Source organism: Mycobacterium sp. E3247 (assembly GCF_001667785.1).
GTDB lineage: Bacteria > Actinomycetota > Actinomycetes > Mycobacteriales > Mycobacteriaceae > Mycobacterium.
Map to the genome: position 1 here is coordinate 1 of NZ_LZJG01000500.1, position 49295 is coordinate 49295.

The 49295-nt window shown below is 67.9% G+C and carries 50 protein-coding genes; 26 read left to right on the forward strand and 24 right to left on the reverse strand.

From position 1 onward, the window contains the following. Position 1 precedes the first annotated feature (1 nt). Positions 2–688 (forward strand): hypothetical protein, encoded by a 687-nt coding sequence (locus tag A9X04_RS31140; RefSeq protein ID WP_082975231.1) that lies wholly within the window; start codon positions 2–4, stop codon positions 686–688. Here the strand turns inward: A9X04_RS31140 and A9X04_RS25095 are convergent. Then, entirely contained in the window at positions 674–1651 is a 978-nt protein-coding gene (locus A9X04_RS25095; protein ID WP_067926588.1) for a nitronate monooxygenase family protein, read from the reverse strand. The two genes, A9X04_RS31140 and A9X04_RS25095, sit on opposite strands and share 15 nt — an antisense overlap. Next, positions 1648–2040 carry a tautomerase family protein gene (locus A9X04_RS25100; protein ID WP_067926590.1) on the reverse strand — a complete coding sequence of 131 codons (393 nt, stop codon included), beginning with the start codon at positions 2038–2040 and terminating at the stop codon, positions 1648–1650. The genes A9X04_RS25095 and A9X04_RS25100 overlap by 4 nt, the downstream gene beginning before the upstream one ends. A gap of 93 nt (positions 2041–2133) precedes the next feature. Here A9X04_RS25100 and A9X04_RS25105 point away from each other — a divergent pair, with 93 nt between their 5' ends. Beyond that, the gene (locus A9X04_RS25105) at positions 2134–3003 is read left to right on the forward strand and encodes a LysR family transcriptional regulator (protein ID WP_304442412.1); all 870 of its coding nucleotides are present in this window, start codon (positions 2134–2136) and stop codon (positions 3001–3003) included. An 80-nt stretch (positions 3004–3083) separates the two neighbouring features. Here A9X04_RS25105 and A9X04_RS25110 read toward each other — a convergent pair whose 3' ends face one another. Continuing rightward, a complete protein-coding gene (locus tag A9X04_RS25110; RefSeq protein WP_067926593.1) occupies positions 3084–3683 on the reverse strand; it encodes a TetR/AcrR family transcriptional regulator in 600 nt (199 codons plus the stop codon). A 107-nt stretch (positions 3684–3790) separates the two neighbouring features. Here A9X04_RS25110 and A9X04_RS25115 point away from each other — a divergent pair, with 107 nt between their 5' ends. Next, a complete protein-coding gene (locus A9X04_RS25115; protein WP_067926595.1) occupies positions 3791–5353 on the forward strand; it encodes an NAD(P)/FAD-dependent oxidoreductase in 1563 nt (520 codons plus the stop codon). A gap of 7 nt (positions 5354–5360) precedes the next feature. Here the strand turns inward: A9X04_RS25115 and A9X04_RS25120 are convergent, their stop codons facing one another. Together A9X04_RS25120 and A9X04_RS25125 are read right to left on the reverse strand one after the other, a co-directional pair. Then, entirely contained in the window at positions 5361–5969 is a 609-nt protein-coding gene (locus A9X04_RS25120; protein ID WP_067926597.1) for a YbhB/YbcL family Raf kinase inhibitor-like protein, read from the reverse strand. Positions 5970–6008: 39 nt separating this feature from the next. After that, positions 6009–6455, reverse strand: a complete 447-nt coding sequence (locus A9X04_RS25125; protein ID WP_067926600.1) for an SRPBCC family protein — start codon at positions 6453–6455, stop codon at positions 6009–6011. 99 nt (positions 6456–6554) lie between these two features. Between A9X04_RS25125 and A9X04_RS25130 the strand changes: the two genes are divergently transcribed. From A9X04_RS25130 to A9X04_RS25145, 4 genes are all read left to right on the forward strand, one after another. After that, positions 6555–7274 (forward strand): MBL fold metallo-hydrolase, encoded by a 720-nt coding sequence (locus A9X04_RS25130; RefSeq protein ID WP_067926603.1) that lies wholly within the window; start codon positions 6555–6557, stop codon positions 7272–7274. A gap of 224 nt (positions 7275–7498) precedes the next feature. Beyond that, on the forward strand, positions 7499–9787 hold the full coding sequence (gene aceA, locus A9X04_RS25135) for an isocitrate lyase ICL2 (protein WP_067926606.1): 2289 nt from the start codon (positions 7499–7501) through the stop codon (positions 9785–9787). Between the two features lie 425 nt (positions 9788–10212). After that, on the forward strand, positions 10213–10419 hold the full coding sequence (locus A9X04_RS25140; protein ID WP_067926608.1) for a hypothetical protein: 207 nt from the start codon (positions 10213–10215) through the stop codon (positions 10417–10419). A gap of 338 nt (positions 10420–10757) precedes the next feature. Continuing rightward, entirely contained in the window at positions 10758–11921 is a 1164-nt protein-coding gene (locus tag A9X04_RS25145) for an LLM class flavin-dependent oxidoreductase (protein WP_067926610.1), read from the forward strand. A gap of 512 nt (positions 11922–12433) precedes the next feature. Here the strand turns inward: A9X04_RS25145 and A9X04_RS25150 are convergent. Continuing rightward, positions 12434–12901, reverse strand: a complete 468-nt coding sequence (locus A9X04_RS25150) for an SRPBCC family protein (protein ID WP_067926613.1) — start codon at positions 12899–12901, stop codon at positions 12434–12436. Positions 12902–13134: 233 nt separating this feature from the next. Here A9X04_RS25150 and A9X04_RS25155 point away from each other — a divergent pair, with 233 nt between their 5' ends. The 4 genes from A9X04_RS25155 to A9X04_RS25170 all read left to right on the forward strand — a co-directional run bounded on the left by A9X04_RS25155 (position 13135) and on the right by A9X04_RS25170 (position 19381). Beyond that, the gene (locus tag A9X04_RS25155; RefSeq protein ID WP_067926702.1) at positions 13135–14970 is read left to right on the forward strand and encodes a fatty acyl-AMP ligase; all 1836 of its coding nucleotides are present in this window, start codon (positions 13135–13137) and stop codon (positions 14968–14970) included. A 76-nt stretch (positions 14971–15046) separates the two neighbouring features. Beyond that, on the forward strand, positions 15047–16279 hold the full coding sequence (locus A9X04_RS25160) for a serine hydrolase domain-containing protein (protein ID WP_067926616.1): 1233 nt from the start codon (positions 15047–15049) through the stop codon (positions 16277–16279). A gap of 94 nt (positions 16280–16373) precedes the next feature. Further along, positions 16374–18701: an arylsulfatase gene (locus tag A9X04_RS25165; protein ID WP_067926619.1), complete on the forward strand. Its 2328-nt coding sequence runs from the start codon at positions 16374–16376 to the stop codon at positions 18699–18701. Between the two features lie 8 nt (positions 18702–18709). After that, positions 18710–19381 carry a GAP family protein gene (locus A9X04_RS25170; RefSeq protein ID WP_067926704.1) on the forward strand — a complete coding sequence of 224 codons (672 nt, stop codon included), beginning with the start codon at positions 18710–18712 and terminating at the stop codon, positions 19379–19381. A 12-nt stretch (positions 19382–19393) separates the two neighbouring features. Here the strand turns inward: A9X04_RS25170 and A9X04_RS25175 are convergent, their stop codons facing one another. Continuing rightward, positions 19394–20242 (reverse strand): bile acid:sodium symporter family protein, encoded by an 849-nt coding sequence (locus tag A9X04_RS25175; RefSeq protein ID WP_231985816.1) that lies wholly within the window; start codon positions 20240–20242, stop codon positions 19394–19396. A gap of 106 nt (positions 20243–20348) precedes the next feature. Between A9X04_RS25175 and A9X04_RS25180 the strand changes: the two genes are divergently transcribed. After that, entirely contained in the window at positions 20349–21020 is a 672-nt protein-coding gene (locus A9X04_RS25180; protein WP_067926707.1) for a hypothetical protein, read from the forward strand. A gap of 46 nt (positions 21021–21066) precedes the next feature. Here the strand turns inward: A9X04_RS25180 and A9X04_RS25185 are convergent, their stop codons facing one another. Next, complete coding sequence (locus A9X04_RS25185; protein WP_067926624.1) at positions 21067–21837, reverse strand: SDR family oxidoreductase; 771 nt, start codon at positions 21835–21837, stop codon at positions 21067–21069. Positions 21838–21920: 83 nt separating this feature from the next. On the opposite strand from A9X04_RS25185, the gene A9X04_RS25190 reads away from it, so the two are divergent. Next, complete coding sequence (locus tag A9X04_RS25190; protein ID WP_067926627.1) at positions 21921–22397, forward strand: nuclear transport factor 2 family protein; 477 nt, start codon at positions 21921–21923, stop codon at positions 22395–22397. Positions 22398–22408: 11 nt separating this feature from the next. On the opposite strand, the gene A9X04_RS25195 is transcribed toward A9X04_RS25190, so the two are convergent. Continuing rightward, positions 22409–23245 carry a DJ-1/PfpI family protein gene (locus tag A9X04_RS25195; protein WP_369829017.1) on the reverse strand — a complete coding sequence of 279 codons (837 nt, stop codon included), beginning with the start codon at positions 23243–23245 and terminating at the stop codon, positions 22409–22411. Continuing rightward, positions 23155–24105, reverse strand: a complete 951-nt coding sequence (locus A9X04_RS25200; RefSeq protein ID WP_067926633.1) for a GlxA family transcriptional regulator — start codon at positions 24103–24105, stop codon at positions 23155–23157. The genes A9X04_RS25195 and A9X04_RS25200 overlap by 91 nt, the downstream gene beginning before the upstream one ends. Before the next feature lie 109 nt (positions 24106–24214). Here A9X04_RS25200 and tpx point away from each other — a divergent pair, with 109 nt between their 5' ends. Continuing rightward, complete coding sequence (tpx, locus tag A9X04_RS25205) at positions 24215–24709, forward strand: thiol peroxidase (RefSeq protein WP_067926635.1); 495 nt, start codon at positions 24215–24217, stop codon at positions 24707–24709. A gap of 12 nt (positions 24710–24721) precedes the next feature. On the opposite strand, the gene A9X04_RS25210 is transcribed toward tpx, so the two are convergent. Further along, positions 24722–25105 carry an NYN domain-containing protein gene (locus A9X04_RS25210; protein WP_067926638.1) on the reverse strand — a complete coding sequence of 128 codons (384 nt, stop codon included), beginning with the start codon at positions 25103–25105 and terminating at the stop codon, positions 24722–24724. A gap of 145 nt (positions 25106–25250) precedes the next feature. Between A9X04_RS25210 and A9X04_RS25215 the strand changes: the two genes are divergently transcribed. Beyond that, on the forward strand, positions 25251–26435 hold the full coding sequence (locus A9X04_RS25215) for an acyl-CoA dehydrogenase family protein (protein ID WP_067926641.1): 1185 nt from the start codon (positions 25251–25253) through the stop codon (positions 26433–26435). 20 nt (positions 26436–26455) lie between these two features. Here A9X04_RS25215 and A9X04_RS31145 read toward each other — a convergent pair whose 3' ends face one another. Next, complete coding sequence (locus A9X04_RS31145; protein ID WP_067926644.1) at positions 26456–27172, reverse strand: PE domain-containing protein; 717 nt, start codon at positions 27170–27172, stop codon at positions 26456–26458. A 187-nt stretch (positions 27173–27359) separates the two neighbouring features. Between A9X04_RS31145 and A9X04_RS25225 the strand changes: the two genes are divergently transcribed. The 3 genes from A9X04_RS25225 to A9X04_RS25235 are packed head-to-tail and all read left to right on the forward strand — an operon-like array spanning position 27360 to position 29136. Next, positions 27360–28262, forward strand: a complete 903-nt coding sequence (locus A9X04_RS25225; RefSeq protein ID WP_067926647.1) for an NAD(P)-dependent oxidoreductase — start codon at positions 27360–27362, stop codon at positions 28260–28262. Positions 28263–28271: 9 nt separating this feature from the next. Then, positions 28272–28721 (forward strand): helix-turn-helix transcriptional regulator, encoded by a 450-nt coding sequence (locus tag A9X04_RS25230; protein ID WP_067926650.1) that lies wholly within the window; start codon positions 28272–28274, stop codon positions 28719–28721. Positions 28722–28725: 4 nt separating this feature from the next. After that, the gene (locus tag A9X04_RS25235; protein ID WP_067926653.1) at positions 28726–29136 is read left to right on the forward strand and encodes a VOC family protein; all 411 of its coding nucleotides are present in this window, start codon (positions 28726–28728) and stop codon (positions 29134–29136) included. Positions 29137–29223: 87 nt separating this feature from the next. Here A9X04_RS25235 and A9X04_RS25240 read toward each other — a convergent pair whose 3' ends face one another. Then, positions 29224–29478: a hypothetical protein gene (locus A9X04_RS25240; RefSeq protein ID WP_067926656.1), complete on the reverse strand. Its 255-nt coding sequence runs from the start codon at positions 29476–29478 to the stop codon at positions 29224–29226. A gap of 326 nt (positions 29479–29804) precedes the next feature. On the opposite strand from A9X04_RS25240, the gene A9X04_RS25245 reads away from it, so the two are divergent. Continuing rightward, positions 29805–30452, forward strand: coding sequence for a heme-binding protein (locus A9X04_RS25245; RefSeq protein ID WP_067926659.1), 648 nt, complete (start codon positions 29805–29807; stop codon positions 30450–30452). Positions 30453–30609: 157 nt separating this feature from the next. Here A9X04_RS25245 and A9X04_RS25250 read toward each other — a convergent pair whose 3' ends face one another. After that, a complete protein-coding gene (locus tag A9X04_RS25250; protein ID WP_067926661.1) occupies positions 30610–31620 on the reverse strand; it encodes an NADP-dependent oxidoreductase in 1011 nt (336 codons plus the stop codon). A gap of 87 nt (positions 31621–31707) precedes the next feature. On the opposite strand from A9X04_RS25250, the gene A9X04_RS25255 reads away from it, so the two are divergent. The 3 genes from A9X04_RS25255 to A9X04_RS25265 all read left to right on the forward strand — a co-directional run bounded on the left by A9X04_RS25255 (position 31708) and on the right by A9X04_RS25265 (position 34289). Beyond that, positions 31708–32373 carry a hypothetical protein gene (locus A9X04_RS25255; protein WP_067926710.1) on the forward strand — a complete coding sequence of 222 codons (666 nt, stop codon included), beginning with the start codon at positions 31708–31710 and terminating at the stop codon, positions 32371–32373. 31 nt (positions 32374–32404) lie between these two features. Continuing rightward, positions 32405–33250 (forward strand): SAM-dependent methyltransferase, encoded by an 846-nt coding sequence (locus A9X04_RS25260; RefSeq protein ID WP_067926664.1) that lies wholly within the window; start codon positions 32405–32407, stop codon positions 33248–33250. 175 nt (positions 33251–33425) lie between these two features. Next, complete coding sequence (locus tag A9X04_RS25265) at positions 33426–34289, forward strand: TIGR03560 family F420-dependent LLM class oxidoreductase (protein ID WP_067926667.1); 864 nt, start codon at positions 33426–33428, stop codon at positions 34287–34289. Here the strand turns inward: A9X04_RS25265 and A9X04_RS25270 are convergent. Both A9X04_RS25270 and A9X04_RS25275 read right to left on the reverse strand, forming a co-directional pair. Further along, complete coding sequence (locus A9X04_RS25270; protein ID WP_067926670.1) at positions 34247–35095, reverse strand: family 16 glycosylhydrolase; 849 nt, start codon at positions 35093–35095, stop codon at positions 34247–34249. The two genes, A9X04_RS25265 and A9X04_RS25270, sit on opposite strands and share 43 nt — an antisense overlap. Before the next feature lie 620 nt (positions 35096–35715). After that, on the reverse strand, positions 35716–36345 hold the full coding sequence (locus tag A9X04_RS25275; RefSeq protein WP_369807517.1) for a cutinase family protein: 630 nt from the start codon (positions 36343–36345) through the stop codon (positions 35716–35718). Positions 36346–36514: 169 nt separating this feature from the next. On the opposite strand from A9X04_RS25275, the gene A9X04_RS25280 reads away from it, so the two are divergent. Next, positions 36515–37177 carry a class I SAM-dependent methyltransferase gene (locus A9X04_RS25280; RefSeq protein WP_067926677.1) on the forward strand — a complete coding sequence of 221 codons (663 nt, stop codon included), beginning with the start codon at positions 36515–36517 and terminating at the stop codon, positions 37175–37177. A 9-nt stretch (positions 37178–37186) separates the two neighbouring features. Here A9X04_RS25280 and A9X04_RS25285 read toward each other — a convergent pair whose 3' ends face one another. From A9X04_RS25285 to A9X04_RS25295, 3 genes are read right to left on the reverse strand one after another with little or no spacing between them, the layout of a single operon-like run. Next, on the reverse strand, positions 37187–38263 hold the full coding sequence (locus tag A9X04_RS25285; protein WP_067926713.1) for a prenyltransferase: 1077 nt from the start codon (positions 38261–38263) through the stop codon (positions 37187–37189). Beyond that, the gene (locus A9X04_RS25290) at positions 38250–39008 is read right to left on the reverse strand and encodes a class I SAM-dependent methyltransferase (RefSeq protein WP_067926680.1); all 759 of its coding nucleotides are present in this window, start codon (positions 39006–39008) and stop codon (positions 38250–38252) included. The genes A9X04_RS25285 and A9X04_RS25290 overlap by 14 nt, the downstream gene beginning before the upstream one ends. Beyond that, the gene (locus A9X04_RS25295) at positions 39002–40261 is read right to left on the reverse strand and encodes a glycosyltransferase family 4 protein (RefSeq protein WP_067926682.1); all 1260 of its coding nucleotides are present in this window, start codon (positions 40259–40261) and stop codon (positions 39002–39004) included. Before A9X04_RS25295 ends, A9X04_RS25290 begins: the two co-directional genes overlap by 7 nt. Before the next feature lie 361 nt (positions 40262–40622). Between A9X04_RS25295 and A9X04_RS25300 the strand changes: the two genes are divergently transcribed. Next, the gene (locus tag A9X04_RS25300) at positions 40623–41429 is read left to right on the forward strand and encodes a DUF1906 domain-containing protein (protein ID WP_067926685.1); all 807 of its coding nucleotides are present in this window, start codon (positions 40623–40625) and stop codon (positions 41427–41429) included. A 69-nt stretch (positions 41430–41498) separates the two neighbouring features. On the opposite strand, the gene katG is transcribed toward A9X04_RS25300, so the two are convergent. The 3 genes from katG to A9X04_RS25315 form a co-directional block, all read right to left on the reverse strand. Beyond that, positions 41499–43739 carry a catalase/peroxidase HPI gene (katG, locus tag A9X04_RS25305; protein WP_067926688.1) on the reverse strand — a complete coding sequence of 747 codons (2241 nt, stop codon included), beginning with the start codon at positions 43737–43739 and terminating at the stop codon, positions 41499–41501. A gap of 34 nt (positions 43740–43773) precedes the next feature. Next, positions 43774–44214: a Fur family transcriptional regulator gene (locus tag A9X04_RS25310; RefSeq protein WP_082972763.1), complete on the reverse strand. Its 441-nt coding sequence runs from the start codon at positions 44212–44214 to the stop codon at positions 43774–43776. A 95-nt stretch (positions 44215–44309) separates the two neighbouring features. Then, positions 44310–45572, reverse strand: a complete 1263-nt coding sequence (locus A9X04_RS25315) for an Ig-like domain-containing protein (protein WP_067926716.1) — start codon at positions 45570–45572, stop codon at positions 44310–44312. A gap of 133 nt (positions 45573–45705) precedes the next feature. On the opposite strand from A9X04_RS25315, the gene A9X04_RS25320 reads away from it, so the two are divergent. Both A9X04_RS25320 and A9X04_RS25325 read left to right on the forward strand, forming a co-directional pair. Beyond that, the gene (locus tag A9X04_RS25320) at positions 45706–46521 is read left to right on the forward strand and encodes a hypothetical protein (RefSeq protein WP_067926718.1); all 816 of its coding nucleotides are present in this window, start codon (positions 45706–45708) and stop codon (positions 46519–46521) included. A 59-nt stretch (positions 46522–46580) separates the two neighbouring features. Next, positions 46581–48092 carry an FAD-dependent oxidoreductase gene (locus tag A9X04_RS25325; protein ID WP_067926693.1) on the forward strand — a complete coding sequence of 504 codons (1512 nt, stop codon included), beginning with the start codon at positions 46581–46583 and terminating at the stop codon, positions 48090–48092. Between the two features lie 6 nt (positions 48093–48098). On the opposite strand, the gene A9X04_RS25330 is transcribed toward A9X04_RS25325, so the two are convergent. After that, entirely contained in the window at positions 48099–48647 is a 549-nt protein-coding gene (locus tag A9X04_RS25330) for a tat pathway signal sequence (protein ID WP_067926696.1), read from the reverse strand. A 24-nt stretch (positions 48648–48671) separates the two neighbouring features. Beyond that, the coding region (locus A9X04_RS25335) for a bifunctional 2-polyprenyl-6-hydroxyphenol methylase/3-demethylubiquinol 3-O-methyltransferase UbiG (protein ID WP_156764530.1) at positions 48672–49295 on the reverse strand (624 nt) is incomplete at its 5' end.

Consider the following 49295-nt stretch of genomic DNA (forward strand, 5'->3'; position numbering starts at 1 on the left):
GGTGGTCGGCGCACGGCAGGACGAATTCGAGGCGGCCTATCGCGAGGGCTGGATGCCCACGCTCGCCGCCGGCGATGAAGCGCGGCTGCTCTGGTACACCAACCACGCCCACGGGTCTGGGCAGTCCTACAACGTGGTCACCATCACCGGCATCGCCGACGGCGCGGCCTGGGAAAGGCTCGCGCGCCGGACTCGAAGCGGAGACCTGCGCCCATGGATGCGCGAACTGGACAACCTTCGCCACGAAGTGACGGGCAAGCTGCTGCTGCCGGTCAACTGGTCACCGTTGCAGTCGGTCGATCTGGCCGGTGTGCCCACGACGGGCCAGACGCACCCGCTGACGATGTTCATGGAAGACACCGGTTGGCCGTCCGCGCCGCTCGACGACTACATCCGGTCGTGGGACGAAATCTACTATCGGCCGCTGTCCCAGGCGCCGGCCAGGATGCGCATCCTCGACATCCAGGCGTGTTTCCAGGTGGCACATGGGAGCCACCGGCGCCGGGAGGCCATGCTGTGGCAGAAGATCGACGACTCCAACAACTACGCGGCGCTCGTCCACTTGCTGACCAAGGAGATCCCGCCGGAGCACCGGGGGCCCGGCAGCTACATGTTCGACGCCCTGCAGTACCGCGACCAGTGGCAGAGCCGGCTGCTGCGGACGTCGGACTGGTCACCGCTGTACTGAGGCCGTTCGGTTGAGGATGCGGGCGGCCTGCTCGACCATGTCGGCCAGGATGTCGGCGGCGGGCCGGACGTGGCGAATAAGCCCCACCCCCTCGCCCACGAGTATGGCCGCGGTGTCGAAGTCCTCTGCCGCAACGGCATTTTCGTACTCGGCCACCGCGTCGGGCAGCGACGCCGCCAACCGGTCCTCGTTGCCGTGCCACCTGTCGAGGAAGGCGTTGCCCAGCGCCCGCGCGTTGTAGTCTTCCGGCCAATCCAGCCGCCGCACAAGGTCATAGGCGCGCGTGCGAAAGGTGTCGTCACCGCTGGCCGTCAGCGCCCGCTCGTGCGCCCTCGGCGACACCAACGCCTCCGGCGACGCCCAGAACCTGGTGCCCACGAGCGCGCCGTCGGCGCCGAGCGCCAGCGCGGCGGCCAGGCCGCGCCCGTCGCTGACCCCGCCCGCGGCCAGCACCGGCGTGCCCGGTGCGCGTTCGACGACCAGGTCGACGACGTCGGGCACCAGCGTGAAGGTGGACCGAAGGGTCATGCCGTGCCCGCCCGCCTCGCCGCCCTGAGCCACGACGACGTCCGCGCCGGCATCCAGGGCCCGGCGCGCGTGGTCGAGCGTCTGCGCCTGCGCGATCAGCGGGACGCCCGCGGCGCGAACGCGATCGGCGAACGGCTGCAGCTCACCGAAGGACAGCATGATCGCGGCGGGCCGCCGCTCCAGGGCCTCGTCGAGCAGCCCGGGCTGGCGGGCCAGGCTCCAGGTGATGAACCCGCATCCGACATTTGCCCCCTCGGCTCGGGCGAATTCGCGCCGCAGCCATTGCGTGTCGCCGTAGCCGCCGCCGATGAGGCCCAGGCCGCCGGCCGCCGTCACCGCGGCCGCCAGCCGCCCCCCGGAGATCATCGCCATCGGGGCGAGCACGACGGGGTGTTCGACGCCGAAGAACCTGGTGACTCGTGTGTCGAGGCTCATCGCAGCTCCCCGGTGAGAAACTGCGCCCGGCCGTGGCCGAAAGACCAATCCTCGTCGCCGTTCTCGGTGACCGACACGATCAGGTCGGCCCCGTCGAGCCCGCACCGCTCCGCCAGGTTGCCGGCCAGCAGCTCGTAGAACTTCTCCTTCATCGCCCGCGTGCGCCGCCGACTCACCACCTGCACGATCACCTGCTGCGCCGAGCGGGTGATGCCGAGCCCGGTATCCAAAGCGACGATTTCGTGGGCGGGATGGGTCCGCACCACCTGGTAGCGGTCCCGCGGGGGCACGCCGAACGCTTCGACGACGGCGTCGTGAACGGCGTCGAGCAGTGCCCGGACCTCCGACGGCGTGCGGCCCTCGATGAGGTCGATGTACAGCAGCGGCATTTCGTCTCCTCCGATTGATGTCCTGGCAATGACGCTAGGTTCGCAGCGAGCGCCTGTGAAATGCCCGCTGTCATCGATCTATGCTTGTCAGGCATGGGCGTCATGGAGAGCGGCAGGGTCGAGTTGCGCCACCTGCGCGCCTTCGAGGCGGTCGCGCGGCTCAAGTCGTTCACCCGGGCCGCCGACGAACTCCGCATCACCCAACCGGCGCTCAGCCGCACCATCCGCCAGCTGGAAGACGCACTCGGCGTCACGCTGGTGGACCGCACATCGCGGCACGTCGAGACCACTCAGGCCGGGCGGGCGTTCCTCGACCACGTCGAGCGGCTCCTCGCGGAGCTGGAGCGTGCCTTCGGCGCCGTACGCCGGCAGGCGAGCATCGGCCTCGGCTTCAGCTGGTTGCTACCCGACCCGTGGGCGCAAGACACCGTGGCCCGTTTCGAGCGGGCCACCGGGACGACGGTACGGCTGGTCCGTACCGACGATGCGCTCAGCGCCGTGCAACAGGGCCGGGTCGACGTCGCCGTTGTCCGCGGGCAGGTGACGTCAACGGCCGTCCGGGTCATGCACCTGTTCGACGAGACCCGGGTGGCCGTGTGTTCGGTCCACTCGCCGTTGGCCGGCAGAAGCGAGTTGGACTGGGCTGAGGTGCCGCAGTGGCCGCTGGTCGTCAACACCACCAGCGGGACCACCGGGCCGTGGTCGTGGCCGGCGGACGAAGGGCCGAAAGCCATTGTGGAGACAGCCAACTTCGACGAATGGCTGGAATCCGTCGCCGCGGACCGCGGCATCGGCGTGATCCCCGACGTCGCCGTTCGCCGCAACATCCACCCCGGCGTCCGATTCGTCGCGCTGCGGGGTGCACCCCGGAGCCCGGTCTCGCTGGCGTTTCTGCCGCGCGCCCGCAACGCCGTGCTGCGCCGCTTCGTCGAGGCCGCCGTCGAGAGCGCGCGGAACGTTTGAGTGTGCGCTGACGGCTTCGAGTGTGCGCACACGGCGCCGTTGCTCGGCGTGTCGCCACCGTGGGCGCACACTCAACGGGATCAGGCGAGCAGCGCAAAACCCGAGCGCAGCAGCGCCAGGCTGGACGCCACCAGTTCGCCGAGATCGCCGGTGCATCCGTTGCGGCCCCAATTCTCCACCGCCACAACGAGAGCCGCCGCCAGGGCCGAGCCGGCGACCTCGGCGAGCAGGTCGATATCCGCCACGTCCGGGTTGCGCCGCTTGACGAAGGCGGTCAGCACCTGCGCGAACGACGCTTGCACGACACGCAGATGGCTCTCGATCCGCTCGGCGCTGATCAACTCCGCGCGGGCCGTCGCGGCCTGGCGAACCACCTCGAGATCGTGCGGGAAGGCCGCGACGCTCGCGAGCACGGCGTCGAAGAGCGACTCCGAGGCGGGCCGCCCCGCGAGCGCCTCGGCCAGCCATTCCAGCTGCGTCTCATAGTCCTGGAAGAGCACCGCCTCCTTGGTGGGGAAGTGGCGGAAGAACGTCCGTTCGGTGACGCCGGCCTCGCGGGCCAGCTCGGTCACGGTGACGTTGGCGAATCCCTTGCGCGCAAAGCTGTTCAATGCCGCGTGGCGCAGTGCCTCGTGCGTCGATCGTCGGCGTAGCTCGTGGCGGTTCGTCGGCGCGCTCATCCCACCGGGATGGTATCCGAGCCGATCGGAGCGCGTCAGGACTGACATCTTCCAATTATGTCAGTACTGACATATTCTTGTCACGCGCCGACCCCTGGGAGGAAGCCATGGCGGACTATGACGCGATCGTCGTGGGAGCGGGCCACAACGGCTTGACCGCGGCGACGGTGTTGCAGCGCGCGGGCCTGCGGACGCTGTGCCTGGAAGCCAACACCTACGCGGGCGGCATGGCGGCGACCGTCGAGCTGATCGACGGCTTCCGTTACGAGATCGCCGGTTCCGTGCAGTTCCCGACGGCGAGCCAGATCACCAAGGACCTCGGGCTGGACACGTTGCCCACGGTGGAGCCGGACGTGATGTCGACCAACATCGGCGACCGCGGTGAGGAACCGATGGTCTTCTACCGCGACCCGATGCGGCTGATGACTCACCTGAGCGAGAAGCACGGCGTCGAGGCCGTCACCGGCATGGCCGAACTGATCGGGTGGAGCCAGGGTCCCGCCAAGGCGCTGGGGCGCTTCGACGTTCGCACACCACCGAAGACCCTCGACGAGATGTACGCGTGCGCGGCCAACGACGCCGAACGGCGGGCCATCCACGAGATGCTGTTCGGGTCGGCGATGGACGTCATCGACCGATACCTGCCGGACAAGGACAAGCACGCGGTCATGCGGGGAATGCTCGCGTTCCTCGCGATCAACTCCACCTACCGCGGCCCCTACACACCGGGAAGCGCCACCTGCCTGGCCTTCGCCCTGGCGGTGCCGGACGACTCGACGGCGATGATGACCAAACTCAAGGGCGGCATCGGCGCCCTCACCGAACACCTGCGGGAGCTCTTCGTCTCCCACGGTGGTGAGATCCGCTTCCGCACCAAGGTGGAGCAGATCCTCGTCGAGCGCGGCGCGGTGACGGGGGTGCGGTTGCGCGACGGGTCGACGATCACCGCGCCGATCTTGGTATCCAACCTCGCGCCGGACGTCACGCTCACCGACCTCGTTGCGCGCGAGCATGTTCCGGCGGAGCTGATCTCGCGGCTGTCCGGCCGTGACCACCGGGCCTCCTTCGTGCAGATCCACTTCGCCCTTGACGGACTGCCCGAATTCGCCGCCCCCTTCGAGTTCTTGAACGAAGAGGGCATGCAGCAGTCGGTCGGAATCTTCGGCGCTCCGGAGGAGCAGCAGCTGCACTGGGAGAACTGCCGGCGGGGCATCGTGCCGGACAACCCGTCGATGGGAATGCAGATACCGTCGGTGCATGATCCGGGCATGGCGCCGCCCGGCAAGCACGCCGCCAGCGCCTACGCGTACGCGTTCCCGGTCGAAGTCGACCGACAGGACCATGGGCGACTCAAAAACGAGATGGCACAGCGTGTTATCGACAAGATCACCAGGCTGGCGCCCAACTTCAGGGACATCATGATCCGCCACATCACGTTCGCCCCCTACCACATGAACACGATGTTCGGCGCGCCCGCCGGTGACTTCTGCCACGGCCTGCTGCATCCGGACTTGATGGGCCCGAACAGGCCGGGCCCCAAGGGATTCCTCGACTTGCCGATCCCGATCGACGGCCTCTACCTCGGCGGTGCGGGATGCCACGGCGGGCCGGGCATCACCTTCACGCCCGGCTACAACGCCGGCTATCACGCGCTCGACGACATGGCCTGAAGCGCGGTCAGCCGCCGAAGGTTCCTGTGAGCTGCGCCTGCGCGGTCGCGGCGCCGGCGATTGTGTTCTCCGCCTGGACGCCGGCGAGGCCGTCGGGCAACCGGTAGTCGTTGGGAAGCTGGTAGAGCGTGAACCGGTAGTGGTGGGTGCCGGTTCCCGCGGGCGGACACGGACCTTGGTAGGCGCGCTGTCCGGAGGTGTTCGGCAGGGTGGTCGCCCCGACGGGCGTCTGACCGTCGGCGGTGCTGCCGCTGCCCGGAGCGATTCCGGTGACGACCCAGTGCACGTATAGCCCGTTGACGGCGTCGGGGTCGTCGACCACGAGCGCCGCGCCCAGCGGGGCCGACCATGTCAATGGCGGCGCCATGTTGGCGCCCTTGCAGGTGTACTGCACGGGGATCGCCGCGCCGTCGGCGAACGCCGGGCTGGCGATGCTCAACGGTCCGCCGGCGGGCGCGGCCGGGACGCTGCGCCCGAGGGTCGTCACCTTCGGCGTCGACGGCGCCGTCATCCGGGTGTCGCCGTGCCCGCCGCAGCCGGCCATGCCCAGCACCGGCGCCAGCGCCGCCATGGCGAATGCGATCCGCCGAGGGCTGCCTGCCGTCATGGTTTTCATAGGCAAAGTGTCGCCGACCGGGGCGCCGTAGAAAAGGTGCTAGCTTCCGGCCTTCTTCACCTCCAGGACCCGCTTGCGCAGGCCCTTGGTGGCGGTGTCCATCAGGCTTTTGGTGCCCCGCTTGAGCAGGAAGCCCGGAACCGGCATCAGTAGGTCGACGGTGAGGTCGAAACGGACGCGGGTGGAATCCCCGTCGGGGGTCAGCGTGTACCGGCCCTCCTGCGCGCGCTGCTGTTTGGCGCTGTCCAGCGTCCAGCTGACACCGTCGTCGTGAACCACGTAGGACAACACCTGCTCCTCGGTGAAGCCCACCAGTTTGACCACTTGCCGGGACCTGAGCGGATGACCCTCGTCGTCGCGCTCGAGGATGTCGACGGTTTGATGCACCGAGGACCAGTCGGGCAACGACTCCAGGTCGAACAAGACGTCCATGACCTGATCGGGGGTGGCCTCGATGACGACTTCTCGGGATTCGGTGACAGCCATGGGTGCAACATAGCCAGAGCAACGACGCCAGAAACCCACTTTCCCGCGATAGTCGTGTGCCATAGTCGTGCCACCGATTCGGCGCTACCGTCGGAAGCCGTGCAGTTGACCTGGGAACGGCTGAGCGACGGAGTGCACCGCACCCGGCTGCCGTTCTGCGATGTCACGGTCGGGCTGGCGTGGGGGAGCACCGGGGCGCTCCTCGTCGATACCGGCTCCACCCTCACCGAGGCGGCGGCGATCGACGCCGACGTACGGCGGCTCGCTGGACGCCCGGTCACTCATATTGTGTTGACGCACAAGCATTTCGACCATGTCCTGGGCTCGTCGGTGTTCGCCGGGGCGGAGCTCTACTGCGCGCCCGGAGTCGTCGGCGCGCTGTCCTCGGCGACGGGCGCGCTCCGCGACGACGCGCTGCGCCACGGCGCCGAACCCCGCGCGATCGACCGCGCGATTGCGGCCCTGCGTCGCCCCGACCGGGGGCTGTACAACGCGGTCATCGACCTCGGCGACCGCACCGTCGAGGTTGCGTACCCCGGCCGCGGCCACACCACGTCCGATCTGGTGGTGGTGGTGCCCGGGACGAACCCGGACGACCCGATCGTCGTCTTCACCGGTGATCTGATCGAAGAGTCCGGAGATCCGGCCATCGACGCGGACTCCGACCTCGCCGCGTGGCCGGCATCCCTCGATCGGGTGCTTGCACTCGGCGGATCGGAAGCCCGCTACGTCCCGGGCCACGGACGTGTCGTCGACGCGGAGTTCGTGCGTCGCCAGCGCGACTGGCTCAGCCGACGCGCGGCCGGCGGGCCGAAATGACGAAAGAGACTGCGCTGCAAGACGTTGCGACCTCGAGCGGTCGCCCCGGTGCGCGACCCGCCCCGATCGGCGGCCACTCCCCGGCCGGGGGAGGCGCTCGATGGCTGTCGGAATACGGCACGACAACAGTTTTGGCTCGGGTCTTTTGACCCCTGATTGAACGGCCTGTTCCGGGGATAGACTCTCGTTTTCAGGGGAATCTCGCCGAAGAGGAGCTCACGGCCATGGCCATCATTGACTCGGACACCGAGGTCCGGACATCGTTCGCAGACGACATCGCCGCCACCCAGCGGTACATGGACGGCCCGCGCTTCGCCGGCATCACCCGCCTCTACACCGCCCGCCAGGTAGTCGAGCAACGCGGCACCATCCCCACCGACTATCCGGTGGCGCGCAACGCGGCGGCGGCCTTCTACGACCGGCTGCGCGAACTGTTCGCCGCCAAGAAGAGCATCACGACCTTCGGCCCCTACTCGCCCGGCCAGGCGGTGGCCATGAAGCGGATGGGCATCGAGGGCATCTACCTCGGCGGCTGGGCGACCTCGGCCAAGGGTTCCACCACCGAAGACCCCGGCCCCGACCTCGCCAGCTACCCACTGAGCCAGGTGCCCGACGATGCCGCGGTGCTGGTGCGCGCCCTGCTCACCGCCGACCGCAATCAGCAGTACCTGCGCCTGAACATGAGTGAGCAGCAGCGAGCCACCACACCCGCGTACGACTATCGCCCGTTCATCATCGCCGACGCGGACACCGGCCACGGCGGTGATCCGCACGTGCGCAACCTGATCCGCCGTTTCGTCGAGGTCGGTGTGGCGGGCTACCACATCGAGGACCAGCGGCCGGGCACCAAGAAGTGTGGTCATCAGGGCGGCAAGGTGCTGGTGCCGTCCGACGAACAGATCAAGCGGCTCAACGCGGCTCGCTTCCAGCTGGACATCATGCGCGTGCCGGGGATCATCGTCGCGCGCACCGACGCCGAGGCGGCCAACCTGATCGACAGCCGTGCCGACGAGCGCGACCAGCCGTTCCTGCTCGGCGCCACCAACCTCAACATCCCTTCGTACAAGGCGTGTTTCCTGGCGATGGTCCGGCGGTTCTATGAGCTGGGCGTCAAGGAGCTCAACGGCCACCTCCTCTACGCGCTGGCCGATTCCGAGTACGCCGCCGCCACGGCCTGGCTCGAGCGCCAGGGCATCCAGGGCCTGATCTCCGACGCGGTGAATGCGCGGCGGGAGGACGGCCACGACTCGATCGACGACCTGTTCGACCAGGTCGAGTCGCGGTTCGTGGCCGCCTGGGAGGACGACGCCGGGCTGATGACCTACGGCGAGGCCGTTGCCGAGGTGCTCGCATTCGGCGAGAGGGAGGACGAGCCCGTCGGCATGAGCCCCGAGCAGTGGCGCCAGTTCTCCGAGTCCGCGTCGCTGTACGCGGCCCGGGAGAAGGCGAAGGAGCTTGGGGCGGACCCGCCGTGGGACTGCGAGCTGGCGAAGACGCCGGAGGGCTACTACCAGATTCGCGGCGGAATCCCGTATGCGATCGCCAAGTCGCTGGCGGCCGCTCCGTTCGCCGACATCCTGTGGATGGAGACCAAGACCGCCGACCTGGCCGACGCCCGGCAGTTCGCCGAGGCGATCCACGCCAAGTTCCCCGACCAGATGCTGGCCTACAACCTCTCGCCGTCGTTCAACTGGGACACCACCGGCATGAGCGACGAGGAGATGAAGCGCTTCCCCGAGGAGCTCGGCAAGATGGGCTTCGTCTTCAACTTCATCACCTACGGTGGCCACCAGATCGACGGCGTGGCGGCCGAGGAGTTCGCCACCTCCCTCAAGCAGGACGGCATGCTGGCGCTGGCCCGGCTGCAGCGCAAGATGCGCCTGGTCGAGTCGCCGTACCGCACGCCGCAGACGCTGGTCGGCGGCCCGCGCAGCGATGCGGCGCTGCAGGCGTCCTCCGGGCGGACGGCGACCACGAAAGCGATGGGCAAGGGCTCGACCCAGCATCAGCATCTGGTGCAGACCGAGGTGCCCAAGAAGCTGCTCGAGGAATGGCTGACGCTGTGGAGCGAGCACTACCACCTGGGCGAGAAGCTGCGGGTGCAGTTGCGGCCCCGGCGCGCCGGCTCGGACGTGTTGGTGCTGGGCATTTATGGCAATGGGGACGAGCAGCTCGCCAACGTCGTCTTCGACCCCATCAAGGATCGGCACGGCCGCAGCATCCTGACCGTCCGCGATCAGAACACCTTCGCGGAGAAGTTGCGCCAGAAGCGGCTGATGACGCTGATCCACCTGTGGCTCGTGCACCGCTTCAAGGCCGACGCGGTGTACTACGTGACTCCGACGGAGGACAACCTGTACCAGACCTCGAAGATGAAGTCCCACGGCATCTTCAGCGAGGTGAACCAGGAGGTCGGCGAGATCATCGTTGCGGAGGTGAACCGGCCGCGCATCGAGGAGTTGCTGAAGCCCGACCGCGTCGCCCTGCGAAAGCTCATCACCAAGGAGGATTAGCCGGCGGATCCGTGCTCGCCGCTGCCGAAGGCGTTGGACGGCAACACGATCCGGGTTTCGAGCCCAGCACGGCGCCCAAGGTGGTTATCCAATTTACGAATAAGAAAATTTCTTATTGCCACGTTTGTAAATTCCCGCATGACAACAGTTGTCAGCGGATACGATTTGGCTCGCCGATGGTCCATTAGCCCGAGATGGGCCATCGGCCCCAACTCCTTCAGCCGCAAGGGCTTTCCGCTCGCGCCACCACCCGCACCCAGCACCGCCCCGGCCCTACATCAAGGGCCGTCAACGGGCGTGCCTTGCTGCGGTATTCACTCGACGCCCTACGCACAATGTGTCTTGTGACAACAGTTGCACACGTGTATTATTGCCTTCATGGAAGCGCGCCACGCACGACGCGCTGCACCGGGAAGGAGCGGTTAATGAAGGCGCAGATCAAGACGGCGGTTGCAGTGTTCGGCGGGATGTCCGCGATCGCCCTGGCGGTGGGATTCGGCGGGGTCGGCGTTGACCCGGCGGGCGGCGCGTCGGCACCGGCGGCGCACACGCCGTCCAGCACGGCGGCGGCGACGACCGGCGGCACCCACGTGGCCACCCTGGCCAGCTGCGTGTCCGGCCTCGACTGCTAGGCCCGCCGCGGTTCCGGTGGCCCATCCGCGTGATGGGCCACCGGCGTTTTCGGGGGGAAGTCACGGCGTCGAATCCCGTTTGCCGCCACGCAACCCGGGGTAAGGAGAAGTGGACCCACTTGCACGCGGTGCGGGTGGGGTTTGCGACTCCGTCCGTCGGCTGAACCGGCCGTAATGCAGCCGAGACCAAGGCTTGCTCCCTAGTCGGCGGGGCTGGGATCACCCGGCCCCGCCGACTGAAAACTCCCGACTTCGCCCAACGTCGCGCCGCCAACGCCCTAGGCCGGGCACCGCATTCGGGTTATGGTTCTGCCCAACTCGGATGCAAGGGGACTTCAATGGCGAAGCTCAGGTTTGGATACTTCATCGCCCCGTTCCATCGAGCGGGCACCAACCCGACGCTCGCCTTGCAGCGTGACCTCGAGTTCATCGAGCACCTCGATGCACTCGGCTTCGACGAAGTCTGGTTGGGCGAACACCACTCGGCGGGCAGCGAGATCATCAGCTCGCCGGAGATCTTCATCGCCGCCGCGGCCGAACGCGCCAAGCGGATTCGCTTTGGCACCGGGGTCATTTCGCTCTCGTACCACAACCCGCTCTGGGCCGCCGATCGGCTGATGCTGCTGGATCACCTCACCCATGGCCGGATCATCGGCGGCGTGGGTCCGGGTTCACTGCCCAGCGACTCGTCGATGATCGGGCTCACCCCCACGGACACCCGCGAGCTGCTCGAAACGAACCTCGACATCGTCGTCCGGCTGCTGGCGGGGGAGACGGTCAGCGCCAAGACGGCCACGCACCAGTTGTTCGACGCCAAGCTGCAACTCGCCCCGTACTCGGACGGCGGAATCCCGCTGTCGGTCGCCGCGGTCGCGTCGCCAACCGGTGCACGGCTGGCGGGCAAGCACGGCATCGGCCTGCTGTCCATCGGGGCGACGCTGACCGTCGAGGGTTTCAACGCGCTCTCCTATCACTGGGGCATCGTCGAGGAGCGCGCGGCGGCCTTCTGCACCCAGGTCGACCGCAAGAACTGGAGCCTGGTCGGCCTGTTCCACCTCGCCGAGACCGAGAAGCAGGCCCGGGAAGAGGTCAAGTTCGGCATCGAGCCATGGTTCCGCTACTTCCAGAAAGTGGCCGCCTTCCCGCAGATGACGATGCCGGGCGAGCAGCTCGACGAGATGATCGACGTCATCAACGACAACGGGGCGGGCGTCATCGGTACGCCCGAGCGGGCGCGCGAGCAGGTGCAGCGCCTGTGGGATCAATCCGGCGGGTTCGGCTGCATGCTGCAGATGGGCCACGAGTGGGCCAACCCGGCCGCCACGCGACGATCGGCCGAGTTGTTTGCCGCCGAAGTCATGCCGCATTTTCAGGGCCAGGCGCAACCGACGCTGGATGCCGCCGCGCGAGCCGGACAGGCCCGCGACAGCCTGGCGCAATCGCAGCTGGACGCCGTCGCGCACATGACGCAGAAGTATGAAAGCGAAAAGCGTACGACGTGACCATCCGTGCGTAGCGCCCGTCGACCGGTGCGAAAGACAATCGCCCAAGCGAGACGTTAACCGGCGCCATCGTGTGCCGCGCCCGCACCGGCTGTGGAAACCAACGGCCACCCCGCCCCGGCGGTGGGATCGATGCGGTGGCTGCACGCCGGCCGGCCACGGGGTACGGCGGAATTTGAGGTCGAAAGACCCTGACGATCCGACTCCGACGAGCGGAACGTTAATGCCCTCGGGCATTGAGTTCAGCACGAGGATGACGGAGTTGAGTCATGTCGCAAGTCACCAGAATCATCGTTGCCCTGATGATCACCTGCAGTGCGTTAACCACGTCGGGGTGCACCTGCACCCAGTCCCCGGGGGGTCTCGTTTGCAGCTGGTGAGAGTTTGGCGACCTCACGCTTGAGTGAGAAGCGCCGCGAGAAAGCAGTTCGCAGCGGGCTGCTGATCGTTACGCGCTCAAATACCCAACGAGCGCGAGCAAGCCATGCACACAAAGCAATTCGCCGCTGCCCCTATCGCGCGCTGCCAGATTCACGTTCGGCCGCTTTCACCAGCTGGCTGGCGAAGTATCGGACCGCACCGGCCATGGCGGCACGCACCACCGGACCCGTCCCGCGCACACCCTCGGTGAACGAACCGGTCCAGCGGATGTCGGTTCCACCGGCCGGGTTCGGCGTGAACACCACCTCACCCGAATAGTCCTTGGCCGGGGTCGGGGGGCCGACGAGCTTGTAGGCATGCCGGCGATCCTGCTCGTACTCGACGGTCTCTTCCTGCACCAGTACCGGCCACAGTCCCACCTTGCGGATGGCCCCGATCCCACCGGGCGCGGGATCGCCCTGCCGCGCCCAGCTCGACTGCACGACGATGGGCTTGGCCCACTTCGACCAGTTGGCGCCGTCGGTCACGAGCCGGAACAGCGTCGCGGCGGGCGCGGTGCTGGTGCGGTTGACCTCGAATGAAAACGTCCTGCCTGACATGACCAACCCCCGCCTGCATTCATCGACGACCCTGCGTGTCGCTCGCGCGTAGGCTACCGCCCACGCCTTGCGTCTCCCGGGTGGGGTTCGCCGGCCGCGCGCCGCGGCCCGAAAGCGCGACCGCCAGGAACCGGCCCGAATGCGGTTCCCCGCGAACGTCCTTCACGGGCGGAGTGCGGATGATCACCGTCGCGGCGGGCCAGGTGCGGCGTGGGCTTGCCTACAGTAATTGCATGGAATTCGGTTTGCGCCGGCACGCCGAGGGTGGCCCCGGCCTGCTCGAGATCGAGGACTGCCTGGACGCCGACGGCAACGTCATGCCGCCGCCGGACGTCACGCTGATCTCGCTGATCGATCGCAACATCGCGAACGTCGGTGACGCCGTGGCGTACCGGTTCCTGGACTACAGCCGATCGGCCGACGGGCTGGTCGAAGAGGTGACGTGGAAGCAGTTCGGGGTCCGGTTGGAAGCCATCGGCGCGCGCGTGCAACAGGCGGCGAGCCGCGGCGAGCGCGTCGCGGTGCTGGCGCCGCAGAGCCTCGACTATGTGATGGGTTTCTACGCGGCGATCAAGGCCGGAACCATCGCCGTGCCGCTGTTCGCACCGGAGTTGCCCGGGCATGCGGAACGTCTCGATACCGCGCTGCGCGACTCTGAGCCGACGGTCGTGTTGACGACGGCGGCGGCGCGGGGCGCAGTCGAGGATTTTCTGAGCACCCTTCCGCAACTGCAGCGGCCGCGAGTCATCGTCATCGACGAGATCCCCGACTCGGAGCGGGGATCCTTCGCCCCCACCGAGTTACGTCATGACGACGTCTCCCACCTGCAGTACACATCGGGTTCGACCCGGCCCCCGGTGGGCGTGGAGGTCACGCACCGAGCCGTCGGCACCAACCTGGTGCAGATGATCCTTTCGATCGACCTGCTCGACCGCGACACCCACGGGGTGAGCTGGTTGCCGCTCTACCACGACATGGGCCTGTCGATGATCGGCTTCCCGGCGGTGTACGGGGGACACTCGACACTGATGTCGCCCGCCGCGTTCGTCCGCAGGCCGCAGCGCTGGATCAAGGCCTTGTCCGCCCAGGCGGGCCGCGCCGTCACGGCGGCGCCGAACTTCGCCTACGAGTGGGCGGCCCAGCGGGGTCTGCCCGCCCCGGGTGAGGACGTCGACCTGAGCAACGTGGTGCTGATCATCGGTTCCGAACCGGTCAGCATCGACGCGATCACCACCTTCAACAAGGCGTTCGCCCCGTACGGGTTGAAGCCCACGGCGTTCAAGCCGTCGTACGGCATCGCCGAGGCCACCCTGTTCGTCGCGACCATCGCCCCCGACGCCCAGGCGACCGCCGCCTATTTCGACCGTGACGAGCTGGGCGCCGGTCGCGCGGTGCGGGTCGCTGCGGACGCCCCGGGAGCGGTCGCGCAGGTCTCCTGCGGTCAGGTCGGCCGCAGCGAATGGGCCGTCATCGTCGACCCGGACACCGGGACCGAGCTGCCCGACGGCCATATCGGCGAGATCTGGGTACAGGGCAACAACGTCGGCCGGGGCTACTGGGGGCTGCCCGACGACACCCGGTGCGCGTTCGGCGCCCGGCTGCAGTCGCGGCTCGACGCGGGCAGCCACGCCGAGGGGACAAGCGTCGAACGCTCGTGGCTGCGGACCGGCGACCTGGGCACCCACCTCGACGGCGAGCTGTACGTCACGGGCCGGATCGCCGACATGGTCAGCGTCGACGGCCTCAACCACTACCCGCAAGACATCGAGGCGACCGTCGCCGAAGCGTCCCCGCTCGTACGGCGCGGGTACGTGACCGCCTTCGCGGTGCCGGCCGAGGGCACCGGTCAACAGCTGGTGATCGTCGCCGAGCGGGCGGCGGGCACCAGCCGCGCCGACCCGCAGCCGGCGATCGCGGCGATCCGTGCCGCGGTCTCGCGCCGCCACGGGCTGCCCGTGGCCGACGTGCGCTTCCTGCCGGCCGGCGCCATTCCACGCACCACCAGCGGCAAGCTGGCGCGCCGGGCCTGCCGCTCCCAATACCTGAGCGGCAGCCTGGGCAGCCACTGACCCCGCCGCGGCGGGACAGCCGAAAAGCGGGGCCCTCGCGGCGCGGTTGACTTAGTCTCCCTTGCGGAGGCGAACGATGGTGCTCAAGGTTGCGGTGCCGGCGGATCGGATTTGTGGCGACGTCGACACCGGCTACGGAAAGGTTGCCGACGCCTTCCGCGCCAGTTTCCGCGACGGCGCGGAAGTTGGCGCAGCCGTCGCGGTCTACCGGGACGGGGTCAAGGTCGTCGACTTGTGGGGCGGCTATCGAAACGGGTCGGCCAGGGAGCCCTGGCGGCCCGACACCATGGTCAACATGTTCTCCACGACCAAAGGGGTCGCCGCCCTGGTCGTGGCCGTGGCGGTGTCCCGGGGGCTCATCTCCTATGACGCCCGGGTGGCCGAGTACTGGCCGGAATTCGCGCAGGCGGGCAAGGACGAGGTGACCGTCCGGCAACTCCTCGGGCATCAGGCCGGGCTGTGCGCGCTCAAACCGAAGCCCACGCTGGCCGACGTCGCGGACCCCGCCAGGCTCTCGCCGATCCTCGCGGCGCAGGTACCGGCGTGGCGTCCCGGGACGCGGCACGGCTACCACGCGATCACGCTCGGCTGGTACGAATCCGAGCTGATCCGCCGGACCGACCCGGCCGGCCGCACGCTGGGCCGCTTCATGGCCGACGAAGTCGTCCGGCCGCTGGGACTGGACCTGCACATCGGGCTGCCGGATTCGGTCGATCGCGAGCGGGTAGCGCACGTCCATAACTGGGCGCGCGCGGAGACGCTGCTGCATCTGAACGTGATGCCGCCCGGATTCGTCGGCGCCTCGCTCAATCCGGTCGGCCTGACCGCGCGCACCATCGGGATCCCGCGCGGCGTCAATGCGTTCAACGGCGACTACAACCGCGACGAGGTGCGCAGGGTCGAGATCCCGTCGGCCAACGGCATCGGCACCGCCCGGGCGGTCGCGCGGCTCTACGGCAGCGCGGCCACCGGGGGAGCCGAACTGGGCGTCGGCGGGGACACCCTCGAGGCGCTGACGGCGCCGGCGCACGCCCCGAGTCGGGGCGCTCGCGACAAGGTCATGAACGTGGACGTGGCATATTCGCTCGGATTCTGTAAACCGGTGCCACACTTCGCCTTCGGCTCCTCGGACAAGGCCTTCGGCACTCCCGGCTTCGGCGGCTCGTTCGGCTGCGCCGACCCGGACACCGGCGTCGGGTTCGCCTACGTGATGAATCGGCTGGGTTTTCACCTGTGGAGCGACCCGCGCGAACTCGCACTGCGGCAGGCGCTGTTTCGCGATGTATTCGGCGTGCGACCGCAGACGTGAGGCCGGTGGAGAGCCTTCCCGTCCGCTACGGTGAGGCTGCCGAGTTGCCTGGGGGACAGCCGGGAGATCCGCTGCACCAGCACCAGGAGGCGCCATGGTCGACCAGCCCCGCGGGGACACACGATTCGGCGGGGACCTCACCCCGTCGGCGGCCGACTCCACGCCGGTAAGACCGTCGATCGTCTCCCCACCCGCCGGCGCGCCCAACATCGTCGTGGTGTTGCTCGACGATGTCGGGTTCGGCGCCGCGTCGACCTTCGGTGGGCCGGTGCCGACACCCGCACTGGACCGCGTCGCGGGCGCCGGGTTGCGCTACAACCAATTCCACACGACCGCGCTGTGCTCACCGACGCGCGCCGCCCTGCTGACCGGTCGCAATCACCACAGCGCGCACATGGGCACCATCTGCGAGATCGCCTACGGCTTCCCGGGTTACGACAGCGTGATACCGCAGAGCACCGCCACCGTCGCCCACGTGCTGCGGATGAACGGCTACAGCACGGCGCTGTTCGGCAAAGCGCACTTCACCCCGATCTGGGAGATCGGGCCCGCCGGCCCGTTCGACCGCTGGCCGACCGGACTCGGGTTCGAACGTTTCTACGGATTTCTGGGCGGGGACACCTCGCAGTACGAACCCGCGCTCTACGACCAGACCACGCCCGTCGAGCCGTACCTGGGACGGGACGACTACCACCTGACCGAAGACCTCGCCGACAAGGCGATCGACTGGATCCGGCTGCAGAAGACGTCCGCGCCGGACAAGCCGTTCTTCCTGTACTTCGCGCCCGGCGCCACCCACAGCCCCCACCAGGTGTGGCCGGAATGGTCGGACCGCTTCGCCGGCCGATTCGATGACGGCTGGGATGCCCTTCGGGAAAGCATCTACGCCCGCCAGCTGGAAATGGGCATCATCCCCGCCGGCACCGAGTTGACGCCGCGACCCGAGCAGATACCCGCGTGGGCGGACTACGACGACCGCTACAAGCCGGTGGCCCGGCGGTTGATGGAGGTCTACGCCGGGTTTTTGGCCCACACCGATGCCCAGGTCGCACGGGTGATCGACGCCGTCGACGCGTTAGGTCATTGGGAGAACACGATGTTCATCTACCTGTGCGGCGACAACGGTGCGTCCGCGGAAGGGACGCTGCACGGCGCGTGGAGCTCACCGGCCTTCCAGAACGGCATGCCCGAGGATCCCGAGTGGTTGCTGGCCCACATCGCCGACTTCGGCACGCCCCGCTGCGAAAACCACTACAACGTGGGCTGGGCCTGGGCGCTCGACGCACCGTTTCAGTGGATGAAACAAGTGGCTTCCCACTTCGGGGGAACCCGCAATGGACTGGCGATCTCATGGCCGCGGGGCATCGCGGCGGCGGGGGAGCAGCGCAGCCAGTTCCACCACGTCATCGACATCGTGCCGACGATCCTGGAAGCCGCCGGCATCGACATGCCCACGTGTGTCAACGGCGTCGAACAGAAGCCGATCGAGGGTGTCAGCATGCGGTACTCGTTCGACGACCCCGCCGCAGCAGGTCGGCGGACCACGCAGTATTTCGAGATCTTCGGCAATCGCGCTGTGTACCACGATGGTTGGATCGCCTCGTGTTTTCACGGTCGACTGCCCTGGGTCCGCGCCCAGCGCGCCACCCCGTTCGGCGACACCGAACGCTGGGAGCTCTACCACCTGACCGACGATTTCAGCCAGGGCATCGACCTGGCCGCGCAACGGCCCGACAAGCTCGCGGAGCTGCAGGCCGTGTTCGACGCCGAGGCGCGGAAATACGATGTCTATCCGCTCAGCGACGCGACGCTGGCCCGCGCCTTTCCCGCAAACCGGCCGAGCCTGCTGGCCGAGCGCACCTCGATCACCTACTACGCCGGGCAGGTGCGCATCCCCGAACCCGTGACATTGCGCTACGCCAGCACCTCGTTCGATTTGCGGGCGCAGCTGACCATTCCGGTGGGGGGCGCTCAGGGCGTGGTCATCTGCATCGGGGGCGCGATGGCCGGGTGGAGCTTGTACTTGGAGCACGGCATTCCCCGCTTCGCCTACAACTACCTGGGTCATGAGCTCACGACCATCGCGGCGGCCGAGCCACTGCCGGAAGGCCCTGTCGCATTGGGCCTTTCGTTCGAGTATGACGGCGGCGGTCTGGGCAAAGGCGCCTCGGTGTCGCTGCGTGTCAACGACATCACCGCGGCAGGCGGCCGCGTCGAACGCACGGTCCCGTTCCGCTTCTCGATGAGCGGCGAGACATTGGACGTGGGCACCGACACCGGCTCCCCGGTCGCGCCCTACGGGCACGATTTCCGGTTCACCGGCCGAATCGACCGCATCGACGCCACCGTGCACCCGCATCCCACCGATCTGGCCGCGGCGATCGCCGAGGCGGAGATGCGCGCCGCGCTCGGGGCGCAATAGTGCTTGCGATGTGGAGCGGCCTTGTCCCGCTGCTCCTCGGTTGTGCACTGGAGCCGATCGAAGTCGTCATCACGATCATGCTGCTGGGGACCCCGTCGCGCGTGCGGTCGGCCGGCGCCTGGGTTGCGGGGCACATCAGTACGCGCCTGCTGCAAGGCCTCATCTTCGGCACCATCCTGCATTGGGGAGCGCGCAGCGCCGACCCGGACCGCCCACACCACTGGATCGCTGCCACCGCGCTGTTGGTGGTGGCACTGCTGCTGCTGGTCACCGCGGCGCGGGAGCTGCTGACGGACGACGATCTCGACGCGCCACCGCCGAAGTGGATGACCATGCTGACGTCGGCCACGCCCGCCAAAGCGTTCTTCATCGGCGCCGGGGTCATCGCCGTGTCGGTGAAAGCCTGGGTCTTCACGCTCGGGGCCATCAGCGTGATCGGCACCGCGAATTTGAGCCGGCCCGCCAATGTCGGTTCCTACGTTCTCTTCGTGGCGCTCGCCGCGAGCGTGAATCTCCTCATCGTCGTCGTGGCAGCGGTTTTCCCTGACCGATCGCGCGCCCTGCTGGACAGGGTCTTGGGCTGGCTGCAAGGACACGACCGGCCGATCGTGATCGTGGTGAGCGTGGTCTTCGGTACCTGGTTCGCGATCAAAGCCCTGCGCGGCTTCGGGATTCTGTAGCTGGCCCGCCAGTCAGGGCGGCGTCACCGCGCGCCGTCGAATCCAAAACGTGTAGACCGCACCCACCGCGGCGGTGATCAGCCCGTAGAGCGCGACCGCCCCGTGTTCGTCCGCGTTGGGAAAGTTCGCCGATGCGATCGTCAACGCCGTCGCGGGGTGCCGGCAGCTGCTGGCGAATGCCAGCATCGCCGATGACTCTCGTTCGGGGCCGCCGAGCACATGCCCGACGACGACCGTGCCGCCGACGAACAACACCATCGCCACTAGCGTCGATTCGCCCAGGAGTTTCCACATGCTCGGCGCGGCGCCGATCAGGAGGACGACCATGGCCACCGGCAGAGCCCACCGCTGCACGCGGTCGATCGGTCCCCCGATGCGCGCCGCGACGGCCGGCCACCGCGCTCGGATCGCCATTCCCGCGGAGAGCGGCGCCACCACGGACATCAGCATCAGTTCCGCGATCGCCCAGGGGCTTGCGACATACTGGCGCCCGAACATCCGCCCGATCAGTGGCGCGGCCACCGAGATCACCGGAACCGCGAGGACGGCGAGCACCAGGACGAGGCCTAGCCCGTATTGAGCGCGCCCGCCCGCCTTTTCGCCGCGCCGCGGCAGCAACGGCGGCAACGGTGAAATCGCCAGGGTGACAAGCGCGATGGCGACCTGGGGGCGCAGGTCGAGCACCCCCACCAGCACACCGGCAATGACCGGCGCGGCGACCATGACGGCCAGCAACGAGCGAGCCAATAGATCCGGTAGGCGCAACACGTACGCGACGTCGGCGAACCGCGCGGTCAACCCGTAACCGAGGATCACCACGAAGAGGCTGACCTGGAAAGCTATGCGCGCCGCGTCGGCCATGGTCACACCGGCCAGCCTGCCACGCCGGCCTCGGAGCGGTGCCGAGATGGCCGAGTACCACCACGGGAGGCCGCGCCGGATGGCCCCGGGGTGGCATCCTGGCCGTGTGGGTGTGCTCATCCGGTTGGCGGAGCTGTTGATCGTGATCCTGCCCCTGGCGGGTGCGACCGTCGCGGCGGTGCGCGCGTTCGGGGCCAACCGCCGACAGGCGGAGCCACCGCCGCGTGCGGACCACGCCGAAACACCGCGGGCCGAGCCACCGCGGACCGGCGACGATCACGTCGCACGGTGGCGGTCGCTGCGCCGCGTCCTCGACGAGCACGGCCGCACCGACGCGCGATGGCTCGCGTATGAGCTCGACGCCGCCAAGCTCCTCGACTTCCCGCTCATGACCGACATGCGCGATCCGCTCACGGTGGCCTTCCACAAAGCCAAGCTGCGAGCCGACTTCCTGCGCCCCGTCAAAGCCGAAGACCTGCTCGACGACCGTGACGTCGCCGCGCAATACCGGCAGGCCGTCGAGGATTACGTGACGGCCTTCAACGCCGCCGAGACAGAGGCGATGCGCAGGCGTCGCAGTGACTTCTCCGGGGCCGACCAGCAGCGGATTGCGCGGGCTCAGAACCTGCTACGGGTGGCTTCGGATCCCGCGGCGACACCGCAGGAACGCGGGCGCGCGTACGATTTGGCACGCCGGGAACTCGACGGCCTCATCGTCTTGCCGGCCACCACACAAGCCGGGATCGAGCGGGGGGTCTCCGGGGAGCTGGAGGGGTGACCGCGAAGCCGGGCCCACTTCGGCCGGCGCATCCGAGTCACCTGACCTATGGGCAGGTGTATCCGCCGTCGATCACGATGTCGGAACCGGTCATGTAGCTGGAAGCCTCGCCGGCCAGGTAGAGGTACAGGCCCGTGAGTTCTTCGGGGCGGCCGATCCGCCCGAGCGGTATCTTCGGCTCCCACTCGCGGTGGTATTCGGTCAGCGGCTCCACGAGTTCGGTGAGGATGTAGCCCGGGCTGACGCTGTTGACCCGGATGTTGTGCGGCGCCCACTCCACGGCCATGGCCTTGGTCAGGTGGATCACCGCCGCTTTGGACGTGCAGTAGTGACCCACCTGCTGCGGGATGTTGATGATGTGGCCGGACATCGAGGCCGTGGTGATGATGCTGCCGCCGAGGCCCTGCCGGACCATCGCCCGTGCGGCCGCCTGCGCGGTGAGGAAAACGCCTGTGACATTGGTGCTTTGGATCCGTTCGAACTCTTCGGGGGACATGCCGAGCATCGGAGTCACGGTGATGATGCCGGCGTTGCAGACCGCGATGTCGACGCCGCCCAACTCCGCGGTCACCCGTTCCAGCATCGCGGTCACCTGGTCGGGCTGGGTCACGTCGCAGGGGATGGGCACCACCCTGCCCTCACCGTCCGCCGCGATCTCCCGGGCGACGCGCTCCAGGCTCTCGGCACGCCGCGCCGCGATGGCCACGTCAGCCCCCGCTTGCAGGTAGGCCTGGGCCACCTTCTTGCCGATGCCGCTGGATGCCCCGGTGACCAACGCCCGTTTGCCGCGCAGATCGAACAACTTCAAGACGTTCATGCGATATCCCTTATCCACGTTCATGCGATATCCCTTATCCAGACGAGCTACCTGTAACGGAAACACGTTCTAGTGTGTCCGCCATGGGCAAATTCACCAGGGCCGAAATCGAGCAAGCCGTCGAGAACTACACGCGGGTGGTGGAGGGGTGCAGCGCCTCGGGCGACTGGCGACCTTTCGCCGATCTCTTCACCGAGGATGTCGTCTACACAGAACATCACTACGGGGTGTTTCACGGCCGTGAAGCCGTGCGGGACTGGATCGTCGCCGTCATGGCGCCGTTCCCGCACATGCGATTTCCATCCGACTGGACTGCCTATGACGAGGACAACGACGCCGTCGTCGTGATGATCAAGAATCTTCTGGACCACCCGACAGATCCCGACGGCGAGCCCTTCTGGTTCCCGAACTGGACCCGGCTGGTCTACGCCGGCAACGGCTTGTTCTCCAGCGAAGAGGACATTTACAACCCCAACCGGGACGCGCCCGGCGTGGTGGCCGCCTGGCTGCAGGCCGGCGGCCGACTCGAGTCAACCGAGATCCTGCAGCCCCAGGCCTAGCGGTCGTCAGCTCACCGCCGCGACCGGACGGCGCCCAATGCCTGCTCCCAGGCCAGCATGGTGGCGGCCTTCAGGTTGGCCGGCTTCACGCTGTCCCTGGACAGTAGCGCGGTCGCGGCGGCCTTCGTCGTCGCCGACGCCTTCGACAGATGGCCGGAGTCGAACGGCGGGTGGGGGTCGTATTCGATGGCCAACTGGATCGCCTTGGCGCGGCCTTCGCCACCGATTTCGCCGGCCAGCCACAGCGCCAGGTCGAGTCCCGCCGACACCCCGGCGCTGGTGATCACGTTGTCCTGCAGCACGACTCGTTCATCGCCCACCGGGACGGCGCCGAACGCCTTCAACGCCGGGACCGTCAGCCAGTGCGACGTGGCGCGGCGGCCTGCGAGGAGGCCGGCCGCCGCCAGGATCACCGACCCGGAGCACACCGACGTCGTCCATCGGGCGGTCCGGTGGGCCTGCCGCAGCCAGTCCAGCAGCGCCTCGTCACGGGCATGCACCGGTGTGGACGGGCCACCCGGCACGAGAATGACGTCGGGCGAAGGGGTTCCGGCCAGCGAATGGGTGGCCCCGAGCACCAGCACGCCGGAGTCAGCGGTGATCGGCCCCGGCTGGTGCCAGACGAACCGCACTTCGGCGTCCTGCAGGTTGCGCAGCACCTCGTACGGTCCGATCATGTCCAGCGCGGTGAATCCCGGATAGCTCACGATCGCGATCTGGGTCATGGGTGTCGTCCTCTCGGTTTCAGGCGTCGCTTTCAGGCGAAGGCCTTGCGGTATTGATCGGGCGGGATACCGACCCGGCGAAGGAAGTTGCGCCGCATGGTTTCCGCGGTGCCGAAACCGCATCGGGCGGCGATCGTGACGACGGTGTCGTCGGTCTCCTCCAACTGCCGACGCGCGGCTTCGGTCCGGATCCGCTCGACGTACTGGCCGGGCGCCTCGCCGACCTCGGCGGTGAACACCCGGGTGAAGTGACGCGGGCTCATCGCCGCCCGACGGGCGAGCCGGTCGATGCCGTGCTCACCGCCCGGCTCCGCCTCGATCGCCTCCTGGACGGCGCGGATCGAATGGCGTTTGGCCCGCGGCATCCACACCGGCGCCGCGAACTGCGTCTGCCCGCCGGGGCGCCGCAGGTAGAGCACCAGCCAGCGGGCGACGGTCTGCGCGACTTCGGTGCCGTGGTCGTCCTCCACCAGCGAGAGCGCCAGATCGATCCCCGCCGTGACACCGGCCGCCGTCCACACGGTCTTCGAGCTGCGCAGGAAAATCGGATCCGCGTCGACGTCGATCGCGGGGAATTCGCGGGCCAGCCGCCCGGCGAAGGCCCAATGAGTGGTAGCCCGTTGCCCGTCCAGCAGCCCCGCCTCGGCCGCCAGAAACGCGCCCGTGCAGACCGTGACCACGCGACGGGCGCTTCCGGCGACGGCCTTGATCCAGCCGATCAGCTCGGCATTCGACCGGGCCGCGTCGACACCGCCGCCGCCGGGCAGCACCAAGGTGTCGATGCACTCGCCGGGTTCTGGCAGCGGCGCGGCGACGAACGCGAGTCCGGTCGGGGTGGTGACGGCCTGCCCGTCGGGGGAGGCGACGACGACGTCGTATCCGCCCTCGGTGAGCAGCGCCGCGCCGGTGAAGACGTCGTGCGGCCCCACCACGTCGAGCGCCTGCACGCCGGGATAGCCGACGATGACCACTTTGCGAGCCATGGGATTAAGTGTTGGGCACGCCCGGCATGGCGTCTACGCCGTGTATCCCACCAATTAGGACATGGGACCTGGCCCAGAGCCGTCACGACGGGCTTGGCAGACTGTCGCCATGGCACAGATAACCTTGCGTGGAAACCCGATCAACACCGTCGGCGAACTGCCTGCCGTCGGATCTCCGGCACCGGCCTTCAGCCTGACGGGCGGCGACCTGGGGGCGGTCAGTAGCGACCAGCTCGGCGGTAAGGCCGTGGTGCTCAACATCTTCCCGTCGGTGGACACACCGGTGTGCGCGACCAGCGTCCGGACCTTCAACGAGCGCGCCGCCGCCAGCGGCGCCACTGTGGTGTGCGTGTCGAAGGACCTGCCGTTCGCGTTCGCCCGCTTCTGTGGCGCCGAGGGCATCGACAACGTCAAGACGGCTTCGGCGTTCCGCAGCAACTTCGGCGAGGACTACGGCGTCACCATCAACGACGGACCGATGGCGGGTCTGCTCGCCCGGGCCATCGTGGTGGTCGGCGCCGACGGCAAGGTCGCCTACACCGAGCTGGTCCCGGAGATCGCCCAGGAGCCGAATTACGACGCGGCGCTGGCCGCGGCGGGCTAGGCCCGATCGCGGCTAACGTTCGGCCCGTGGGTCGATGAGCTCACGGAAGCTGGCCGCGGGGTGGACCGAGGCGCCCAGGCTCAGCACGCGGTCACTGAGCCCTTTGTCGGACGTCACCACCCGAATGTCGTGCGGTCGGGGGTCGGCTCGGACCCGGCGGACGATCTCGTCGTCCGCCGAGTTCGCAGCCGCCCTGGGCGCGTAGGCGATCTCGATCACCAACGCGGGAATGGCGGTCGACGGCGGCCGTTCGAAGACGACGGTCACGTCGTCTCCTTGGGCGGCTGCCCATCGGTCGAGTCGGTCCGCCAGCGCGACCATGGCGCCGCCGCGGTCCTTCCACCAACCGTCAGGGCGGCTCCCGATCACATTCATGCCGTCCACAATCCACCGCACGACCCCTAGGGTAGGGCGACGTTTCGCCGCACCGCCGGCGGCCGCGAATTCCGTAGCGCGCCATTTCCGTTCTTGGACGTTGAGCGGTTGATACGGTCACCGATATCAGTTTCCGCTGATGCCGTCGCAATGATGGGACAGGTGAATGACGTCGATAGCCGAGACCGATGACCGGGTCGTGACGCTGGCCCGGGGAATGCGCGAACTGGTGCGCGCCGAGGCCGCCGAATCCGAGCGGATGCGCACCCTCACCCCGGCGATCGTCGACGAGATGTGGGCAACCGGGCTCATGTCCGCGTTCAACCCGGGCGCGGCCGGAGGTGTCGAACCGTCGTTCACCGAGATGATCGAAACCTGGATCGAAATGGCTTGGCAGGACGGCTCTTTCGGTTGGATCGGGATCGCCAACCTGCCTTCGTCGTTCGCGGCGGCGGCGTACCTGCCCGACGAGGGTTTCGCCGAGGTGTTCACGGCGCACGACAACCGCGTCACCATGGGCGGCCAGTTCTTTCCCAATGGTCAAGGGGCCGCCGTCGATGGCGGTTACCTGGTGAGCGGGTCGTGGAACTTCGGCTCGGGCACCGGTCACTCGCAGTACATCGCTGCGGGGTTCTTGCCGATGGACAACGGCGAAATGCGCTGGATCAGTGACGGCTTCCCCGAGATGCGGGTCGCGGTGATCCCCCGGGATCAGATCAATTTCAACGACGGCTGGTTCGTGCAGGGGCTCAAGGGAACCGGGTCCTACGACTACAGCGCCCAGGAGGTGTTCGTGCCGGCGAGCCGCACCTTTGAGCTGTTCACCCGCCAACCCCATCGCGGCGCCGCACCCGCCACCCGGATGGGGCTGATGCCGGTCACCGCCGCCGGCCATGCGTCCTGGGCACTCGGCGTGGCGAAAAGCATGCTCGACGACGTCCAGGAACTGGCCGCGACGAAGTTCCGGATGAGTGACATGGCGTCGCTGGCCAGCCGACCCACCTTCCAGAAGGGGCTGGCGCACCACCGCGCGGCCTGGCGCGCCGCGCGTCTGCTGGTGCTCGACGCGTTCACCACGGCCGAGGCCGCGGTCGCATCGGGCGAGGAGCTGACACCCGCCCTGCGCGCGGACATGCGGGTGGCGGCGGTGTACGCGACCGACACGGCCAGAAGCTGTGCCGAGTGGGCGCACCTGGTCGCCGGCACCACGTCCATCCGGGAGGGCAGCCGGCTGGAGCGCGCCTTTCGGGACATCTACACCGGCACGCAGCACGCCTTCATCAGCGAAAAGGTTGCCATCGATGTCGCGCAGATCTGGCTCGGCATCATCGACGACCAGCCGGGGTTGTGACTCCCTGACCCTGCCGGCGCCTAGACCAGGCGTTCACCCGGCTGTTGCTCGCCCGGCTCGTCGCGCTTGCCTTCGTCGGTATTGCCGGCAAGCGACGAGGCCAGGCCCGGCCCGCCGGCCCCACCGGCCGACGCCCCCTGGCCCAGTGAGCTGAACGAGCTCAGGGGCGCCGCACCGGCGCCCAGCAACGTCGACGCGGCATTGACCGCGGCGGGCATCGCCGGGGCCGTGCTCGGCACCGTGGGCGAGGCGGCCGGCACCGTCGGCGAGGCGGCCGGCACCGTCGGCGCCGGGCCGGCGACCGGACCTCCCGCGACCAGGTTGGCCAGTGGCGGCGTGCGGGGGGCCGAGCCGCCCGCCCCCGGCAGCATCTCCGCGCGCAGCAGTCCACCGCCGCCCGCGGGCCCCACGAAAGTCTGGCCGGCGATCCGGCCGCCGGCCGAGTGCAAAGTGCCCGCCGTCTCCCCGTCGACCTGGGCGTACATCTGGGCGATGTCGGTGAACGCCGTGCCCGTCCGGGCGATCTCTTCCTGGGCTGCGGTGTTGAGGGCCAGCATGGCGGTGCCCTCGGCGGCGAATGCCGCGACGGCCAGCATCGAGACCGCGTCGGCGCCGGCGGGAGCCAACGCGGTCACCGGTCCCGTCGCGGCCGCGCCGGAAGCCAAACCTTGGGTGGCGAGCGCCACCACCTGCAACCCGATGGCTCCCGCGGCGGGGTCGTGTGACAGCGGTTCCATGTGCGTGTGCTCCTGTACGAGCGATGAGCGCCGATACGTCGGGACCAGCTGCGCTGGACGATGAGATCAATTCTAGAGGCGCCGATAGGGTGCTGCCCACACTTTCAGGCGGGCCCGAACCGCGCGAGCACGCCGCCCGAAAGCCCGAAATCGTCGGCCCGCTCCTAACGTCGCCTACTATCAGCGCATGCGCGGCTCGAAGATCCTGATCACCGGCCCGACCGGACAAATCGCGACCCCGATTGCGCGGGCACTCGCGACCGACAACGAGGTGTGGGGCATCGCCCGCTTCACCGACCCAGCGGCACGCGAGGGTCTGGAAAAGTCGGGCGTCCACTGCCAGACGGTCAACTTGGCGGCCGGTGAGTTCAGCGATCTGCCAAATGATTTCGAGTACGTCCTCAACCTCGCGGTGGCCAAGAGCGGGAACTGGGACAAGGACCTCGCGGCCAACGCGGAGTCGGTGGGCCTGCTCATGGCGCACTGCCGCGACGCGAAGGCGTTTCTGCACTGCTCGTCCGCCGCCGTCTACGACCCGCCCGACGACGATCCCCGGACCGAGGGTGCCGCCCTGGGCGACAACCACAAGCCTTTGTTCCCCACCTACTCCATCTCCAAGATCGCCGGGGAAGTGGTCGCCCGGTCCATGGCCCGGGCCCTCGGAGTGCCCACCACCATCGCGCGGCTCAACGTTCCCTACGGGGACAACGGCGGATGGCCGTTCTACCACATGGAGATGATGCTGGCGGGCATCCCAATCCCGGTCTCACCCGGGGCACCCGCACGCTACAACCCGATTCACGAGGACGACATCATCGCGACCATTCCCAAGCTGCTGGAGGTGGCCGCCGTACCGGCGACCACGGTCAACTGGTGCGGCGATCAAACGGTCAGCATCCAGGAGTGGTGCGGCTACCTGGGTTCACTGGTGGGCAAGGAGCCGGTCTTCGAGGTGAGCGACCAGGCGCTCCGCGGCAACCCCACCGACAGCACACGGATGCACGAGCTCATCGGCGGCACCGCGGTTGACTGGCGTGACGGCCTGCGCCGCATGGCGGCCAAGTTCCACCCAGAGTTGGTCGGCGCGTAGGAAGCCCGCGTGCGCCAACGAGCCGATGATGTGCAGCGGCTGCGGAACCTCGCATTGCTCCGCCGCGTCCGCGACCGGATCGATCGGGAGTACGCGCGGCCGCTGGACGTGGACGGGCTGGCCCGTGACGTGCACATGTCCGCCGGCCACCTGAGCCGCGAGTTCCGCCGGGCGTACGGCGAGTCGCCCTATTCCTATCTGATGACGCGGCGCATCGAGCGGGCGATGGCGCTGCTGCGGCGCGGTGACCTCAGCGTCACTGGGGTGTGTTTCGCCGTCGGGTGCTCCTCGTTGGGCACGTTCAGCACTCGTTTCACCGAACTGGTCGGGGTGCCGCCGAGCACTTACCGGCGCCAGGCGGAGGACACGTTGGCCGGCATGCCCCCATGCGTGGCCCAACAGGTGACCAGACCGATCAGGAATCGAGAAGCATCGGTCAGCGGGCCGCGCTTAGCCTGACCGCATGGACATCACGATCCACTCGAGCTTCTTGCCGCACGACGACCCGGAATCCTCGCTCGCGTTCTACCGCGACACCCTCGGCTTCGAAGTCCGCCTTGACGTCGGAAAGGGCAAGATGCGCTGGATCACCGTCGGACCACCGAACCAGCCCGACACGTCGATCGTGCTGAACCCGCCGGCCGCCAACCCAGGCATCACCGAAAGCGAGCGCCGCACCATCGCCGAAATGATGGCCAAGGGCAGCTACGCCACGTTGCTCTTGGCGACAAAGGACCTCGATCGGACCTTCGAGCATCTGCAGGGCAACGACGTGGAGATCGTCCAGGAGCCGACGGACCAGCCCTACGGAATGCGTGACTGCGCCGTCCGCGATCCGGCGGGCAACCTGATCCGCATCCAAGAACTGCGCTGACGAGTCCCGTGGCTCGAGCCGGGCGCGCAACCGCGAAAGTTCCGAACCCCCAAAAGGTTCGGAACTTTCGCCTGCGCTGAACCCGGGTCAAGATCCCTTGGCGTAGCGAGTCAGGAACCCGAACGCCGCGATCCCCGCGACGGCACCGATCACGCCCCACAGCACGAGCTGGAACACCATCGACCCCAGGAACCAGCCGAACGTCATCCCGATGTAGAGGGCCCAGATCAAGCGGAAGGCGCTCCACAGCGCGACCGCCCCGGCGCTGAGGCCGATGTATAGGCTGCGCTGCCGGTCCACCCGATTGATCTGCTCTTCAATGCCGGCCGGGACGATCTTCATTTCTGACTTCCTTTCGTGGGGCGCCGCCGGATTGGCGTCGTCGTTGCGCCAAGTACAGACGCGACAACCGGCTACCGATCCCAAAACTCGCCGCCCGACCGCTTGCGTCACCACTGGTTTGCGCCAAAAGACAAGAGTCGGGCGACACCGCTGTTGGGGAATAACCTCACTTGCGGACCACCGGCAACAGGTGGGTGAATCCAGATGAACGGTCACCCCTCGCGGCTCGCATCTCGGACCCGCTCGCAGGGTGTCCGCTCTGGTGTGCGTTCGCGACGCCGTTGGTCAGCCTTGCCGCTGCTTGAATCGAGAAAGGAAACGGTCCGATGATGAACCCCATCAAGCTCGCCGAGCAGGTGGCCGAATCGGTCCTGGCGGTGGGCGGCATCCGGGTCGGCACCGAGGAGCCGGCGTACACGCGCGAGCCACTGACGGGCGCCGTCGAGATCCGCCGCTACGGTCCGCGGATCGCCGCCGAGACGACGGTCGACGCCGACGAACATCGCGCTCGTGACGTCGGATTCCGGCGGTTGGCGGGCTACATATTCGGCGGCAACCGGGGCAAACGATCAATCTCGATGACGACCCCCGTCAGCCAGCAGTCGAGCGGGGGCGGCCAGCAGATCGCGATGACCGCGCCCGTCGTCCAGTCCGCGGGCGGCGAGACCGGCTGGACGATCCGGTTCTTCATGCCCGCGAAGTGGACGACGGAAACCCTTCCCGCGCCCAACGATGATCAGGTCCGCCTCGTTGAGGTGCCGCCCGCCACCGTCGCGGTGCTGCGATTCAGCGGTGACCGCAGCCCTAAGGCGGTCGCCTTGCGCACGAAGGAACTCCTGAAGATGTTGCAGGACAGCGGGATTCAACAGGCCGGCGATCCCGAGGCCTGGTTCTACGACCCGCCCTGGACGGTGCCGATGCGCCGGCGCAACGAGATCGCAATTCCCATCGATCCGGCGTCCGCGCCGGGCTAGCCCGAATGGGACGGCACATCGGCCCGTTCCTTGTGATGGCGGGAATCCGTATCGCGCCGCTCGGCATCCTGGTGTGGGCCGGCGGATTGTCATCGTTCCGTTCCCGCCGATAACGCCCTTCCGCGGGGTCTACGCCCTCCTCGAATTCGGCTGAGTATCAGCCGACCTTGACCACCAGCTTGCCGACGTTCTTGCCGTCGAACAGCATGTTGATCGCCGTCGGCAGCTGCTCGAACCCCTCGACGACCGTCTCGAGCGGAGTGAGCTTTCCCGCCTCGATCAGGCCGGCGATCTCGCTGATGGCCTCCGCCGCGCGCCCGAAGTGGTCGAGGACGATGAAGCCGCGCAGGGTGGCGCGCTGGATGAGGAGGTTCCCGAACGCACGCGGACCTGGCGGGGGATCCTCCGCGTTGTAACCGGAGATCAGGCCGCAGAGCGCGACGCGAGCGCCGATGTTGAGGCGCGCGAAGATCGCGTCCATGAGCTCGCCGCCGACGTTCTCGAAGTCGACGTCGATGCCGTCGGGTGTCGCCGCGGCCAGTTGGGCGGCCCAGTCGTCGGTGCGGTGGTCGACCGCCGCGTCGAAGCCCAGCCGGTCGGTGAGCAGCGCGCACTTCTCGGGCCCTCCGGCGATTCCGACGACACGCGCCCCCGCGGCCTTGGCGAGCTGACCGGCGACCGAGCCGACCGCACCGGCCGCCGCGGAGACGATGACGGTCTCGCCGGGCTGCGGCTTGCCGATATCGCGAATCCCGATCCACGCTGTGAGGCCGGTCATCCCCAGCGCGCCCAGGTAGGCGCTCGGCGAAACGCCTTGCGCGACCTGGACGGGATTGATCAGCGACGTATCCGAGACGACCGCGTACTCCTGCCAGCCGAGCAGCCCTTGCACCTGCTGACCGACGGCGTAGGTGGAACTCTTCGACGCGACGACCTCGCCGAGGGCGCCCGCTCGCATGACCTCGCCGATGCCCACCGGAGGCAGGTAGGACGGGGTGTCGTTGATCCACGTGCGGTTCGTCGGGTCCAGCGAGATCCAGTCGACCCGCACCAGCGCCTCGCCGTCGCCGAGTTCGGGGATCGCCTCTTCGGTCAGCTCGAATGTGCCGGGGCCGATGCGTCCGACAGGCCGTTCGCGCAGCAGGAAACGACGGTTTCGTCCGGTCATTAGCGCACGGTACCCTCCGCACACCTGCGCGTTCTACCCTGCGTAAAAGGGACGCCGCTCGACCCGGAGGTGGATTCGATGAAGGCGATGCCACAACTTGTCCTGGCGCCGGTCGCGGTGGTGGCGTTGACCGTGTCCGCGCAGCCCGGTGTCGCAATCGCCGATCCGCCGCCGACGCAGGTGATCACCACGGTGGCCGTCGGCCCCGCCGGCCAACCGATCAACGGCTACAAGGAGTCGCCTCCGGAGGGCAACGTCGTCGTTGTCGACGACTGCAGCACCGCGTCGCCGTCGGCGGTGGCCGACGACGTCTATTACTGCTCGCCCAGCGCGGCCGGCGCGGGCACCTGCTGGCCGTCAACACCCGGATCGCTGTTGTGCGTGGACGATCCCTGGCAGCAGCGTCTGCATCGGGTCAGCTACGGCGGCCCGCTTCCGCCCGTGCGCCCGAGCGCGACGCCGGACCCGTTCGCGCTGACCCTGGACGACGGAACCCACTGCCTACTGCGCAACGGCGGCGCATGGGGCGGACGCGCCGATGGCTACGTCGGCGTTTACGGCTGCGGCGACCCGCACGCCAACCTCGCGGTGCTGTGGCTGCCCAGCCAGGGCGCCGGGAGCTGCATTGACCGCTCATCGGCGGTGTGGACGGTCAAGGTCGGTCAACTCGGCGCACCGAACGCCGCGCTGCCGCCACCGCAGACCCGAGCGGTGGCCGGCGCCTGGCTCGCGGGGGGCAAGGCCGGCCAGTAAAACCGGCGGCGACGCTGCTATAACGCAACGTATGTCGAGCCCCGAGCACACGATCACCCACGTTTCCGATACCGCCCGATGGACCGCCCTGCACCGGGCAACCGAATCCGCCCGGCCCGATGCACTGTTCAACGACCCGCTCGCCGACCGGTTGGCCGGTGAACACGGTCGCGAAATCGTCGCCAAGGTCCCGCGGTCGACCCGCAACGGTTGGTGGCTCGTCGCGCGGACCAAACTCATCGACGACGCCATCGCGCAAGCGATCAGCGACGGCTGCGACCGAGTGCTGAACCTGGCGGCTGGTTTGGACACCCGGCCCTATCGGCTGGACCTCCCGGCCGAACTCACGTGGGTGGAGGCGGATCTGCCGAAGTTGCTCGCGGAGAAGACGCAGCTACTCGCCGACGAGGCGCCGCGGTGCCGGCTGATCCGTGTCGCTGTCGATCTGGCCGACCCCGCCGCCCTCGACGCCTTCCTCGACGAGGCCCTGCGCGGCGCCGCCAGGGCGCTGGTACTGACCGAGGGCCTGTTGATGTATCTCGCGGACGGCGACGTCGCGGCGCTGTCGGCGGCCATTACGCGGCCCGAGGTCGCCTGGTGGATGCTCGACTTCGCCGGGCCGGGCCTGAAGAAGATGATGAACAAGAAAATGGCGGGCATGTTGCAAAACGCCCCGTTCAAGTTCGCACCCGAAAACGGGTTGGCGTATTTCGAAGATTTGGGCTGGCGCACCGTCGAGGTGGAGGCGCTATATGCGGCCGCCCACCGGTTTCACCGCCTGCCGGTGTGGATGCGCCCGTTGGCCTGGCTGCCCCAGCCGGATCCGCGTCACCCGGGCGGCAGAGTGTGGAGCGCGGTGGCCCTGCTTACCCATTGAGCCGGGCATAAAGGAACCAGTTGGCCACCGGCACAACTGATTTGCGTCTGCTAGCGCTCGTGTCGCACTTGCCTACGGTTAATGCGGCAGGTCTGACACCTTACGCCCGCACGACAATTCGGGGATCTGGCCCTTTGCGCCTGCGGCAGCGCGGCGCCGGTCTTAATATCGCCGCATGCGCATCACGGTCAAATTCGACCTGGGTTTCAAATATCCCGAACTCGAGCAGTTGTGGCGCATCGCCGACAACCTCGGTTTTGACACGGTATGGGATTACGACCATTTTTACGGGCCGATGGAACACACCGACCCCACCTTCGAGGGATGGACCGCGCTGGCCGCTATGGCCGTGGTGACCCGACAGGCGCGCATCGGTTGCCTGGTACCCGGTGTCACGTACCGGAACCCCGCGATCCTCGCCAAGATGGCGGTCACCGTCGACCACATCTCCGGCGGGCGGCTCAACTTCGGGATCGGCGCCGGATGGCACGAGGCCGAACATCGCGGCTATGGGATCGCGTTCCCCGGCCCGGGCACCCGCGTCGCGATGGTCGACGAGGCGCTGACCGTGATCCGTCGGCTCTGGGCCGAGGAATCGGTGACCTTCAAGGGGAGGTTCTTCACCCTCCAAGACGCGCTCTGCGAACCGAAGCCCCTGCAGCGCCCGCACCCGCCGATCGTGATCGGCGGCACGGAACCGAAGATGTTGAGCGTCATCGCACGTCACGCGGACATGTGGAACATGCCGGGACACGAGGGGCCAGAACGATGGGGCGCAGTCAACGGCCGGCTCTCTGAGGCGTGTGTCGTCGTGGGACGCGACCCGGGCGAGATCGAGCGCTCCGCACAGGTGTCACTACACCCGGCGGAACCCGGTCAGGTGGACGAGCAACTCGCGCTGTTGCCCGAATTCGAGCAACTCGGCTGCGAGCACATGGTGCTGGCGTTCCGGGAGGCGCCAACGACGGCACTGCTCGAACGCTGCCGGGCCCTCGACTACCAGACCCGAATCCAGTCGACCAGCATGCTGGCGGGATAGCTTCCGGGCCCGGGGTCGCCGCCGCCGGAGCCCGCCACCGCGAGGTTGAACACCGGATAGACGGTGTAGCCCGGCGCGTTGAAGGGCCAATCGGGCAGCGCGCTCGCCGGTACGTCGAAGTACGGCTGGGCCCCGTCGGCGTAGTCCTTCCAGAATCGGATTCCGGCCTCGTCCCACTGGGTGCGCCAGGTGTGCCAGGCGCTGTCCACCGCGATGTTGTGGGTCTTCCACTCGCCGCCGTTGGCTTTCGCGTGGACCGTGGTGGCCGAGGGCCAGCTGCCGTTGCCGTACCACTCCATCACGTCGATCTCGCCCTGGTCATCATTACCCAGCCAGTAGGCCGGCCAGGCGCCGGCGGTCAGGCAGTTGAGTTTGATGCGAGCTTCCCAGGTGTGGCCGACTCCGCCGCGCCAGAGGCTCTGCACCTTGCCGCTGTAGTAGGTGGGCCCGTCCTTGGCGGCGAGCAGCACGAGGTTGGAGTTGCCGTCGAGGAAGACGTTGCGCCGGTCGTCGCGGTATTGCCCGATGTGGTCGGGCTGTTCCCAGTACGTCGGGTCTTTGATCGTCTCGCGGGCCTTCGCCACCGTCCACTTCGAGGCGTCGGGTGCCGAGCCCGCGGGACCGTCGAACTCGTCGTGAAAGACGTAGGTGCCGGTTTGGCCGCTGGGCGCCGCGGGAGCGGGCGGGCGGTCCGCGGGCGAATCCCGTCCCGAGGGTTGGGCCAGGGCTTGCGGCGCAGGCAGCGCGGCTGCCAGCACGCCGATCCCGGTCGTCAAAATCATGCGTCGGCGATCCATCTTGGGCATACGCAAGGGACCATAGCAGCCGCCGGCGTACGGAGCCGAAACACAGAAATGTGTCGGTGGTCGCCGCTACCGTTTCGGATACCCGGCGGGCCAGCACGGACGCCGGCACGGCGGTGGTTGAACGATTAGTCGAAATTCATGGCTAATTCTCAACTTCACGGGTGGTTTGGTCTCAGGATCGGCCGGGCATTCTGAGATCACAAGCCGATAACCACCGGGTGTAGCTAATGCGGGTTGTACTGAGAGGAGTTAACGATCGTGGCTAATACAACGGGAGCGACGGTTATTTTCCTTCAGTCCCATCCGTTATGGACCGCGGCTCAGCGGCATGAGCGCGAACGTCGTGACGCGATGCGCCGTCACCCGGCTTTCCGCGCCCGGCAGCACGCCGCGATTCCCGGTGGCGAGGTCATTCCGCTCATCCGCGACTTCAAGCTGTACTCGAGCACCAACACTCCGGCCTGAATATTCGCACGTAATAGTGCAAAATTGCGTATAGCGCGCCCGTTGGCCACCCGAGTGACCAGACGGTTGATCATTTCCCTGATTCGCGAATCCGATAGCGCCGGCGCTATCAAATCTGAGGGTCGCCTATTGGCCGGGAGCGACTCTCCCGCGTCTCAGAGCTTGCCGGCGACGAAGTCGGCGGCCTGGTTGGCCATGCCGGCATCGATGTAGGCACCGGCAAGGTGTTGCGGCCAGTTCGCCTTCCAGGTGTTCGGGTCCGCCGGGTTGCAGATGGGATCGGCGCCGTGGCACAACTCGATGGTCCGGTCGTTGTAGATCGGGCTGAAGTTGGTGATCGGCCCCACCCACTGGCTTCCGTTGCCGAACAACGCCACGGCCGCGATGTGCTGATCGGCGCCCGGCGGCAATGGGCTGTCGAATCCGAACGCACCAATGGGCGCCGCGAGCACAACGTCGGTGACGGCCGCCCCCAGCGAGTAACCGCCCAGCACCAGTCGGGTATTGGGGCAATTGGTGATCATGTCCTGAACATGGCGGCTCATGTCGTTGGCACCCTGAGCAACCTCGGTGTCGGCCGGGTAATTGACGGCATACACGCCGATGTTCTTGTTGACCTTGGATCGCAGCGCGCTGATGAACGCGTTGCCCAGCGCTCCCGGTCCGGGCGATTCCATTCGGCCGCGGGCGAACACCACCTGCACCGGGGGGCAGCTGGCCGCGGCGGCGCTCGGGATGCCGGACGACGGCACCGCGGCGGGCAATACCAGCCCGCCCACGGTCAGGACCACGGCGAGGACAGCAGCAACACAGCTACGAACGGGCGAGGGGCGGCGCACAGCATGATGGTAAAGCGGTCCCGCCCCGGCCGCTGGACTTACGTTTTGTGAACACTCCTGATCGCCACCACGACCACCGCGCCGGCGCTGTCGCCGGAAACGATAGGTTCATCTGATGAGTCACGTCGATGCGAGCGCACCCGAGCGCTTGTTTGCGTTGGCCGAGCAGGTGCGGGGTTTCCTGCCCGCCGACGAGGGCCGCGCGCTCTACGACGCCGCCCTGCGATATCTCGGCAACGGCGTCGGCGTCGAGATCGGCACGTACTGCGGCAAATCCACCCTGTTGCTGGGTGCGGCGGCCCAGCAGACGGGCGGCGTGCTGTACACGATCGACCACCACCACGGCTCCGAAGAGCACCAGCCCGGTTGGGAGTACCACGACGCCTCACTCGTCGACGAGGTCACGGGGCTGTTCGACACGCTGCCGACATTCCGCCGCACGCTCGATGCCGCGGGGCTTGCCGACCACGTCGTCGCCGTCGTGGGCAAGTCGCCGGTCGTGGCCGCCGGCTGGCGGTCGCCGCTGCAGTTCTTGTTCATCGACGGCGGCCACAGCGAGGCCGCCGCCAACCAAGATTTCGATGGTTGGGCGACGTGGGTGGCCGTCGGCGGTGGACTGGCCATCCACGACGTGTTCCCCGACCCAAAGGATGGCGGCCGGCCACCGTATTACATCTACTGTCGCGCAATCGATTCCGGTCAGTTCCGCGAGGTTTCGGCCACCGGGTCGCTGCGGGTGCTCGAACGCGTCAGCGGGCGGCCGGGCGAAGCGATCTAGAGTCGACCGTCACCGACCCGGGCCGGCGCCGACGCATTCGCAGTCGAAGTCCGTCTGCAAGCCCATCGGCAGTCGGTGGCCGCGGAAGATTCCGGCGCCCGCCGTGGTGTCCGAGAGCGCGTCCGCGGCCAGGATCATCGCCGCGCCCGTCCACGTGGTGCGCTCCTCGGGCCACCGCTTGCCGTCCGCGAAAACCAGCCCCGTCCAGTAGGAGCCGTCTTGTTCGCGCAGATGCTGCATCGCGCCGAACTGCCGGTGCGCCGCCGACCGCTGGCCGATGGCATCGAGCGCCATGACCAATTCGCATGTCTCGGCGCCGGTAACCCAGGGTCTGTCGACCACGCACCGAATGCCGAGGCCGCCGACCACGAAGTCGTCCCACCGCTGCTTGATCCGCGCGGCCGCCTGCGGCCCCCGCAAGGCGCTACCGAGGATGGGGTAGTACCAGTCCATCGAGTAGCGGTCTTTTTCGGTGAACACCTCCGGGTGAGCGGCGATCGCGTGACCGAGGCGGCCCAGGGCCAGTTCCCACTCCGGCTGCGGCTCGCCGACCAGGGCGGCGAGCGCCAGGGCGCACCGGATGCTGTGGAAAACGCTCGCGCAGCCGGTCAACAACGCTTCCTGCAGGGGACCGGCTTCGCTTCGGGCCCAACAGATCTCGCCATAGCCGACCTGCAGATCGATGACGAAGTCAATGGCCTTCTGCACGACCGGCCACATCTGAGTGGCAAAGCGCTGGTCGCCCGTGACCAGCACGTGGTGCCAGACACCGGTAGCGATGTAGGCGCAGAAGTTGCTGTCGCTGTTGGCGTCCTCGACGACCCCCGCGCGCAGCTGGATGGGCCAGGAGCCGTCGGCGCGCTGCGTGCGGCGGCTCCATTCGAACGCGGCGCGCGCCGGTTCCAGCAACCCGGCGGCGGTGAGCGCCATCGCACACTCGACGTGATCCCACGGATCGGTGTGACCGCCCTCAGACCAGGGGATGGCTCCCGAGGGCTCTTGGAGGGCTGCGATTGACGCCGCGGTTTGACGGCACTGCTCGGGACTGAGGACGCCCCGGACCGATGGGGGATTAGACCGATGCAACTGCACATCCCACGGTCGCTGGGCTTTCGGCCGCCGGCTGTTTGACGAAGTACATCGCCACGCTCTTGCCGACCAGGGGATTGAGTAGCGATTCCGCCAGCTGCGTGATCTTCGGCCGCTGCATCAGGTCCCACACCAGGAGTTTGTGGTACGCGGACACGGCGCGGTGGTCGGTGTTTGACACGCCCACAGCGCATTTCAGCCACCAGAAGGGGGAGTGCAGCGCGTGGGCGTGGTGGGCGTGCGTCAATTGCATGCCACCGTCGACGATTTTGTCGCGTAGTTCGCTGGCCCGGTAGATGCGGACGTGGCCGCCCTCATTGCTGTGGTATTCGTCGGACAGCAGCCAACACACCCGCTCCGGCAGCCAGCGCGGCACACTGACCGCCAGGGTGCCGCCGACTTTGAGCACCCTGATCAGTTCGGCGATGGCGGCGTCGTCGCGCGGAATGTGCTCGAGGATCTCCGATGCGATCACGCAGTCGAACGTCTCGTCGGCGTACGGCAATTTCAGCGCATCACCGAGCACCGCCTTCGCCGACGCCCCGGCGGGCGCCTCGCAGGCTTCCGCCATCGCGCGCAGAATGGTGTCGACCGAACGCAATTCGTCCGCGTCGCGGTCGAACGCGACCACGTCCGCGCCGCGCCGATACGCCTCGAAGGCGTGCCGGCCGGCCCCGCACCCGACGTCGATGACCTTGGTCGCGGGCCCGACCCGCAGCCGGTCGAAATCGACGGTCAGCATGGCGCTTCGCCTTCAGCCGCGGCCGTGTTGCGTGCGATCGCCCGCTCGTACACCCGGACGGTTTGAGCGGCCACCGCCTCCCAGCTGAACACGTCGACCGCACGGGTTCGTCCCGCCTTACCCAGACTCCGCCGCTTCTCCGGCGAGTCCAGCAGGTCACCGAGCGCGCGGGTGAGCGCGTCGACGTCGGCCGGTGGCACCAGTTCGGCGCACGCACCGTCGGCGCCGAGGACTTCAGGCAGGGCGCCCACCCGGCTGGCCACGATCGGCGTGCCGCTGGACATGGCCTCCACCGCGGGCAGCGAAAACCCTTCGTAGAGCGAGGGAATGCAGGCGACTTCGGCCGACGCGAACAGCGCGGCAAGCTCGGCGTCGGAAAGCCCACTGGTGATGTGGACGATGTCGGAGATGCCGAGCTCGGCGATGAGTTTATGGGTCGGGCCGTTGGGTTCGACCTTCGCAACCAGCCGCAGCTCGAGATCCCTGATCGTGCGCAGCCGCGCGACCGCCTGCAGTAGGGTGCGCACACCCTTGAGCGGGGTATCCGCGCTGGCGATGGCGATGACCCGCCCGGGATGCCGGGGCTGCGACCCCGGCTTGAACAGTTCGGTGTTCACACCCAGCGGCACCACGTGCAGCTGCTCCGGCGAGACCCCGAAGTCGCTGACGATGTCCGCCGCCGACGACGACGAAACGGTCAGCAGGTCCGGGATCTGGCGCGCCACCTGCTGCTGCATCCCCAGGAACCCATACCATCGCTGCACCAACGGTTTTCGCCACCAACGCGCCGCGGCCAGATCGAGCACCCGGTCACGGGTGATGGGATGGTGCACCGTCGCCACCACCGGCAGTCCCGCGCCGGCGATCCTGAGCAGCCCGGTGCCCAGGCTCTGGTTGTCGTGCACGACGTCGAAATCGGCCGCCCGGCCAGCCAGTAACCGCGCGGCGCGCATGGTGAATGTCCGCGGTTCGGGGAACCCCGCGGTCCACGTGGTGAGCAGTTCCAACAGGTCGATCGAGTCGCGAATCTCGCTGGGCCGCGGCACGCGGAACGGGTCGGGTTCGCGGTAGAGATCCAGGCTCGGCACTTTGGTCAGCCGCACCCGCGGGTCGAGCAGGTCGGGATAAGGCTGACCGGAGAACACCTCGACGTCATGACCGAGTTCCACCAGACCGTGGCTGAGATGGCGCACGTAGACGCCCTGTCCGCCGCAATGGGTTTTACTACGGTAGGACAGCAGGGCAATTCGCATACTCAACTCTTCTTTGCTGGTGAATGACCGCGGAACAACGCCGAACCCATCGCGGTCAACGGACTCCCGAGCTCCGTGACAGCAAACTGGACATGTGTCCAGACTATAGTTCGATTACCTAATCGAGCGCAACGAGCTCGCACGTCACCGGCTGCCGCGTAATCGCTCTGACGGAAATCCGGCACGCAAAAGATCATGCCACCCGGCCCCGAAGGGGATTGACCCGTTCGCCCCGCCTCCCGCGCACACAGCCCGATGCGCACTACCGAGCCATGGACTGTACGACCGCTTCAGGGGAGCCGCGCCGCCCGCTTCACGGCGTCCTAGCCCCGTTTTCGAGCCGTTTGTTAGCATCACGCCCGTGCAGGATTCGGCCGCACCGGGCGAATGCGGCGCGCGACGATCGGTATCGCGGCGCGACGTATTCAAGTTCGCCGCCGCACCGGTGCTGCTCGGTCTGAGCGCGGCGGCCGCGCCCCTCAACGACCGGAAGGCCTTCGCCGCCGACATGCGGCTGATCGATTTCGCCGAGCGCAGGATTTCGCCGGACGAGATCAAGTCGGCGGGCTATGACGGCGTGGTGAACTACGTGTCGGAGTCGCGGCCGGGAGCCAATTTCGAGGCAAAACCGCTCACCCGCGGGTACGCCGACGCGCTGCGCGGGGCGGGCCTGCACATCGTCAGCAACTTTCAGTACGGCAAACCCGGCTGGCCGGACCCGTCGGATTACACCCGCGGCTTCGACGGCGGTGTGGCGGATGCCCAGACGGCCCAACGGTTGCACGGCGCGGCCGGGGGCCCGGGGTCTGCCCCGATCTTCTTCAGCGTCGACGACGACATCGACGAGAACACCTGGAACAGCGTTGCCGTCCAATGGTTTCGGGGGATCAACTCCGCATTGGGCGTGGGCCGCACCGGCATCTACGGGCATGCCAACGCGTGCGGCTGGGCGATCCGGGACGGCGTCATCGGAAACTCGACGACCGCGGGCCGCAGCTGGGCGTGGCAGACGAAATCGTGGTCGCACGGCTCGCGGGAACCCGCAGCGGTGCTGTATCAGGCCGTGGTGAACAGCCCGTCGAACCCGAGTCCGCTCCTCGGCGGCATCAACGTCGACATCGACGACGTGCTCGCGCCGGACTTCGGCCAGTGGGATCTCGCGCGCTGAGCGAGCCGCTGACGACGCACGACGCCCCGCGAGCCGAAAACCCGCGGGGCGTCGCGTCGTATCCGTGCGTTACTTGAGGTCGAACCGGTCGGCGTTCATGACCTTGACCCAGGCGGCGACGAAGTCCTCGACGAACTTGCCCTCGTTGTCGTCCTGGGCATAGACCTCGGAAAGGGCACGCAACACCGAGTTCGACCCGAACACCAGGTCGTTCGCGGTGGCCGTCCACTTCAGCTGGCCCGACTTGCGGTCGACCACCTCGTAGACGTTCTCCGCCGACTCCGACGTCTTCCACGCGTTGTCCATGTCGACCAGGTTGACGAAGAAGTCGTTCGTCAGGACGCCGGGCCGGTCGGTGAACACGCCGTGCTTGCTCCCGCCGTGGTTGGCATTGAGCGCGCGCAGGCCACCGACGAGCACGGTCATCTCCGGACCGGTCACCCCCAGCAGGTAGGCCCGCTCGTGCAGCAACTGCTCCAGCGGCGCCTTCTCGCCGGCGCGGATGTAGTTGCGGAACCCGTCGGCCCGCGGTTCGAGCACCGCGAACGACTCCACATCGGTGTTCTCCTGCGAGGCGTCGGCGCGCCCGGGCGCGAAGTGCACCGAGATCTCGTAGCCGGCGTCCTTGGCCGCATTCTCGACCGCCGCGGATCCGGCCAGCACGATCAGGTCGGCCAGCGAGATCTTCTTGCCGCCCGACGCGGACGCGTTGAAGTCCTGCTGGATCTTCTCCAGCACGGGCAGGACCTTGTCCAGCTCGGAGGGCTCGTTGACCTCCCAGCTGCGCTGCGGCTCCAGGCGCAGCCGCGCCCCGTTGGCGCCGCCCCGCTTGTCGGTGCGCCGGAAGCTGGACGCCGCGGACCAGGCGGTCTTGACCAGCTGCGGAACCGACAGGCCCGAGTCGAGCACCTTTTGCTTCAGCGCCGCGACGTCCTTGTCGTCGACCAGCTCGTGGTCGACCGGCGGGACCGGGTCCTGCCACAGCTGCGGCTCGGCAACCCACGGCCCGAGGTAGCGGCTGACCGGTCCCATGTCGCGGTGCAGCAGCTTGTACCAGGCCTTGGCGAACGCATCGGCGAGCTCCTCGGGGTGGTCCAGCCAGCGCCGGGTGATGTCGCGATAGATCGGGGACTCGCGCATCGAGATGTCGGTGACCAGCATCGTCGGCGCGCGGCCCGGGCCGCCGAACGGATCGGGGATGGTGCCCGCGCCGGCGCCGTCCTTGGCGACGAACTGCCAGGCATCGCCGGGGCTCTTGGTGAGCTCCCATTCGTAGCCGTAGAGGGTCTCCAGGAAGGTGTTGTCCCACTTGGTCGGGGTGGGCGTCCAGACGACCTCCAGGCCGCTGGTGATGGCGTCCTTGCCGACGCCGGTGCCATACGAGCTCTTCCAGCCCAGCCCCTGCTGTTCGATCGGGGCGGCCTCGGGCTCGGGGCCGACCAGATCGCCGCTGCCGGCGCCGTGGGTCTTGCCGAAGCTGTGCCCACCGACGATCAATGCGGCGGTCTCCTCGTCGTTCATCGCCATCCGGCCGAACGTTTCGCGGATGTCGATCGCGGCGGCGACGGGATCCGGCTTACCCTCGGGGCCCTCGGGATTCACATAGATCAGGCCCATCGTGGTGGCCCCGTAAGGCTGGGCGAGGTCCCGCTTGCCCGAGTAGCGCTTGTCGGTGCCCAACCAGGTGTCCTCTTCGCCCCAGAGAACCTCCTCGGGCTCCCAGACGTCCTCACGGCCGAAGCCGAAGCCGAAGGTCTTGAATCCCATCGACTCCAGGGCGCAGTTGCCGGCGAAGATGATCAGGTCGGCCCAGGAGATCTTGTTGCCGTACTTCTTCTTGACCGGCCACAGCAACCGGCGGGCCTTGTCCAGGCTCACGTTGTCCGGCCAGCTGTTCAGCGGGGCGAACCGCTGCATGCCCTGGCCGCCGCCGCCGCGCCCGTCGTGAATGCGGTAGGTGCCCGCGGCGTGCCAGCTCATCCGGATGAACAGGCCTCCGTAGTGCCCGTAGTCTGCGGGCCACCAATCCTGGGAGTTGGTCATCACCGAGATCACGTCCGCCTTGAGCGCTTCGACGTCGAGCTTGGCGAACTCCGCGGCGTAGTCGAAGTCGTCGCCGAGCGGGTTGGCCTGCGCGGAGTGCGGGTGCAGCGTCGACACGTCGATCTGGTCGGGCCACCAATCCCGGTTCGTCAGCGGCGCATTCGATTTCGGCTTGGGGGAGGCGATTGCGGGGTTTTCGCTCTCGCTGGTGCTGGCCGTCTTGCTGTCCTCGTGGGGCGGCCGGCCTTGGGAGATATCGCTGGACACAGCATTCCTTTCTTAGGGGTGATTGGGCTGCGAGCTAGGAACCTGCGGTCGAACAGTCGGGGCACACGCCCCAATAGATGACCTCGGCCTCGTCGAGGACGAAGCCGTCGAGAATTTCGTTCTCGTCTGACGGGGTGAGGCAAGGGGCGGCACCCACCGCGCAGTCGATGTCGGCGATCACGCCACAGGATCGGCACACGACATGGTGGTGGTTGTCGCCGACCCGCGACTCGTAACGGGCGACCGATCCGGAGGGCTGGATCCGGCGGACCAAACCCACCGTGCTCAGCGCGTTGAGGACGTCGTATACGGCCTGGCGGGAGACCTCGGGCAGGCCGACGCGCACCGCCGAGAAGATGGTCTCGGTGTCGGCGTGGGGGTGGGCGTCCACCGCCTCCAATACCGCGACCCGGGGGCGGGTCACTCGCAGATCGGCCATCCGCAGTCGTTCCGCGTAATCGGCCGTCGATGACACCGCACCAATATGACGCACTTATCTGGAACGAGTCAAGAGTTTACTGTGAAGTGGAGCACAACTATGGATGACGAATGGGCTCCGTCACGCCACACTCATGTCGGCTTCAGGGCGCTGCCTTTGCGCCAGTCGTCCCAGCTGATCGTCCAGTCGCCGTTCTGCGCCAGCGTCAACGGCGGGCCGCCGCTGTTGCGAACCTCGACCACATCGCCGGGCACCGAGAAGTCGTAGAACCACTTCGCGTTGTCGGCGTTGAGGTTCAGGCATCCGTGCGACGTGTCCTGATGCCCCTGAGCCCACACCGTGGCGTCGAGCTCATGCAGGTAAATGCCGTCGGTGCTGATCCGGGTGGCGTAGTTGATGGTTTCGCGGTAACCCAGGCGCGAGTTCTTGGGCAGACCGAATGTCGAGGAGTCCATGACGACGGGGTTGCCCTTGTCGAGGACGGTGTAGACACCCGGCGGCGTCCACAGCGAGATGCTCTTTCCGCCGACGTTTTCGGTGCCGCCCATACCCATCGAGGTGGGCATGGTCCGCATCAACGCGCCGTTGTTGAAGACGCTGACTTGTTTGGTGGCATCGTCGGCGATGGACACGTGCGCGTCGCCGATCCGGAACGACACCTTGGTATCGTCTTGCCCGAATAGGCCGTTGCCCAGGGCGATTCCGTAGATCTTGGCCTCGGCCGTGACGGCCGTTCCCGGCGCGTAGTAGTGCTCGGCCCGCCAGTGCGCGGTTTGGCCGTCGACCCAGAACCACGAGCCCTGCACCTTGGGGTCGGTGGTCACGGCCAGCTGCCGTTCGGCGGCGGCCCGGTCGGCGATCTGCTCGTCGAAGTGGGCGACGACCACCGTCCCGACGCCGTACGTCCCGCCCTCTTTGAGCGCAGCCTCCGACGTGGTGGTGAACGAAACCTTCGTCTGGTTGGACGGTTTGAGCGTCGAAAAGGACGAAACCTGGTTCGACGCAAGGCCATTGGGGCCTCGGCTGTTGACCGTCAACGTGTAGGTGCGGCCATAGCCCAGCGGGACCGTGGGCTTCCACACGGTGTTGTCGGGCGTCATCACACCCTGCACCTGCTTGCCGCTCTCGTTGACCATGCTGACGTCGGTGAGCGTCCCCGACTCGGCCTTGACCATCACGGGTGCGAGTGGATCGACGTTGCGCGCATCCGGGCCGGGTGTGATGGTGACTTGTGCCGGTCCTGCGGTTTTCGGCGACGCGTTGCGATGACCGCAAGCCGCAATCACGACGACGCCCGCCACGGCCACGATCACCAGCGCGGCGATCAGCAACCGGCGCGGCCTGCGATCCCAGAGGATCCGGCGGGCGGGCCGATCACTGTTCGTGGGCATCATTGAGCTGTCGGATCCTTGCGTTCTGCTGGTTGCCGGGTTGAAGGCAGCGCCCAGCGGGAAGATGTTGCCCATCAGGTGCCACGGTCGTGCGATTTTTAAACCGGCGCGTGCGGGCGCGGGGATCATGGGGGTCATGGCCGACGACGAACTCGACCGTCTTTATTGGGCGCCGCCGAAGGATTTCGTCGCGGAGCGCACCAAATTGACGGCCGCGGCCAAGCGCCGCGGGGACGAGGCCGCCGCGAAGCGGATCGCCGCGGCCAACAAACCGACCACCGCGGCGTGGGTCGTCAACCGACTCGCACTGCGGCACACCGACTCCGCACAGCGCTTGGGGGGCCTGGGGGACCGGCTGCGCGCCGCGCACGCCGCGATGGACGGCCAACGTATCCGCGACTTGTCCGCCGAGCAACATCGGCTGATCGACGAACTCACGCGGGCAGCACTGCAAGCGGCCGACGTCAGCAACCCGTCCTCCGCCGTGCGCGACGACATCACCAGCACGCTGCAAGCCGCCATCGCCGAACGCGAGGTGAGGGAGCGGCTCGGCCGGCTGGCCCGGCCCGAGCGGTGGTCGGGTTTCGGTGAGTTCGGCGCGGCGGCGCCGGTGGCGGCGACCGCGCGGACAGGAAAGGCGAAGGAGCCGGCGACGCCTCCGCGGCCCGCGAAGCGGCCCGCGCGCGACGCGGCCAGGGGGCGGCGGCTGGAAGAACTGACCGCAGCGGTGACCGCCGCCGAGCACCGGAAGGCCGATGCCGACGCCAGGCTGTCGGAGCGTCGGGCCGAACGGGACGCGTCCCGGCAGCGACGTGAGCAGGCCGTCGCGGCTCTGCGCACGGCCGAACGCGACCTCGAGCGCGCCGAACAAGGCTACGAGCGGGCCAAGGAAGCCAGTCGTGCCGCGGGGGAATCGGTGAAAGCGGCGAGAGCACGGTTGAAGCGGGCGTGACGAGGGCGGCCGGCCCGCGGCGGGGTTTCCCTTGTTCTCGCGAGGGTATTAGCCCACCCGTGACGTCTTTATGGTTGGACAACCGAGCCGAACAGCCTTGGGCCGCAAGCGAGCTTGACAAGGGCCGCCGTTCCGCGGATGTCATCGTCGTCGGCGCCGGCATCACCGGGCTGATGACGGCGGTATTACTGGCCCGCGCGGGCAAGGATGTGCTGGTGCTCGAGGCGCGCACGGTGGGGGCCTGTGCGACGGGAAACACCACCGCAAAGATCAGCCTGCTGCAGGGCACCCACCTGTCGAAGATCCTGCCCAGGCATGGCACGGAACTGGCGCGTGCGTACGTGGAGGGCAACCGCGAGGGCCAGGACTGGGTGGTCAACTACTGCCAATCGCATGACATCGCGGTCCAGCGTGAGGACGCCTACACCTATGCCCAGTCGGCCAAGGGGGTGCCGTCCGCCCGCCTGGAGCTGACGGCGTGCCAGGCGGTTGGGCTGCCCGCGGTCTGGGACGACGACGCGGGGGTCCCGTTCCCGTATCACGGCGGGGTGCGCCTGCCCGACCAGGCGCAATTCGATCCCATGCCGTTCCTGGACGCGCTGGCCGGCGAGCTGCTCGGCCGCGGTGGCCGGCTGGTCGAGCACACGCGGGTCCGGCGGGTGTCAAGCCGCGGGGACCGGGTTCGGGTGCACGTCAACGACGCGGTCCGCCGCGACGCGGAACTCGAAGCCGGCCAGCTGGTTCTCGCGACCGGTATCCCGATCCTGGATCGCGGCGGATATTTCGCGCGCGTGAAGCCGAGCCGGTCCTACTGCTTGGCGTTCAAGGTGCCGGGCAACATCACCCGGCCGATGATGATCTCCACCGATTCGCCGACGCGCTCGGTGCGGTATGCGCCCGTCGCGGACGGGGAGCGGCTGATCGTCGGCGGAGCCGGCCACACCGTAGGCCGCAAGAAGAGCCCCTCGAAAGCCCTCGAGGAACTGGCGTCGTGGGCCCGCCAACACTACCCGGGCGCCGAACAGACACATTACTGGTCGGCGCAGGACTACACCCCCATCGACCAGTTGCCCTACGTCGGACCCATCCTGCCGAATACCCAAACCATCTTCGTGGCAACGGGTTTCAACAAGTGGGGCATGACCAACGGGGCCGCCGCGGCGTTGGCCCTGTCGAGCCGCATCCTGGGCGGACGGATGGACTGGGCCAAAGCCTTCGCCAGCTGGAGCCCGCACGAGCTGACCGGGCTGCCCACCGCCATGCAGTTCAATGCCGAGGTGGGATTCGATCTGGCCAAGGGCTGGATCACCCCCCTGCTGCGCACCGGCCGGCGGAACCCCGGCCCCGACGAGGGCGGCGTGGTGAGCGGGCCGCCGTGGCATCTGGAGGCGCATTGCCGTGTCGATGGCACGGAGCATGTCGTTTCCCCGGTGTGCCCGCACCTCGGCGGGATCGTGAACTGGAACGACGCCGACAAGGCGTGGGAGTGCCCCCTGCACGGGTCGCGGTTCGCGCCGGACGGCACCCTGCTGGAGGGGCCGGCGACCCGCGACCTCACCGCCGCGAGCTGAGCGGCATCACACCTGACGCCACGACGGCTGGGTGGCGTCCATCAGCTGCATGTCGACGGGTCCCATGCCGAAAACGGCGATCACTGCGGGGTCGGGTCGGTCGGCCGGAACGCCATCGTAGTGCGGAGTGCGGGCAACCCGCTTGACGTAACCGCCCGGCCCGACCGGGACAGCGTCCTTGGGTTCAAAACCGTTGCCGCTGTTGACAAACCACGTGCCGGACACCACGACCTGAATCCGGTCGGTCGCATAGGTGTGTGGCGCGCTGAACCAACCCGGATTCCACCTCATCATGACCAGATAGGGTCCCGGCCGGTCGAAGTCGCCGTACAACACGGCCATTTCCCCGCTGCGCGGGGGCAGATTGCCCCAGGGCCGGAAACCAATGTCCTGGTAGGGGAGGACGAACGTCTCGGCGGGGTCGGGGCCGGTCTTCGGCGGCGGCGACAACTGGATGTCTCCCACACCGTCCGCCTTGTCACCGGCCGCCAGCGCCGCCAATAACAGGGGCGTTGCCAGCAGCAACGATCGCCGGTTCGGTTCCATATCACTCATGGGTGCAACGATATTCGACTTTGTTCAGGTCGACTTCTCGTAGACCAGCCAGCGCAACTCGATCGGCGAGCGCTCGCGGTCGACGTCGAACACATCGAGCCCGTTGGCCCATCCCTCGAACCAGCCCGTGGGCGGCCAGCCGCCCTCGGGCAGGTGGGCCTTCTCGTATTCGTAGGCGGAATCGTCGGCAACCAATTCGAAATCAAGACCGTCCGCCGCACCCGCCATCTGGTCGCGGGTGTAGATCATGGTGTTGCACTGCTGGCCGAGTTCCATCGCGACGTTGTCCGGAACATATCCCTCGCACGGCAAGAAGGCGTTGAACACCAGACGCCCGCCGGGCGCCAGACAAGCGGCGGCGAGTTCGAACATGCCCCGCAACTCATGGGTCGTCCGGAAGTCGGGCACCACCTCGGAGAGCACCATCAGCTGGTATTCCTCGTGGACGCTTTCCATCGCGGTGAAGACATCGCTCTGAATCACCCGCACTGCCAGCGCTTCGCGCTCCGCCTCCGATTGCATGACATCGGCAAGCTTCGACGCCATTTCGACCGCGTCCACCGGGTGGCCGCGACGGGCGAGGGCCAAAGCGTTGCGCCCGGTTCCCGCACCCACGTCCAGCACGCGGTAGGTCGTCGGATCAGGTGC

Coding starts and splice junctions, on each gene's coding strand:
- A9X04_RS25290 (WP_067926680.1), bottom strand. CDS start 39,008: ATGCTGACCGTCGATTTCGACCGGCTGCGGGTCGGGCCCGCGACCAAG.
- A9X04_RS25115 (WP_067926595.1), top strand. CDS start 3,791: ATGGCGGACTATGACGCGATCGTCGTGGGAGCGGGCCACAACGGCTTG.
- aceA (WP_067926606.1), top strand. CDS start 7,499: ATGGCCATCATTGACTCGGACACCGAGGTCCGGACATCGTTCGCAGAC.
- A9X04_RS25175 (WP_231985816.1), bottom strand. CDS start 20,242: ATGGCCGACGCGGCGCGCATAGCTTTCCAGGTCAGCCTCTTCGTGGTG.
- A9X04_RS25270 (WP_067926670.1), bottom strand. CDS start 35,095: ATGCCCAAGATGGATCGCCGACGCATGATTTTGACGACCGGGATCGGC.
- A9X04_RS25315 (WP_067926716.1), bottom strand. CDS start 45,572: ATGATGCCCACGAACAGTGATCGGCCCGCCCGCCGGATCCTCTGGGAT.
- tpx (WP_067926635.1), top strand. CDS start 24,215: ATGGCACAGATAACCTTGCGTGGAAACCCGATCAACACCGTCGGCGAA.
- A9X04_RS25185 (WP_067926624.1), bottom strand. CDS start 21,837: ATGAACGTCTTGAAGTTGTTCGATCTGCGCGGCAAACGGGCGTTGGTC.
- A9X04_RS25145 (WP_067926610.1), top strand. CDS start 10,758: ATGGCGAAGCTCAGGTTTGGATACTTCATCGCCCCGTTCCATCGAGCG.
- A9X04_RS25110 (WP_067926593.1), bottom strand. CDS start 3,683: ATGAGCGCGCCGACGAACCGCCACGAGCTACGCCGACGATCGACGCAC.
- A9X04_RS25170 (WP_067926704.1), top strand. CDS start 18,710: ATGTGGAGCGGCCTTGTCCCGCTGCTCCTCGGTTGTGCACTGGAGCCG.
- A9X04_RS25155 (WP_067926702.1), top strand. CDS start 13,135: ATGGAATTCGGTTTGCGCCGGCACGCCGAGGGTGGCCCCGGCCTGCTC.
- A9X04_RS25255 (WP_067926710.1), top strand. CDS start 31,708: ATGCCACAACTTGTCCTGGCGCCGGTCGCGGTGGTGGCGTTGACCGTG.
- A9X04_RS25105 (WP_304442412.1), top strand. CDS start 2,134: ATGGGCGTCATGGAGAGCGGCAGGGTCGAGTTGCGCCACCTGCGCGCC.
- A9X04_RS25200 (WP_067926633.1), bottom strand. CDS start 24,105: ATGGCTCGCAAAGTGGTCATCGTCGGCTATCCCGGCGTGCAGGCGCTC.
- A9X04_RS25095 (WP_067926588.1), bottom strand. CDS start 1,651: ATGAGCCTCGACACACGAGTCACCAGGTTCTTCGGCGTCGAACACCCC.
- A9X04_RS25125 (WP_067926600.1), bottom strand. CDS start 6,455: ATGGCTGTCACCGAATCCCGAGAAGTCGTCATCGAGGCCACCCCCGAT.
- A9X04_RS25120 (WP_067926597.1), bottom strand. CDS start 5,969: ATGAAAACCATGACGGCAGGCAGCCCTCGGCGGATCGCATTCGCCATG.
- A9X04_RS25260 (WP_067926664.1), top strand. CDS start 32,405: ATGTCGAGCCCCGAGCACACGATCACCCACGTTTCCGATACCGCCCGA.
- A9X04_RS25295 (WP_067926682.1), bottom strand. CDS start 40,261: ATGCGAATTGCCCTGCTGTCCTACCGTAGTAAAACCCATTGCGGCGGA.
- A9X04_RS25100 (WP_067926590.1), bottom strand. CDS start 2,040: ATGCCGCTGCTGTACATCGACCTCATCGAGGGCCGCACGCCGTCGGAG.
- A9X04_RS25195 (WP_369829017.1), bottom strand. CDS start 23,245: ATGCGGTTTCGGCACCGCGGAAACCATGCGGCGCAACTTCCTTCGCCG.
- A9X04_RS25160 (WP_067926616.1), top strand. CDS start 15,047: ATGGTGCTCAAGGTTGCGGTGCCGGCGGATCGGATTTGTGGCGACGTC.
- A9X04_RS25250 (WP_067926661.1), bottom strand. CDS start 31,620: ATGACCGGACGAAACCGTCGTTTCCTGCTGCGCGAACGGCCTGTCGGA.
- A9X04_RS31145 (WP_067926644.1), bottom strand. CDS start 27,172: ATGGAACCGCTGTCACACGACCCCGCCGCGGGAGCCATCGGGTTGCAG.
- A9X04_RS25280 (WP_067926677.1), top strand. CDS start 36,515: ATGAGTCACGTCGATGCGAGCGCACCCGAGCGCTTGTTTGCGTTGGCC.
- A9X04_RS25320 (WP_067926718.1), top strand. CDS start 45,706: ATGGCCGACGACGAACTCGACCGTCTTTATTGGGCGCCGCCGAAGGAT.
- A9X04_RS25215 (WP_067926641.1), top strand. CDS start 25,251: ATGACGTCGATAGCCGAGACCGATGACCGGGTCGTGACGCTGGCCCGG.
- A9X04_RS25225 (WP_067926647.1), top strand. CDS start 27,360: ATGCGCGGCTCGAAGATCCTGATCACCGGCCCGACCGGACAAATCGCG.
- A9X04_RS25140 (WP_067926608.1), top strand. CDS start 10,213: ATGAAGGCGCAGATCAAGACGGCGGTTGCAGTGTTCGGCGGGATGTCC.
- A9X04_RS25150 (WP_067926613.1), bottom strand. CDS start 12,901: ATGTCAGGCAGGACGTTTTCATTCGAGGTCAACCGCACCAGCACCGCG.
- A9X04_RS25240 (WP_067926656.1), bottom strand. CDS start 29,478: ATGAAGATCGTCCCGGCCGGCATTGAAGAGCAGATCAATCGGGTGGAC.
- A9X04_RS25265 (WP_067926667.1), top strand. CDS start 33,426: ATGCGCATCACGGTCAAATTCGACCTGGGTTTCAAATATCCCGAACTC.
- A9X04_RS25190 (WP_067926627.1), top strand. CDS start 21,921: ATGGGCAAATTCACCAGGGCCGAAATCGAGCAAGCCGTCGAGAACTAC.
- A9X04_RS25245 (WP_067926659.1), top strand. CDS start 29,805: ATGATGAACCCCATCAAGCTCGCCGAGCAGGTGGCCGAATCGGTCCTG.
- A9X04_RS25330 (WP_067926696.1), bottom strand. CDS start 48,647: ATGAGTGATATGGAACCGAACCGGCGATCGTTGCTGCTGGCAACGCCC.
- A9X04_RS25165 (WP_067926619.1), top strand. CDS start 16,374: ATGGTCGACCAGCCCCGCGGGGACACACGATTCGGCGGGGACCTCACC.
- A9X04_RS25235 (WP_067926653.1), top strand. CDS start 28,726: ATGGACATCACGATCCACTCGAGCTTCTTGCCGCACGACGACCCGGAA.